Below are 57,671 nucleotides of genomic sequence, written 5' to 3'. Positions count from 1 at the left end.
ACTGCTTTGGGGGCGGCAAAGCTATCGGCTCAGCCCTATGGACTTCGAGGCCAACCAGCGTGAAGGCATCGCCATTGATTGGCCGATTCGCTATGAAGATATCGCCCCGTGGTATGACTATGTGGAGCGCTTTGCCGGTATTGCAGGTACTCAGGAAGGGCTAGATATTCTTCCCGATGGCGAGTTTCTGCCGCCAATACCGCTTAACTGCGTGGAAAAAGATGCCGCCAAGCGTATTAAAGAGGCCTTTGGTGGGCAGCGCCATCTTATCCACAGCCGAGTCGCCAATATTACCCAGCCAAAGCCGGAACAAAATCGCGTCAACTGCCAATACCGCAATAAATGCTGGCTGGGTTGCCCTTATGGTGCCTATTTCAGCACCCAGTCCGCCACGCTTCCCGCGGCGGTGGCCACAGGTAATCTAACGTTACGGCCATTCTCGATTGTCAGCCAGGTGCTGTACGACAAAGACCGTCAGCGGGCGCGGGGCGTTGAGGTGATTGACGCTGAGACCCATGAAGTCCATGAGTACACCGCTGATGTCATCTTCCTCAATGCGTCTACGTTCAACACTACCTGGATTTTGATGAACTCCGCCACCGATGTCTGGGAAGGGGGCTTGGGCAGTAGCAGCGGCGAACTGGGTCACAACGTGATGGATCACCACTTCCGCTGCGGTGCCAGTGGCGAAGTGGAAGGCTATCTCGACAAATACTACTTCGGACGCCGTCCTGCGGGCTTTTACATTCCGCGCTTTCGCAACGTAGGCGATGAGCAGCGAAGCTACGTGCGCGGGTTTGGTTATCAAGGCGCGGCGAGCCGCGAGGGCTGGGATCGCGAAATTGCTGAGCTCAATATCGGCGCTGATTTAAAGCAAGCACTTAGCCAGCCAGGCGGTTGGACGATCGGTATGACAGGCTTCGGCGAAATGCTGCCCGATCACGATAACCGCATCTCCCTTGACCACAGCGTTCGCGATAAATGGGGGCTGCCTGTGCTGTCGATCAACGTTGAGCTCAAGCAAAACGAGCGCGATATGCGTCGGGACATGGTTCAAGATGCGGTCGACTTACTTGAGGCCGCGGGCGTGAAGAACGTCACAGGTGACGTAGGCGATTACGCGCCAGGCATGGGGATCCATGAGATGGGCACCGCGCGTATGGGCCGTGACCCGAAAACTTCAGTGCTCAATAGCCACAACCAGGTGTGGGATGCGCCCAATGTGTTTGTTACGGATGGCGCCTGCATGACGTCATCCTCTTGTGTAAATCCTTCTCTAACCTATATGGCGCTTACCGCTCGGGCGGTGGACTATGCGGTGGAAGAGCTGAAGCGGGGGAACTTGTCATGAATCGTCGCGAATTACTCAAAATGATCGCCCTGACTACCGGTACAGCGATGATTGGAGGCAAATCCCTATTTGCCTTTAGCGATGCTGGCCAGTCAGGTCATCCCTTTAGCAGCCGTGATGTAGAGCGGCTGGACGAGCTTGCCGAAACCATTCTGCCGAGAACCGATACCCCAGGTGCTAAAGACGCTGGCGTCGGGGAGTTTATGGCCCTGTTCGTCAACGACTGCTATACGCCCTCAGAAAGAGAGGTGTTCTATTTTGGTTTAGCGCAGCTTGAGGCACGCAGCAGAGCGGCTTACGAACGTGATTTTATAGCGCTGAGTGGCGAGCAGCGGTTAGAGCTCGTAAACGAGTTGGATCGCGAAGCGATGGCGCACGCCCAGCAACAGGCCCGCAGAAAGCAGCCAACCCCTGCTGAGGCACTGACTGCAGAGACCCAGACCGCTCAAAATCAAACGGCGGAAACCCAGTCATCCCAGGAGCACGCGGATAGCGAGGAAGCGTTTCCACACTACTTCACTATGATGAAGCAGCTAACGCTGTTCGGCTTCTTCACCTCAGAAGTTGGCGCGACTGAAGTCTTGCGCTACGAAGCGGTGCCAGGCCGCTACGAGGGCTGCGCGCCTTATAACGGCGAGCCTGCTTGGGCCACATAATGGAAAGGAGAGCATTGATGAACTATCAATACACCCAGGCATTCTGCTTATTGGCTTGTGGCAGTTTGTTGGCATTCGACAGTGCGGCTCAGGAGGGCGGCTCGGATAAGTCGCTGACACCCGAACAGCAATCCACCAAAACAGAAGTGTGGGAGCCTGTGCCACCTTTGGTTTCGGTGCCTGAGACGGGCGTTCCTTCCGATGCGATCGTGCTATTCGATGGCACAGGTTTAGGCGCGTGGGAAGCCGAAGAGGGCGGGCCAGCCGAGTGGCACGTGGAAGACGACGTGATGACGGTGAATCGCGGCGCGGGAGGAATACGCACACGTCAGGATTTCTGCGACGTGCAGCTCTACTTGGAGTGGAGAGCGCCGGCCGATATCGATGGCATGGAGGGTCAAGATCGTGGCAATAGCGGCGTCTTCCTGCAGGAGCGTTATGAAGTGCAAGTGCTGGACTCCTATGACAACCCGACCTATCCCAACGGCCAAGCGGCATCTATCTACAAACAGCATATTCCGTTAGTCAACGCATCCCGCCCGCCCGGTGAGTGGCAGAGCTATAACATCCTCTACACCGCGCCACGTTTTGATGATGAAGGCGCCCTTGAATCGCCTGCCTACATCACCGTTCTGCATAACGGTGTAGTGGTTCAGCACCATGCTGAAGTGCAAGGCACCACCGAGTGGATTGGCGAACCCAACTACGACGAAGCCCACGGCTGCGCGCCCATTTACCTGCAGGATCACGATGCGGACGTTAGCTTTCGAAACATATGGGTAAGAGAGTTATAGCAGAGCGCTTATAAGCACCCTAAGCGAGCAAGCCCAGTCTTCTGATGCTATATAGTATCGGGGGCTGGGCTTTTTGGCAGGCCTCGAACTTTTTTCATCACGGGTTAGTGTTTTGTACGTTGCTTTTTCATACAATATTATTAGGTAAAATTAACCATTCTCATCATTCAATAATTAGGTGCGCGGTATAATCACGGTTATAACTTGGGAAAAGCATGGAAGTGTTATGACTCTTTACAACGTGGCAGGAACTATCAGCTCGCTTCTCTTTCTTGGGTGCCTGGTAGGTTTGGTTGTTCAGATTAGAAAGATACGGCAACGGAAAATTGCCGACCCAAGAGGAGCTGGGCTCGGCTACGCGACCCAGTCACTTTCGGTGAATGGTTTCTTTTCAAGCTTCATCGCGTTCTATTCATTTTTGCTTTATTCGATAATGCTAGAAGATATTGATTATTATATCTTCTTTACTCGATTGATTGCTTCACTGGCCACATGGATCGTACTGTTTGAGATCTTCCTGGATCGGTCGCCTCTATCGCAAAGGGCGCCATTTTTAACCGCTTCAGTCGCTTTGCTAGCAGCGTTCGGCGCTTTATTTTTTCGGGAGGAAGTAAGCCATCTGGGTGAAGTGGCAGCAGAGTCCCTTGCTGTTTTCGCAACACTGATCATTCTTCAGGGCGGTATTCAGCAAATAAGGAAAATATGGCAAGCGAAATGCACTGGAGCTCTCTCGCTTCCCATGACATTGGTTTTCTTTGCCAAGGACGTTTCGAACGTATTTTTTGGAATTGTGCTCGGACTTGAGCTTGGTTGGCCTTTGATACTAATGGGGGCTGTCAGCGGTATCTTAAAACTCGGTGTAACCATTACCTTCCTACTATATCCAGAGAAGCTGGAGACAGAGGCCAGAGTCGGCTATCACTAAGTATGAGCGGGTTCGAAAGATGCTACAACAAGGCCTGCTACGGCGATGGTCACTGCACTATTCCCCAGCCGTGCGTGATGCTGGGTACGAGATTAAATTTTTGCAGCAATCTCATTGACTATGCTGTAATACATTGTAGTCATCGGGGTTGAGGGTATAGATATGGGTGTCACTACAGTTCGTCTTCAGGCGGATGTTGAACAGCATCTGGAAGCTATCGCAGGCAGGCTCCACCGGAGCAAAGGCTGGGTGATCAACCAGGCGTTGTCGGAATACATCGAGAAGCAACAGCTTGAGCAAGAGCGTTGGAGGCAAACGCTGGAGGCAATGGAGTCTGCCGCACAGGGGAAGGTGGTTGATAGCAGCGAGGTTCATCGTTGGCTCAATAGCTGGGGAACCGAAAATGAACAGGATGCACCGAGGTCGGGTAGGTGAAACTGGTTTACACGGATGAAGCCATTGAAGATTTGAAGCGCCTTAGAGAGTTCATCGCCATCCATAATCCATCAGCAGCAGGCCGGATAGCAGCTGAGCTGGTCGGCAAAATCGACTTACTGCCAGACTTCCCTAAAATGGGAACGCCGGTTGAAATGGCACCGGATTCTGTTCGTGACATGGTCTTTGGTAAGTACGTTATCCGCTATTCAGTACATCCGAGCGTCATCATTATTCTGCGCGTATGGCACGAACTGGAAGGTGAGCGTTAGCCATTAAGCCAGCTGCAATTCCCGGCTATGGCAAAATAGAAGTGAAAAGAAAGCGGATTTGGTTATGTATTTACGTTTAACCGAAAGGGAGTTTTATGGACGGCTTTTTTGAAGAGATAGGCAGGGGGTTTTTTAGGGGAATAGGTTACATACTGGCAGAGGTATTCTTTAGAACAATTTGTTACTGGGTTGGTTGGCCAATCTGTAAACTAGTTACTTTGGGAAAATATCCTTCGGCTTCTAAAGTGATATATCTCGATGAGCATAGGAGTCGATCCGACGGCGCTTTGTGTGCAGTAGTGGGCTTGATTGCATTGATTGTGTTGGCTCTGTATTTGCTCGGACAGTTTTAGATTTCGGCTGTGCCATTCATTTAGGTGAGTTTAATTCTATTGTCAGGAGGCAAAGGAGTGGCGGCTAGAAAACAAAGGTCAGTGAAGATCAAGACGCTAAACTCAGTTTGTGCAAGTGCGTTAATCGGGGCGCTACTTTATATTGTGATCATTGGGTTTGAAGTGGTGGCGATTGGCGCGATGGGGATTGCTCTCGCTGGTATCTCAATACCCGTGATTGCCAGCAGTGAGGGAGTTTTAGAGGTGCTGCTAGAAATCGTCATGTCGGTAGCTGAAGGTATCATGACTATTGTTGAGGTTGTCGTAGGCGCAATATCGGGCCTTTTTAGTGTGTAACAAATAAAGCCGTTTTACGGGGATGTTGTGCTCATTAAGTATTTGAAAATTTTATAAAATAGCAAGCCGGGTGCCGCCAATACACCCGGCTGTTATTATGCTCTATACCCTTACACGTTAGGCTTAGCCGTTACGCTTTTATCGTTTTTAAAGGTGAGGTAGAACAACACCAGCACCGCGATAGCAAATGCTGCTGGGAACATCCAGATGCCTTGCCAGTCGTGCGCGCCGTTGGTGGAGAAGTGATCGGTAATCTGACCGGCTACCCAGAAGCCTATTAGCATGCCTACCCCGTAAGTGGCCAGCGTGATCATGCCCTGGGCAGAGCTTTTAAACTTCTCCCCTGCGCGGGCATCGGTGTAGATTTGGCCGGTCACGAAGAAGAAGTCGTAGCACACGCCATGCAGTGCAATACCAATCAAGAGCATAAACACCATTTCATCGGCGTTACCGAACGCAAACAGCGCATAGCGTAGCGCCCAGGCCAGCATGCCGATCAGCAAGGTTTTCTTGATACCAAAGCGGTGAATAAAGACCGGTAGCAGCAGCATAAACAGCACTTCCGATACCTGGCCCAGGGTCATTTTGCCGGTTGGATTGGTCACGCCGATCTCTGCCAGAAAAGGGTTGGCGTTTTGGTAATAAAATGCCAGCGGAATACAAATCAGAATAGAGGCGATAAAGAAGATGGCGTAGTTGCGGTCTTTTAGCAGGGCCAGTGCATCTAGCCCTAGTACTTCTTTTAAGCCAACCGGGCCGTTTGCTTTAGGCGGCGTGGCGGGCAGGCTAAAGCTGTATAGGCCTAGGGCTAATGATGCGATAGCGCACATCAAAAAGGTGTTACGCAGCATGCCGTCGGCGATGCCTTGAGAAGAGTCCCAGGCGAATAAGTAACTGATACCCAAGCCCGCGATAATCCAACCGATGGTTCCCCACACGCGGATTTTGGCGAACTCCTGGCCTGGGTCGCTCATTTGGCGAAAAGAGACTGAGTTAACCAGCGCCAGTGTCGGCATATAGATAATCATATACATCAACACTAACGGGTAAAACGTACTGAAATCGCTGGCGACATACAGGCCGTACATTAACGCAGCGCCTGCTAAGTGGAGTACGGCGAGAATACGCTCGGCGTTGAAATAGCGGTCAGCGATCAAGCCAATAATGAAAGGGGCAATAATGGCACCCCAGGATTGGGTGGAGAACGCCATGCCAATCTGGCCACCGCTGGCGTTGAGGTTGTTGGCCAGGAAGGTGCCCAGGGTGACAAACCAGCCGCCCCAGATAAAGAACTGCAAAAACATCATGATACTGAGTCGTGTGCGTATCATAGCCATGACGTGATCCTTTGTTGTGGTTGTGGTCTTGATTTAAAACAATCAATTAGCGGTGTGAAGGAAGACCGAGAATTCGTCGGTTGCGAGAAGGGCTGGCGGTTACGCCAGCGAAATCGTCAAAGGCGCGACCGGCAGGTTGAATCAGGTGCGCCTGGATGAAAGACGCGCCCTCTGCGGCGCCTTGGGCGGCGTCCTTAATACAGCACTCCCACTCAAGCACCGCCCAGCCATCAAAGCCGTACTGCGTCAGGCGGCTAAAAATCCCGCTGAAATCAATCTGCCCATCCCCTAATGAGCGAAAGCGCCCGGGGCGTTCTACCCAGCCTTGGTAACCGCCATAAACGCCGCTGCGGCCGTTGGGGTTAAATTCAGCGTCTTTAACGTGGAACATGCCGATACGCTCGTGGTAGCGGTCGATAAACTCGAGATAATCCAACTGCTGCAGCAGTAAGTGGCTGGGGTCATAAAGAATTTTCGCCCGTGGATGGTTGTCCACTGCCGCCAGGAACCGCTCGAAAGACGCACCGTCGTGAAGATCCTCGCCAGGGTGAATCTCAAAGCACAGATCAACACCTGCCTCATCAAAGGCATCCAGAATTGGCCGCCACCGCCGGGCCAGCTCGTTGAACCCTTCTTCGACTAGCCCCTCAGGACGTTGGGGCCAGGGGTAAACAAAGGGCCATAGCAGCGCCCCGGAAAACGTCGCGTGAGCCGTTAAACCAAGCCGTTGGCTGGCTTTGGCAGCCAGCTTTAGCTGCTCAATGGCCCACTCGGTACGCTCCTGCGGCTTGCCGTGTAGCTCAACAGGCGCAAAATCATCGAATAAGTCGTCGCAAGCGGGATGCACGGCGACCAGTTGGCCCTGTAAGTGGGTAGAGAGTTCACTGATCACAACGCCGGTTTTTTCACAGCGGGCGTTTAACTCATCACAGTAACTTTGGCTTTCAGCGGCCTTGTGCAGGTCGATAAAACGACTGTCTGCAGTGGGTAGCTGAATGGCTTGATAGCCCTGTTCGGCCGCCCAACGAGCGATACCGTCGAGGCTATCGAAAGGCGCTTCGTCGCCGATAAACTGGGCCAGAAAAATGGCGGGCCCGCGGATGCCTTTGTGGGTGTTTGGCATGATTAGGCTCCCGTTAGTTGAGTGGCAGGCAGTGGAGTCCATTTCTGTTCGCTTTTGGCGCTGGTGGTGACGGCCTCGATAAACGCCATGCCACGTAGCCCGGAGGCCATACCGGGAACGCCCTCAACGTCGCCTTGCTTGCCTTGATGAATGGCGTGGGCAAAGTCGCGGTAAAGGTTGCCGAGTGCTTCCAGATACCCCTCTGGGTGGCCGCCGGGTAGGCGCAAGCGCTGCATCGCGCTGGGGAAAAGGTCGGGTTGGTCGATGCCCGCACGGAGGGTGCGCATCGGTGCTTGAAGCGGGCGGTAGAACAGGCTGTTGGGCTCCATTTGGTGCCACTCCAACGCCCCTTTATCGCCGTAAATACGTATTTTAAGTGCGTTTTCTTCCCCGCTGCAGATCTGGCTGGCAATGAGGGTTCCGCTGGCGCCTTGATCGGTGCGCAGCAGTACATCGCCATCATCGTCTAATTGGCGGCCATCGGCGTGGCTGGCAAGCGAGGCGCAGAGAGCGCTAACACGATGTCCGGAAATAAACTCGGCGAGGCCGAAAGCATGGGTGCCAATGTCGGCCATGCAGCCGCTGATACCTGCGAGCGTAGGGTCGGTGCGCCAGGCGGCTTGCTTATTACCCTGCTGTTCTAAATGCTCGCCTAGCCAGCCCTGGGGGTACTCCACATGAATTTTGCGAATGCTACCTATTTGGCCCTCGCTCACCATTTCTCGGGCTTGCCATACCATGGGGTAGCCTAAGTAGGTATGCGCCAAGCCATACAGGCAGCCGCTGGCATGCCAGCTTTCTGCTAAGCGCTGAGCTTCTTGGAGCGATACTGCCGACGGTTTTTCGCAAAACACATGAAAACCTGCCTGCATGGCCGCTTCCGCGATCGGCACGTGAAGATGATTAGGCGTTACGATCACCAATAACTGCATGCGTTGTTCGGCGGGAAGTTGCTGCTCGCCTTCCAGTAATTGCTGCCAGTCAGCGTAAATACGCTCGTCGGGGAGGTGGCACGCTTCGCCAGTCAGCTGGTTGTTATCCGCCGAGCGGCTAAAGGCGCCACATACCAGCTCGCAGGTATCGTCGAGGCGAGCAGCTAAGCGGTGAACTTGGCCGATAAACGCCCCTTGTCCGCCGCCGATCATGCCTAAGCGGATGCGGGGTTGATTGGGCCGCGGCATAGAGAGGCTCCTGCTTTAATAAAACTTATGAATTTTCAGGTGGCGCTTGCTGCGCTTGTACAGACGATAATGTAACCGGTTACATTTGGCTTGAAATTAGGGCTTCACGCTATAAGCGTCAATGCGACAAAGGTCTATCGGTGCGCGCGAAGGGTTGGGACATCGCGCGCTGAGTTTAACGCTGGGATACGTTAAGCTGAGATGAATAATGCCGCGCAACCATCTGCTTACGGCGATTACCTAGTGATAAGGGAGGCCATGACCAATATACGTAAGGTCGCCGAGTTAGCGGGGGTATCGGTAGCGACCGTATCACGCGCGTTAAAGTCGCCGGATATCGTCTCACCGGCCACCCGGGAAAAAGTGCTGAAGGCCGTTGATCAAGCGGGCTACAAGCCTAATTTGATGGCGGTTCAGTTTCGCTCTCAACGTACTTATAACTTAGTGGTATTGGTACCCACGATCGCAAACACCTTTTTTGCGCGGGTAATCAGCGGTATTCAGGAAGCTGCCCAAGAACGCGGCTACGGCGTTCTGCTGTGTAATACGCTTGGTAATGAGGCGATGGAAACCCAATACGCCAGTTTAGTCAGTACCCGCCAGGCGGATGGCGTGATTCAACTGCGTGCTTTTAACCCTTTTTCTGAAAAGGCGTTTCCTGCTGGGGCGGTATTGCCCATGATCAATGCCTGCGAGGTGCTGGACGATGCGCCCTGTCCCACCGTCAAACTCGATAACCGAGCGGCAGCCCGGGAGGCCACCGAGCACTTGATCTCCCTGGGGCATCGTCGAATTGGCATGATTAAAGGGCCTCGGCGCAGCCCCTTGACCCGTGACCGCCAACAAGGCTACCAGGATGCGTTGAGCGCAGCGGGCATTCCGTTAGATGAGTGCCTGCTTTGTCCTGGCGATTTCACGCCACGTTCTGGTTATCAGGCGGCTGAAACGCTTATTGCTTTAGCGGAGCGCCCCTCCGCCATTTTTTGTGAAAGCGATGAAATGGCCATAGGCGCTATAAGCCGTATCAAAGAAGCGGGCCTGCGGGTGCCGGAGGATATTTCGGTGGCAGGCTTTGATGATATTGCGTTTGCTTCTTACAGCGACCCGCCGCTGACGACGATTGCCCAACCGGCGGAAGCCTTCGGACGCGAAGCTGTTGCGATGTTGATCGAGGTGCTGGAAGGGAGGCAAGTAGACAATTTGGTGTTGCCATATACCCTGGTCTCAAGGGCCAGTACTGCCACATGCCGACCTTAGGCGACTTCCTTTCGCGCCCTAAGTGCATACAATAAGTGGGGCTTTCTCGAAAAGCTTCACAACTGCTGTCCACGCACACCACTAAACGCACATCATAAAAATAGCTAAAAAAGGATCTACCATGACGCTGACACGCCCAATGGCTCGTTTAACCGCTGGCTTGGCCGGTGCGGCTCTGCTGACCGCCTCCCTTTCTGCACAAGCACGCGAACTCTCGGTTTCTACGGTTTTGTCTGACGCTTTCCCCTGGGGGCAGGCGGCTGAGAAGTGGGCCGAACTAGTTGAGGAGCACAGCGACGGCGAGTTAACGCTGCGCGTTTACCCCAACTCTCAGTTGGTTTCCGGTGATCAAACCCGCGAATTTTCCGCCATGCGCTCTGGGTTAATTGATGCCGCTGTGGGCTCGACCATCAACTGGTCGCCCCAGGTGCCGGAACTTAATCTATTCTCTTTGCCGTTCTTCATTCCCGATGAAGCCGCCGTTGATGCGGTTACCGGTGGTGAAGCGGGGGAGTTGGTTTTTGAAGCAATCGAGTCTCGAGGCGTTATCCCGTTAGCCTGGGGTGAGAACGGTTTCCGCCAGGTTTCCAATTCTCGCGGGCCGATTAGCCAACCAGACGACTTGGACGGCCTGAAAATCCGCGTTGTTGGCTCGCCACTGTTCCAGGATACCTTCTCGGCATTGGGCGCCGACCCCACCCAAATGAGCTGGACAGACGCTCAGCCTGCGCTGACCACCGGCGCCGTTGATGGCCAGGAAAACCCACTCTCTGTGTTTGACGTCGCGCGCATTGATCAAGTCGGCCAGGAGCATTTGACACTCTGGAACTACATGAATGACCCACTGATTTTTGCGGTCAATCAGCAGGTATGGCAAACATTGAGCGAAGAGCAGCAAACCCTGCTGCGCGAAACCGCGGTAGAAGCGGGTGAGTGGGAAATCGCCATGACCCGTGAAGAAGAGGGCGAGCGGCTTGCGGCGATTCAAGAGCGCGGCGTCACAGTAACCGAGCTTTCCGATGAGCAGTACCAGGCGTTTGTCGATGCCACCCAGTCCGTTTACGAAAAATGGGCGCCGCGGATTGGTGAAGAGGTGGTAGAGGCCGCACAAGCCGCTATCGACGCGCGTTAATTACTTTTGATGTTCAAACTCCCGGCCTTGAAGGCTGGGAGTTTTTTGCTGTGAGGCTGCCATGAAAGGCTTTCCTGATGCGCGCCCTGAACGTTGGCTGGGCGCGCTGGCATTAATCATTATCTCATTGATTAGTCTTGGTAATGTGATTACTCGCTACTTAACCGGCGGCTCTTTTTCATTTACCGAAGAGTTTTCTGTGTTTTTGTTGGTAGTGCTGACCTTTGCCGGTGCCTCGGTGGCGCTGCGGCGTAACCGCCATATTCGTATTGGCTTTTTGGAACGGGCATTGCCGCTCAAGTACCGTCGTGCACTGATCCTTTTTCAAGCGCTTTGCGGTGCCACCGTGCTGGGTTTGATCACTTGGTATGGCGGCAAGATGGCCTGGCAAGAGTATCAGTGGGAGTCGCTGTCACCAGGGCTTGGCTTGCCTCAGTGGTGGTATTTAGTCTGGCTGCCCGTGCTTTCTGCGGCCATGGTGTGGCGCTTATGCCAGCAAACCGCCGACCGTTTAACGGGGAGGCTCACCGATGAGCCCTGATGTGTGGATGATACTGGCGTTTGCGGGGCTGCTGATAGCGGGGGTGCCGGTAGCGTTTTCGCTGGCGCTCTCCGGGGCCGTTGGCATCGTGCTGGGTTTGTCACCGGACATGCTCGCAACGATGGGTACCAATACCTATAACAGTATTGCCAAGTACCCTTTGATTGCGATTCCGCTGTTTATCTTAACCGGGCTTATTTTTGAACGTTCCGGTGTAGCGCTGCGTTTAGTGCGTTTTGCCCAGGCTTTGATTGGCCCGCGACACGGTGGCTTAGCCTTGGTGGCGGTGCTGGTGTGTATGATTATGGGCGGAATGAGTGGCTCAGGCCCTGCTGATGCCGCGGCGGTTGCGATGGTGATGCTGCCGAGTATGACCAAAGCGGGCTACCCCAAGCCGTTTTCCGCCACGCTGATTGCCGCCTCTGCCTCGACGGCGATTCTCATTCCCCCTTCAGTGGCGCTGATTCTTTACTCGATCGTGGTGCCGGGCGTCGATTTACGCGCACTTTTCGCAGCAGGTTTATTTCCCGGTATTCTGGCGGGGCTGGCGCTACTGGTGCCCGCTATGCTCGTTTCCAAACGCTACGGGTGGGAGGGCGGCACACCCATAGAGGGGGCTGAAAGGCTAAGTGTGCGCTCCACCTTTAAACAGGCGATACCGGCGCTGTTTGCCCCGGTGCTGATTTTGGGTGGTTTGCGTTCAGGGCTGTTTACACCCACCGAAGCGGCCGTGGTAGCCGTTGCTTATGGTGCGATTGTCGGTCTTTTTCTAACCCGCGAACTGTCGATGCGTGATTTATGGGAGCTATTGGGTGAGGCGGCGATTATTTCCGGCGTGGTGATGCTGATTATCGCTCTGGCGGGGATTTTTGCCTGGGCAGGCACCATGCTGGGCACCTTCCGCCACTTGGCGGAATGGATTATTAGCCTGACCGATAACGGCGTTTTGCTGCTAATCCTGGTGATGTTAGCAGTGTTGGTCGCTGGGATGCTGTTGGATGCGATCTCGATTTATTTGATTATGATGCCGATTTTGATCCCCGTGATGCAGCATTTTGAGTGGAACCCGGTGTGGTTTGGGATTCTGTTGGCGATGAATATTGCCATTGGCCAATTTACCCCGCCGGTGGCGGTGAATTTGATGGTGACCACCGAAGTGGCCAAAATTCGCTTGGAGCAGACCATCGGATGGGCGCTGCTGTTTGTCGTTGCAATGGGCTGTGCGCTAGCGCTAGTGGCAATCTTCCCCGCTATCGCGCTATGGCTGCCGCGCGTTTTGGGCTATAACGTTGATTAATTTTGCTTACCCTATGCAAAGGCGGTATAGCAGTTAACGCTCCCTAAACGATGAAGACCGCTACACTGAGTATTAGACGACAGCGAAATTCATTATTTAGCGTATTACATTTCGCTAATTAGGTTTTTTTCGCTAAAGTAATGCTAGCAGGCAGCTTATGGGTCGCCTGTAACCGTTTGTCTTGAAAATAGAATGTCTTGAAAACGTTTTGGAACAAGGGCACCTGAGGGAACGGTTCATCAGGTGAGACCAAAGCGTGCGATGCTCGTAACATCAAATACGCTCACAACATCAATACAAAGAGGTGTGTTCATGAAACGCCATGTATTTTCCACTACTGCTTTCTCCGGTGCGCTACTTGCCGCCGCTGCTTTCGCCTCACCGGCAATGGCACAGGATGACGAGCAATTCATCACCATTGGCACCGGTGGCCAAACCGGCGTTTACTACGTCGTGGGTCAGTCGATCTGTCGTTTGGTTAATCGTCTCGAAGACGCCGATATTAAGTGTAATGCACCTTCCACCGGTGGTTCTGTCGCCAATATCAATGGCATCAAGTCCGGCGAATTGGACATGGGTGTCGCTCAATCCGATGTTCAGTATCAAGCCTACAACGGCACTGGGAATTTCGAAGGCGAGCCCTACGAAGAGCTGCGTGCGGTGTTCCGTGTCCACGGTGAGCCTTTGACGCTGCTTGCGCGGGCTGATTCTGGCATCGAGACGCTCGATGACTTGGAAGGCAAGCGTGTCAACATTGGTAATCCAGGTTCGGGCCAGCGCAACACCATGGAAGTGGTGATGGAAGCCAAGGGCTGGACTGAAGACACCTTCTCGTTGGCATCTCAGCTTGATGCTGCCGAGCAAGCGGCGGCACTCGCTGATAATAACGTCGATGCCATGGTATACGTGGTTGGCCACCCCAATGGCTCCATCCAGGAAGCCACCACCACCGTTGATGCTCGTCTGATTCCGTTGAACGACGAAGACATTCAAGGCATCGTCGATGAATATCCTTACTACGCCGCATCGGTAATTCCGGGTGGTCTGTATCGCGGCAATGACGAAGATGTCGAAACCTTCGGCGTGGCAGCGACCTTTGTCACCACCGCTGAGGCTGACGAAGATGTGATCTATCAGACCGTCAAGGCGGTTTTTGACAACTTCGATCGTTTCAAGCGTCTGCATCCGGCCTTCGAAAATCTTGATCCAGAAGAGATGGTGAGTGAAGGGCTTTCCGCACCGTTGCACGATGGGGCAGCGCGTTACTACCGTGAACAAGGCTGGATTGAGTAATCCAGACGCCTAAGGTGATACTACCTTAGTAAGAAATGCGCGGTTACCTCAGGGTGCCGCGCATTTTGGTTTAGAATGTTGATAGGGCGTTTAAAATGTTGATAGGGCATTTCGATATGGCAATGATGCGTCAATCGACTCGGAGCGGGGCAGGCAGATGACAGACGATAAGAACAGGCCTTCGGGAGCCGGAGTAGACTTGGAGGATATGGTCGCCTCTAGCGACACAGGAGCCCGCAAGCCAGCCGGCATGCCCGGAAAGCTTTTGGTAAGCATTGCGGCAGTGTGGTCTCTTTTTCAATTGTGGATCGCTTCGCCAGTGCCCTTCGTCCTTGGGTTTGGTGTATTTAGTGCCACTGAGGCGCGTTCTATTCACTTGGCCTTTGCGCTTTTTTTGGCGTATATGGCTTATCCGGCACTCAAGCGCTCCCCGCGCGACCGTGTTCCGATTCAGGATTGGGTGCTTGCAGCGGCGGCGGCCTTCTGTGGCGCTTACATGTTTATGTTTTACGAGCAGTTATCCCAGCGCCCCGGCGCACCGATACTGCAGGACGTTATTATTGGCATCGCAGGGATACTGCTGCTGCTCGAGGCGACGCGTCGAGCGCTTGGCCCGCCGTTAATGATTGTAGCGTCGGTTTTTCTTCTCTATAGCCTGGCTGGCCCTTGGATGCCGGGTATTCTTTCCCATGGTGGGGTGAGCCTCTTTGGCTTGATTAATCACCAGTGGTTGACTACGCAGGGGGTCTTCGGTATCGCTCTGGGGGTATCAACCAGCTTCGTGTTTCTGTTTGTGTTATTCGGTGCCCTGCTCGATAAGGCCGGCGCTGGCAATTACTTTATCAAGGTGGCGTTCTCACTATTGGGCCACTATCGCGGCGGACCAGCGAAAGCTGCCGTGGTGGCCTCGGCCATGACCGGTCTGATTTCCGGCTCCTCGATTGCCAATGTGGTGACCACCGGCACCTTTACCGTGCCGATGATGAAACGTGTCGGATTTTCCGCGGAAAAGGCGGGCGCTGTTGAAGTGGCGTCATCGGTTAATGGACAGATTATGCCTCCGGTAATGGGGGCGGCCGCTTTCTTGATGGTCGAGTATGTGGGCATCTCTTATGTCGAGGTGATCAAGCATGCCTTCCTTCCCGCGCTGATCTCCTATATTGCGCTGGTCTACATCGTTCACCTTGAGGCCCTCAAGGCCAACATGAAGGGGCTGCAAAGCAGTAACCCACCTAAGCCGCTGGTCAATAAAGTGATTGGCTTTCTCGGTGGTTTGCTACTGATGATGGGCACCGCCCTGGCTGTTTATTACGGCCTTGGCTGGCTCAAGCCGGTACTGGGGGATGCGACCCCCTGGGTGGTAGCCGTTGGACTTACGGTCATTTATATTGCCCTGCTCAAACTGGCGGCCGGTTACCCAGAGCTCGAGCTCGATGACCCTAACCAACCGATCTTTACACTGCCCCAGACCAAACCGACGGTGCTGGTTGGCTTGCAGTACATCCTGCCGGTTATTGTGCTGGTGTGGTGTCTGATGGTGGAACGTTTATCGCCAGGACTGTCGGCTTTCTGGGCCACCGTTTTCATGATTTTCATTATTCTGACCCAGCGCCCCATTACGTCAATCTTTCGCGGACGCAGCGATATGAGGGCGGATCTGCGTGAAGGCGCGATGGATCTTTGGAATGGCCTGGTCACTGGTGCCCGCAACATGATCGGCATTGGCATTGCCACGGCCACCGCCGGTATCATCGTCGGTGCCGTCTCCCAGACCGGGGTGGGTCTGGTGCTAGCCGAAGTGGTGGAAACGCTGGCCATGGGCAACTTGATGCTAATCTTGCTGCTTACCGCTGTGCTTAGCTTGATCCTCGGCATGGGGCTGCCTACGACAGCAAACTACATCGTCGTATCGGCACTACTGGCACCGGTCATCGTCAACCTGGGCGCTCAAAATGGCTTGCTGGTACCATTGATTGCGGTACACCTGTTCGTGTTCTACTTCGGCATCATGGCCGACGTTACCCCACCGGTGGGGCTGGCCTCCTTTGCGGCGGCGGCAGTATCCGGTGGCGATCCCATTCGAACCGGTTTCCAGGCGTTCTATTACAGCCTTCGTACCGCGGCGCTGCCGTTTCTGTTTATCTTCAATACAGATCTGCTACTCATCGATGTGACCTTCCTTCAGGGGGTGTTGATCTTTGTGGTGTCGACCATCGCCATGTTGATCTTCGCTGCCGCGACCCAGGGCTTTATGATTACGCGCAACCGCTGGTATGAGTCTATCGTGCTGCTGCTGATTGCGTTCACGCTGTTCCGGCCTGGTTTCTGGATGGACATGATTCATGATCCCTACGAATCCATCCCGCCCGCGCAATTCGTCGAAGCGCTGGGTGATGTGGATGAAGACTCCACTTTGCGTTTGCAGATTGCGGGTCTTGATGATTATGGCGATCCCATGACCACTTACATGACATTACCGGTACCTGAAGGCGAAACAGGTCAGGAGCGGCTCAATAACCTGGGCATGGAGCTCTTTATTGAGGATGGCACGGCAACCGTTGATATGGTGACCTACGGCAGCCAAGCGGCAGAGCTCGGTTTCGACTTCGATCAAGAAATCATCGAAGTTCTGGCCCCCGTCGACCGCTGGACTAAGGAGCTAATGTGGATTCCTGCCTTCTTGGTCTTTGGGTTGATCGTATTGATGCAGCGTCGGCGTCGCGATAACACGCAAGCTGCCGCCACCGCATGAAGGAGAGTGCCATGTATAGCAAGATCATGTTGCCGGTGGATTTGAACGAGGAGTCTTCCTGGTCGAAGGCGCTGCCCACAGCCCTGACGCTATGTCGAACTTTTGGCGCCTCGCTTCATGTGGTGACGGTACTGCCGGACTATCGTATGCCCATGGTGGGCTCCTACTTCCCCAAGGACTTCTCCAAAAAAGCGCATACAGCGATCACCGATGCGCTCCATGACTTTATCAAGACGAATGTGCCCGACGACATTCAGGTACAAAGTGTCATTGTGGATGGCTCACCTTGGGAGGCCATTATTAAAGCCGGTAAGAAACTGGACGTCGATCTAATCGTCATGGCTTCCCACAATAAGCGTAAGTTTGTCGATTATGTGCTCGGCCCCAATGCAGAGCACGTTGTGCACCATGCCAAAATGTCGGTAATGATTGTGCGCTAGACATTCAGAGCGTCACGTACGGAAAACCCAAAACTCCGGGCAGTTGCTCGGAGTTTTTTATGGCCGTCCGTCGCGCGTCTTGACTATATCGGTTTTTACTAACGCAGCAATTTAATTGGCGGTTGACAGCTGTTTCGTGGATTTTTTGTACGCGCATCTCAAAGCGTCACCCCAAACAGCGTTGGTCAGCTACATTAAGAGGGTATTAACAAATAATGTTAAGCCATTAATTTAGTGTTAATACCGTCAACGGGTAATGAGTGTTGATGCCTTAGAGGTAAATCCTGAATCCAGGGTCTATATCAGGAACAACAGGAGTGATGCCATGAATGCGGCTACAACAAAAACAAACCACCATGCGGATCAACCCAGCGTTAAAATCACTATTAACAAGGTTGGATTGGATCGACCCAGGGCGTGGTTGGCTGCTGGCGTAGAGGATTTTCGTCGGGCAACGGTAGTGAGCCTCTCTTATGGCATGTTTTGGGTGGGGTTGAGTATTGCCATTACTCTTGGCGCCTTCACCATGGGCTACTGGTACTGGCTGCTGCCCATGATTGCCGGGTTTATGTTTATTGGCCCGCTGGTGGCAGTAGGCTCTTATGGTATTAGCCGAGCGTTGGAACGTGGACAAGTACCTAACCTAGGTGATGCGTTTGGAAGCTGGAAGCCCCATGCTGGTCAGCTGGCGATGATGGGCGTCATGATGATGATCTTCTTCCTCGCTTGGATTCGTTTGGCCACGCTGCTGTTCGCACTATTTTTCGGTTTTGAAGTGCCTAGTCCCGCGTCGCTCTATACTGCGCTGCTGACCACCTCAGAGGGCCTGGGCATGTTGGCAGTGGGCACAGTTGCAGGCGGGATTTTAGCCTTTGGCGCCTTCGCCATAAGCGTTGTAGCGATTCCTACCTTGATGGATCAAGACCTAACCTTTATGGAGGGGATAGAAGCTAGCGTACGCTGTGTCGCGCGTAACTTTCGCGTGATGCTGTTATGGGCGGTGATTCTTACCCTGTGCGTTCTGGTTGGCGTTATGACGTTTTACATTGGTCTTGCACTTATTTTGCCTGTGCTAGGACATGCCAGTTGGCACGCCTACGAAGATTTGGTGCGCTTTGAACCCTTCGAGAAAATCAAATCGTAACCCTAGTGTGAACAGTAAATAACGTTTCAGTGACGAAAAAAACAGTATTTGCCCTGACCTGCTTAAGGAGATGGCGTAACCTTTACGCTGTCTTCTTTTATTGTTCCTGGGAGCTATAACCAGCGGGCAACCTTGCGTGAGGTGTTTACTGTGAAAGCGTGGTTAATGGGGTGGGCCGTGCTGATGTTCAGCGCTCCCCTGGTGGGGCTTGCTGATTCAGTCGATGAACTAGACGTGCCTAACGGGCCCGTTATTTTGACCGTCAGTGGTAACATAGACCTTACCAATGTGGGGAGTGAAGCGCAGTTTGACCGGGCCATGTTAGCGGCTTTACCACAGTATGAATTTGATACCAGCACGCCGTGGACAGAGGGCCGAAGCCACTATAGTGGCCCTTTAATGCGTGATCTTTTGGCGCTATTAAGCTCCGACAGTGATGCGGTTCACGTTTCCGCGCTGAACGGTTACGAAGCCGAAATACCGGTCAGTGATTTTATTGAGCACGATGTCATCTTAGCCATCGAAAAAAACGGTGAGGCGATTCCGATTCGCGAATATGGCCCTTTGTGGGTGCTCTACCCCTTTGATCAAGATGAAGTGCTGTTAAGCGAAAAAATCCGCTTTAGAGCGGTATGGCAGGTTATGCATATTAATGTTCTCTAGCGCTCCTAGTGCGCAGGCTTCCAACCTACTGCGTTATCCTCGCCGTTTTAAGCTCGTTGCCATTGTCGCGGTGTTACTGTTCGCTGCGGCGTTGGTCGTCGCTACCTTGGCCGCTTGGCGGCAGGAAAATCTAACCCAAAGCCTGAGGGAAGATACCGCCTGGGTTGTTTATAAGCTGGATCGTGATGCGGTACAGCTACTTAATCATTTATTGGCGGCAACCCGCGAGCCGATAACTCCGACGGCTCACGAGGAGCTAAATCTTCGCTTTGAGCTACTTTATAGCCGTATAACGCTGCTTAACGACGGCGAAGTCAGCAACTTGTTGCAGCAGATCGATACCGCCCGTGAGCTACTGGAAGAAATTCAGCAGCAGCTTGATGTGCTGGATATCATATTCGAACCCTACGGCGTGTTTGATCAACTGCCGATAGCAGCGCTGGAAGATGAGCTACAGGTACTAACGCAACTGACTGAACGCCTGGTTATTGCTATTAACGGCTATTTAGCCGAATCGGCGACGGAGGAGCGTGCCCAGCTCAGCCTGCTTTACAAGTTGCTGATGAGCCTGATTATTGGCATGAGCTTAGCGGCGTTTCTGGTGATTGCTTTTTTGGTGCGTGAAATGCGTGAGAGTGCGGCGATAAGGCGGAGCCAGGAGCAGCTTGGTCGGCAGTTGGAAGTCACCGCCAAACAGGCTCAGGCGGCGAATCAGGCAAAGTCAGACTTTTTAGCCATGGTCAGCCATGAAATTCGCACGCCGCTGAACGGTGTTATCGGCATGAGTGAGCTGCTGCGTGAATCCGCCAGCCCCGCTCAGGTAGAAGATTACGCTCATACGATCCACGACAGCGCCAACCAATTGCTGGCGATGATCAATGAAATTCTCGATTTCTCAAAAATCGAAGCAGGGCACTTAACCCTTGAAACATCGCCTACGGAACTCAAGCCGCTGGTCGATAGTGTTGTCGTGCTATTTGCGCCCCGAGCAAAAATGAAAGGGTTAACGCTATCGGTCAATGTCGATGCACTGGTGCCTGCCTGGGTGCTTGTCGATGCAGGTCGGCTGAGGCAAATTTTGCTTAACCTAATTGCCAATGCGATTAAATTCACTGATCACGGTGATGTCAGCGTACGAGTCTCTTCGACGGTGGAGCAGTTACTGTTTGAGGTCAGTGATACGGGCTGTGGTCTAAGCGAACAGCAACAGCAGCGTCTATTTGAGCCTTTTCAGCAAGCGGATGAATCGGTGGCACGTCGATTTGGGGGTACCGGGCTAGGGCTGGCAATTTGCAAACGGTTAAGCGAAGCCATGCAAGGGCGATTAGGGGTAAAAAGCCAATTAGGCCAAGGTAGCACTTTCTGGTGTGAGTTGCCCTTGATCGCCGCCGACCCCGTATCCAGTACGCTGCCCCCATCCCCCAAACGGGACTTTACCGGCACAACACTGCTGCTGGTAGAGGACAATGCCGTTAATCGCAAAGTCGCGATGGGCTTGTTGGCGCGCTTAGGTTGCGATGTCGTCTGGGCCGAGAACGGCCATGATGCCTTGGCCATGGCCGAATCCCAACAAGTGCATTTGATCTTTATGGATATTCAACTGCCCGATATGGATGGCCTGGCAGTCACCCAGCGTTTGCGGGAACAGGGTGGCTGGCTGGCCAGTGTGCCGATTGTTGCCATGACGGCCGGGGGGGCTGAAGATGACCGTAAACGCTGCCTGGCGGCGGGCATGGATGATTACATCACTAAGCCACTGTCGCTTGCGGCGTTAAGTAACGTGTTGGCATTACAACTTTTTGCAACCCCAGACGCAACGCCTTTACAGGCATTAGCGGTCTCTCCTCCGTTAACCAAGCAGCAATCACTCCTTAACAGCGATACCCTTGGCATGCTGAAAACGACGCTAGGGGAGGCGAGCGTTACACAACTGATCATGCTATATCATCAGCAAGTAAGCGATTACTCCGCTCAGTTGGCTGCGTGTTTGGCCGCTACTCCCCTAACGTCAGAGCAGACACAGCAGGTTGAGCGGCTTGCCCACCAACTGCGCGGCGAGTCATTGAGTATGGGCGCCGACCAGCTTGCCGAATTGGCGAAGCAGCTTGAAAAATTAGCTGAAACGCAACATGCGACATCTAAGCAGCTTGATGATGCGTTCTGCGCGTTAAGACTTGCAGCGGCGCATACATATGCCGCACTAGAGAGGTGGTGCCGTGACCACTTATCAGGTTGAGCAGGGTATTCTTACTGCGGCCAGTCAGCAGGCTAATGCTTGCCAGGCAGCGGCGGAGTTAGCCGACGCTTTACAGCACGAACACTTGGGGTTCGTGCTGTTCTTCTGCAGCGCGGAGTATGATTTAGCTGCCCTAGCAGACGCGCTGGAAAGTAGTTTTCCCACCACGCCGCTAAGTGGCTGTACGACGGCTGGGGAAATAACCCCTGGAGGCTATGACCGCGGTTCCATCGTGGCGATTGGGTTTGATCGCCGACTGTTTGCCATTGAAACGGCGCTGATCGACGACCTGGAGCATTTTGAACTAGCCAACGCTCAACCGCTGGTCGATACGCTGTTGGAGCAGTGCCGCCAACAAACCATCGCGCCGATTAACGAACACAGCTTTGCGCTGACGCTATTGGATGGCTTATCCAGCCGTGAAGAGCAGGTGCTCGCTACCTTAGATGCCGCCCTAGGCCGTATCCCCAGTTTTGGCGGCTCGGCGGGTGACGACAATCACCTTAGCCATACCCATGTGTATACCGCTGGGCGCTTTTATACCCGTGCAGCAGTGGTGGTGATGATCAACACTCGGCTGCCTTTTGAAGTATTTTCAACCCACCACTTAATACCATTGGCCCACAAACTCGTAGTGACCGAGGCTGACCGCGAACAGCGGCGGGTGATAGAACTCAACGGGTTGCCTGCCGCCCAGGTATATGCCGAACTGGTAGGTAGTGCGCCTGCGCAGCTCAACGCTGGCATTTTTGCCCGTCATCCATTAGCCGTACGCATCGGCGGCCAGCACTACGTGCGCTCTATTCAGCGTGTTAATAGCGACAGTAGTTTGAGCTTTTACTGCGCGGTGGAAAACGGCATTGTACTGACCGCCATGCAGCCCACGCCGCTACTGGATAATCTCAGCGTGATGCTTGCTGGAGTAGGTGCCCGCCTAGGCGCGCCGAGCATGATTATTGGCTGCGACTGTTTTCTACGCAGGATGGAGCTCGAGGCGTTACAACAGTTGGATCAGGCATCGCAGTTGCTGCGCCAGGCAGGCGTAGTGGGGTTCAATACGTACGGTGAACAGCATCATGGTATGCATGTGAATCAAACGTTTACGGGGGTGGCGTTTGGATCTCTTCCAACTAACCACAAACACTGACGCGGCGGATGTCGCGGCGCTGTGGGAAGAGAACCGTCGCTTGCGTAAAGTGTGCCAAGCGCTGATGGAGCGGGTGGAAACGGGAAGCGGTGCCGACCCCGCGCCCTATGCCGCGTTTGAACGCTCAGTGTTACTTGCCGAACAGGTGCGTGAGCGCACTGATGCACTGCACCGCACCTTAGACGAACTGAGCCAGGTCAATACGCGCCTACTGGCCGCGAAAGCCGAAGCCGAAGCCGCTAACCTCTCCAAAACGAAATTTCTGGCGGCGGTCAGTCACGATTTGCTTCAGCCACTCAATGCCGCCCGGCTGTTTGCCAGTGCGTTAGAAACCCACTCGCTTCCTGATACCTCACAAGCTCTGGTCGGCCATATTGGCCGTTCGCTGAAAGATGTTGAAGGCTTGATAGGAACGCTAGTGGATATCTCGCGTTTGGACGCAGGCGTACTCCACGCCGATAAAGCGCCCTTCGCGGTGAGCACGCTGCTAGATGCGCTGGCAGAGGAGTATCGCCAAGTGGCCGGGGTGCGGGGGCTGACACTGCACTACGTGCCTTCCAGTGCGGTGGTCGAGTCGGATCTAGCGTTGCTGGCGCGAGTGATCCGCAACTTCTTAAGCAACGCGGTGCGCTATACCGAGCAGGGGCGCGTGCTGCTGGGCTGTCGGCGGAGACGAGATGGCCTGGAAATTATGGTGGGCGATACCGGCCCCGGGATCCCTGAGCAGCAGCGGGAAGCGATCTTTCTGGAGTTTCGCCGCGCTAATCAGCCCAATAGCTCCCACAGCCGCGGTTTGGGGTTGGGTCTAGCCATCGTTGACCGGATCAGCGCCATGCTGGGACAACCGATCTCGCTCGCCTCTAGCCCTGGCGCGGGTGCGCTATTTTCGATCACCGTACCCTACGCGACGGCCGCGCCGCCTGCAGTGGCGAGCACTCATTATACGCCGCTGCCTGACGTTGCAGAGGATCCGCTAAGCGGCTGTGTCATTTGGGTGATTGATGATGACCTGGCGATTATAGAAGGTATGCAGGCGCTGCTAGGCAGTTGGGGGTGCCGAGTGCGCGCCGCTGCCACGGTGAGTGCGTTAGAGGCTGCCAGCGACGGTGAGCGACCGTCAGTATTGCTGGTGGATTATCATTTGGGCGATCACCGCGAAACCGGCATTGAGTTGGCCGCGCGACTGCAGCGCCGTTATCCAGGCTTGGCAGCGGTGGTGATTACTGCCAATCACGAGGCGGAGATTAAGCGCGCAACCCGCGAAGCGGGCATGTACTGCCTGCTCAAACCGTTAAAGCCCCTGCGGCTGCGCATGCTGCTAGCCACACTGCTCAATAAAGCCTAACGCGTGCGGTTGGCCCGGTGAAAGCTTAGATCTTCCTCGCCTGCGATAACAATGGCGTGAACCCGGCTCGTGGCATTCAGCTTGCGCAGAATTGCCGAGACATGGGTTTTGACGGTCGTTTCGGCAATCAACAACTCCCGGGCAATATGCTTGTTCGACATGCCTGTCGTCATGCACGCCAACACCTCTAACTGCTTATCGGTTAAACGCGCCAACCGCTCGCTGGTCGATGAAGCATTTGCAATGGGTGGCACCGCAGAAGTGCGCGGTGCTGGGCGACGCATGATATCGGGCGGCAGGTAGAGCTGGCCTTCAAGAATCTGCGTTAACGCCGCCAGCAGCGCTTCCCGGGGTGTGGATTTGGGAATATAGCCCACCGCGCCGAGGGTAATGGCATCGAGTACCAGCTGGCGCTCTTGATGTGCAGAAACAATCGCCACCGGCAACCAGGGAAATGCCTCTCGCAGTGCTGTCAGCCCCTCTAAGCCTTCCGCATCCGGAAGGCTTAAATCCAGCAGCAATAGATCTAGCTCTGTTTGCGCTTCAATCAGCGTTATTGCATCAGCAAGGCTCTCTGCTTCCAATAGCAGGCTGCCTGCCAAGCCCCCGCTAATCACGGTTTGTAGCGCGTCTCGGAACAGCGGATGGTCATCCGCCACCAACAGGGAATACATGGCGTCTCCTACCAAGGGATGAGGGCTAATCCTGCCATCGGGCTATATCGCCATTTGCTTTAGTGAACAACACTGTCAATGCACCTTTAATAATCATAATACTCAGGAGCAATACAATGATCTACGCCAACCCTGGTGATACCGGTTCTGTGGTGTCATTTGAAAAACGCTATGGCAACTATATCGGCGGTGAATTTGTGGCCCCGGTGAAAGGCCAATACTTCGATAATATCAGCCCCGTCAATGGCCATGTCTTCTGCGAAATCCCCCGCTCAACGGCAGAGGATATCGATAAAGCGCTGGATGCGGCCCACAAAGCGGCACCTGCCTGGGGGAAAACATCCGCCCAAGAGCGCAGCAATATCCTGCTGAAAATCGCTGACCGCATTGAACAGAACCTGGAAATGCTTGCCGTTGCCGAAACCTGGGACAACGGCAAAGCCGTGCGTGAAACACTGAACGCCGATCTGCCGCTGGCGGTTGACCACTTCCGCTACTTTGCCGGCTGCATACGCTCGCAGGAAGGCACGGCGGCGGATATCGATGCCAACACGGTTTCTTATCACTTCCACGAGCCGCTTGGCGTAGTGGGCCAGATTATCCCCTGGAACTTCCCGATTCTAATGGCGGTTTGGAAGCTGGCGCCTGCACTGGCGGCGGGTAACTGCGTGGTGCTCAAACCTGCCGAGCAAACCCCAGCATCGATATTAAAAGTCGTCGAATTGATTGGCGACCTGCTACCTCCGGGCGTCCTTAATATCGTCAATGGCTTTGGCGCCGAGGCAGGGCAGGCGTTGGCAAGCAGCAAGCGCATTGCCAAGATCGCCTTTACCGGCTCTACCCCTGTTGGCTCGCATATCTTGAAATGCGCGGCGGAAAACATCATTCCCTCTACCGTGGAGCTAGGCGGCAAATCCCCCAACATCTACTTTGCCGACATCATGAACGCCGAACCGACCTTTATTGATAAAGCAGTCGAAGGCTTGGTGCTGGCGTTCTTTAACCAGGGTGAAGTGTGTACTTGCCCGTCACGTGCGCTGATCCAAGAGAGCATGTACGAGGAGTTCATGGCCAAGGTCATCGAGCGTACCAAAACCATCAAACGCGGCAATCCACTGGATACCGACGTGCAGGTGGGGGCTCAGGCCTCTCAAGAGCAGTTCGATAAAATCATGTCCTATATGGATATCGCCCGAGATGAAGGCGCGGAATTCCTCACCGGCGGTAATAAAGAGACCATGGACGACAGCATCAACGATGGTTACTACATCCAGCCCACGCTGCTGAAGGGTAACAATCAGATGCGCGTCTTCCAGGAAGAAATCTTTGGCCCGGTGGTGGCAGTCACTACCTTCAAGGATGAAGAAGAAGCGTTGGCGATTGCCAACGACACCGAGTTTGGTTTGGGCGCAGGCGTGTGGAGCCGCGATATCAACGTCGCCTTCCGCATGGGCCGAGGCATTCAAGCCGGACGTGTATGGACCAACTGCTACCACCAGTATCCCGCCCATGCGGCCTTCGGTGGCTATAAAAAATCCGGCGTTGGCCGTGAAACTCACAAGGTGGCGCTTGAGCACTACCAGCAAACCAAAAACCTGCTGGTCAGCTACGACATCAATCCGCTGGGCTTCTTCTAACCCGCCACGTTTTTCTATGTATAGCTAACCCACACCGTCCGGCATCAGCCGGGCGGTAATTGTCAGTCCCCTGACGCTGACTCTACTGATAAGAGCAGTGCTTAAACTGCCGTATCGAAAACTATTAGGAGTTGCATCATGGATAGCACAATGCGCGCGGCGGTCGTTCGTGAGTTTGGCCAGCCGTTGGTCATAGAAGAAGTTGATGTACCTCGCCCCAAGCAGGGCGAAGTGTTGATGAAAGTGGCGGCCTCTGGGGTTTGCCATACCGATTTACACGCCGCCCACGGCGATTGGCCGGTGAAACCCTCGCCACCGTTTATTCCCGGCCATGAAGGCGTTGGGCATATCGTGGCGGTGGGTGCAGGTGTCACCCATGTCAAAGAGGGTGATCGTATTGGTGTGCCCTGGCTCTACTCGGCCTGCGGCTACTGCGAGCACTGTTTAGGCGGTTGGGAGACGCTGTGCGAGTCCCAGCAGAATACCGGCTACAGCGTTAACGGCGGGTTCGCGGACTACACCTTAGCGGATGCAGGCTATGTAGGGCGCTTGCCGGATGCCGTTGATTTTATCGAAATAGCCCCGGTGCTGTGTGCCGGTGTAACGGTTTATAAAGGCTTGAAAATGACCGATACCCGCCCCGGTCAGTGGGTGGTGATTTCGGGGATAGGTGGGCTTGGCCATATGGCGGTGCAGTACGCCAAAGCGATGGGGCTGAACGTGGCGGCTGTCGATATCGATGACGGTAAGCTAGCCCTGGCTGAGCGTTTAGGCGCCACGGTAACCGTTAACGCCATGAAAACCGACCCAGCGGCGTACCTGAAGAAAACCATTGGTGGTGCTCACGGGGCCTTGGTGACAGCGGTGTCGCCGAAGGCGTTTGATCAAGCGCAGAATATGCTACGCCGCGGCGGAACACTGGTGCTCAATGGCCTACCACCCGGCGACTTCCCGCTGCCAATCTTTAGCACAGTGCTCAATGGCATTACCATACGTGGCTCTATCGTTGGTACGCGCAGCGATCTGCAGGAAGCGCTGGATTTCGCTGCCGAAGGCAAGGTTAAGGCCACGGTCGCAACCGATACGCTGGACAATATCAACGATGTCTTCCAGCGCATGATCGACGGCAAGATCGAAGGTCGTATCGTGTTGGACATGGCGAGCTGACATCGTTCTAGTGTCGTATCTCAGGGGGAGGCAACTCCCCTTTTTAATTTCGGTAGTGTCACTGCTCAGGCACGATTTAATCCCCGCCGTTCCCCTGTCGGCCCAACCAACGGCGCGCCATTCGCTCTGCGTGGGCAAGGTTACTGACAACCGCTAACTTACCTGCTTCGCGCTTAATGCCCGCGCGTTTGAGTTTCAGCGCCATGCGCGGTGACAACCCTACAAATATTACCCCCACCCCATGCTCGCCCAGCTCGCGTCGCAGCGTATCCAGCGCCACCATGGCGGTGGTATCCAGGCTGGGTACATCGCGCATATCCAGAACGACGATTTTTACGCTGTGGTCAATCACTCTGAGTGTGGCAATGGCCTTTTCTGCTGCGCCAAAAAACAGCGGTCCGCTTATCTTATAAAGGGCTACTTCCGGCGGGAAGTGTTCGCTGGTGTTGGGCGCCGCCAAGCGTTGGGTATGAGTCAGCTGTGCCATTCGGCGAATAAACAGCGCGGCGGCTAGGCCAATACCCACGGCCACGGCAACCACCATGTCGAAAACAACCGTGAGTACGAAACAGATCACCAACACCCAAACATCGCTGGCGGGGGCGCTTTTCAGCGTATGCATAAAGTGGTGCGCCTCGCTCATGTTCCAGGCAATGATGAAGAGCAGGGCAGCCAGAGCGGCCATGGGTACATATCCCAGTACTCCCGCGAGCACGACCACGGCAAGTAGCACTACGACTGAGTGCACCACTGCAGCGATAGGTGAAAAGGCACCGCTTTTGATATTGGTCGCGGTGCGGGCAAGGGCCGCCGTGGCGGTAATGCCGCCGAAGAAGGGCACCACCATATTGCCCAGCCCCTGGCCAATTAGCTCGGCATTAGGATCATGGCGGGTGCGAGTTAAGCCATCTGCTACCACGGCACACAGTAGCGACTCAATGGCCGCCAGCAGTGCAATCGCCAGTGCCGGGCCAAGCAGAGCCTGAATCAGCGCAAAGTCGATCTCAAGCGGCGTGCCATCGGCACCAGGGAAATGCCACGGTGCGATAAAGCCAGGCGCGAAGGGAGGAATGCCACTGCCGCTTTCGCCCTGATACTCCCAGCTAAAGCGCGAGGCGATAGTATCGACCTCGACACCACCCACCAGCAGCAGGGCGGCAACCAGGGTACCCACCGCCAAGCCAACCAGCGGGGCAGGAACTGGCGTATTCAGACGGGGCCAGATTAACAGCGTTGCCAAGGTCACAAGCCCGACGCTGATTTCAGCCAGTGACAGAGTGGGCAGTGCTCGACCAATCAGCATGAGGTTACGCAGAGTACTATCGCCGAGCTCGACCCCGGCCAAACCGAGAAAATCGGGCAGTTGCAGCAGCGCAATGACGACGCCAATGCCCGCTGTGAAGCCAAGAATGACCGGGTAGGGGACGTACTGAATCAGACTGCCCAGCCGCGACAGCCCCAGCGCGACCAAAATGGCGCCTGCCATAAAGGTAGCAATCAGCAGCCCGCCCAAACCATGATTGGCCACAATGGGGAATAGGATCACCACAAAGGCGGCGGTAGGGCCAGAGATATTAAACCGCGAACCGCCGGTCAAGGCGATCACCGCGCCTGCCACGATGGCAGTGTATAGCCCGTGCTGAGGTGGCACGCCAGTAGCGATGGCCAGCGCCATGGAGAGCGGTACCGCCACCACACCAATCGTCAGACCCGCCATTACATCCCGCTTGAATTTGGCCAGCGTATACCCTTCACGCCAGGCGTTTACTAACGCGCGGCCAGGCATCGGGAAAACGTATCCCGAAGATTGATGGACACGGGACATAGAGTCAGCCTCCTAAAAATAGGGAAAACAAGCCATTACGCTACGCCTGCGGTGAAATTTGCACAACAAGTCGTTAGTCGCGGAGTCGTTCGCGCACAAAAAATCCCAGCCGCTTGGCTGGGATTTTTTTAGGCTAAGCGCAGATGCTTACTTATATCTGCGAGTCTTCAGGCGGTTCGCCGATGGTGCCAGGCATTGCCTGAACATGACCCATCTGCTCACCGGCCAAGGTGAGGAAGTGTAAGTGGCGCTCATACTCAGCCACCAAATCACCAATCACCTGACCACGGGTATAACCGTTAAGGTCTTTATCTTGTCCACCTTCCGCCAGGTAGACATCCAGACGTACATAGAAGTCATCATCGGCAGGGATGAAGCTTGGTGTGCGCATACGGTGCGGACACACTTGGTAGACAAAGCTGGTGGCGTCACCGAAGTCGACCTGGAGCGTCAGGTTCGGTAGCGACTCGCCCTCGACATGCTCTTCGGTCACATTGGCGGTTTGACCACGGCTTTCAAGCTCCTGAGCAAACTGGGTCATCGCTGGGCGAATAGAGTGCTCGATCGTCGCAGCGGCACCCGCACGATTAGAGGTATCCAGGGCGCGATCCAGGCGCTCTCGCCAGTCACCACCGGGGGCACCACCAGCAATCATGCGGCGTGCATCGGCTTTGCTACCTTCAAGTTTCAGCGCTTTATACATGCCCACCATTACCGCGAAAATCACCACTGAGAAGGGCAGTGCGGTTATAACGACGGCACTCTGTAGTGCGTTCAAGCCTCCGGCCATCAGCAGAGCTATGGTGATCAACCCTATCGTCGCAGACCAGAAAATACGCAGTTTCACCGGCGCATCGTGGTTCACGTCGCTCAAAATAGAGGTGAAGTTGGCCAGTACCAGTGCACCGGAGTCCGCTGAGGTAATAAAGAACACGATACCCAGCACGGTGACAACCGCCGCAGTTAGGCCGACATAGGGGTAGTACTCAAGCAGCGTGTAGAGCGTTGTTTGTGGGGTGTTAAGAGCCTGTTCACCCAGTTCGACAACGCCCTGGTTGGCCACCAGCTCAATGCCGCTGTTACCAAATACCGACATCCACACCATCATAAAGGCCAGCGGAATAAACAAGGCGCCTGCGACAAATTCACGAATGGTGCGGCCGCGGGAGATACGTGCCAGGAACAGACCCACAAACGGTGTCCAGGCAATCCACCAGCCCCAGAAGAAGATCGTCCACCACATCTTCCACTCTTGGGCGCCTTCATCGGCAAAGGCGTAGGTGTCAAAGCTTGCAGCGACAAAACCGGATAGATAATCACCGGCGTTATTGACCACCTTATCCAGCAGTACCAGGGTGTCGCCTGAAAAGAGCACAAACAGCATCAGCGCCAATGCCAGCAGCATATTGAACTCAGAGAGGCGGCGAATGCCTTTCTCAACGCCGGTCACCACAGAAATCGTTGCTAATACCACCACCAGTACAATCAAAATCACCTGCACGGTGAGCGTTTCCGGCACGCCGAACATATAGGTGAGGCCGTAGTTGAGCTGCATCACCCCGATACCCAGGCTGGTAGCAATGCCGAACACGGTAGAAATAACCGCGGTAATGTCCACTGCGTTGCCAATGGGGCCGTGGATACGCTTCCCTAGAATTGGGTAGAGCGCGCTGCGGATCGCTAGCGGCAGGCGATGGCGGTAGCTAAAGTAGGCCAGCGCCATACCCATCAACACGTACAGCCCCCAGCCGGAGAGCCCCCAGTGCAGATAGGTTTGGACGACGGCGTTACGCATCGCAGCTTGGCTCTCCGGGGTTAAATCCGGCGGTGCCAAATAGTGGGCCACTGGCTCGGCAACGCTGAAAAACAGCAGGTCGATACCGATACCCGCGGCAAACAGCATGGCTGACCAGGAGAGTAGCGAAAACTCGGGTCGTGAGTGATCGGGCCCTAGGCGAATACTGCCAAAGCGTGACATGCCAATAGCAACCACAAAGACCAGGTAGGCAACAATCGCCAGCATGTAGTACCAGCCAAAGGTTTTGCTGACCCAGGCAAGCCCGGCATCAAAAAAAGCACCGGCTTGCTCGGTGAACAGCATGGTGAGTACTAAAAAGATAACGATACCCGCCACACTGCCGTGGAAAACCACGGGATTGAGGCGGTCGCGGGAGGGGAGGATGGGGTTGTCTTTCGCCATGCAGGCGGACTCCTGTTGTTGAAAGATGAATTTTTATTTTGAATGAACGTTCAAATAAAATACGCGATTAAGTGTCCCCCTTCAAGTTAACCTTCCTATTTGGGTTGAATTAGCGTGGAGTTATCAGCGTGCTGATGAAAGCGCAGACACAAAAACGCCCGGAAAACCGGGCGTTGGATCAAGGTTTGAGGCTTGGCCTGCGTTTATTCGCTGTCGGCGTTTTCGTCACTATTACCATCGTGATGGCCACGTTTGCCGTGCTTGCCACGATACTCTTCATGGGCTTCTTGCATGGCGTTGCGCAGTGCTTGCTGCTCTTCTTCTGTGAGAATTTCAGCTACCCGTTCGTGATGCTCTTCACGCAGTGCCTGCATGGCTTCGCGATGTTCAGCGTGTGCTTCGTTAAGCTCTGCCTGTTTCTCTGCTGAGATATCTGCACGCTCGTACACTTCCTGGCGACGCTCTTCCATGCGCTCTTCCATGCGTTCGCGATCAGGGCCTTGCCCTTCATGGTCACCGTGGCTATTTGCTTGAGCGGTAAACGCTAATGGAACAATGGCGATAGCCAGCAGGGCGGGGGCGAACAGTTGGCGAATTGACATTTTCCTAGCACTTGAAACGTTCATAAGTACTCTCCTGATGAGTTGACGATGACAGTATCGCTAGGCGACGTGCAAACCGTTTGCAGATAGTGTGCAACAATCATGATCTTATTGGCTTGTTGCAGGTCGTAGTCGCTAGGTGAGGGGTCACCTACTTTTCAAGGAGAAGCATCATGTCGCGAACCGAGCAACTTCGCGTATGGCAGCAGCGTTGCGCGTTTACCTCTCTCCGCCGCGTGACTGGCCTGGGGGCCATTGCCTTAATGCTGAGTGCTTGTAGCGCTGCCCAACACGTTAGCCAGGGTGAGCCTGCAATTGAGAGCAATGCGCTGCGCGAACCCCAGCCTTTTACGCGCTTGTCACCTGCCACTTATACGCCCGAAGAGTGGCCCCAGGCGTTAACAGCTGATGTTTATCTACCCGACGACTCGCTCGGTGGGTTGCGACCTGCTGCCTTAGTTGTGCATGGAGGCGGCTGGCGTAATCGCACACCGGAAGATATGCAGGGCATCGCTGAGCGCTTAGCAGGGCAAGGCTATGTGGCGGTTAATATTGAGCACCGCTTTGCGCCGGAGTATCGCTTCCCCAGCCAACTGCACGACTTGCAACAGGCGATGGCCTGGATTCACGCCAATGCCGATAGGTGGCAGGTGGATACGAGCCGTATTGTCGGGGTGGGGTTTTCATCGGGGGCGCATTTAGTGAGTTTGCTGGCAGTGGCGGGAGTAGAGGGGCCGCTGGCTGAACCTTACGGCGGTGAGCAGAGCTGTTTGGCTGCAGTATTGGCAGGAGGACTACCTAGTGATTTGCTTAAGTTTGACGATGGACGCTTAGTCGTCGACTTTATCGGCGGTACCCGCGCTGAAGAAAACGAAGCGTATCGCCTAGCCTCTCCCGCACGGCAAATTACTCCGCAGACGCCGCCATTTTTTCTGTTCCACGGCAAGTGGGATCAACTGGTGCCGGTGGATCACGCCACGGACTTCTATCAAGCCCTGCAGGAAAATAACATCGAGAGCGAGCTGTATCTGCAGCGCTGGCGCGGCCACTTCGCCAGCTTTCTATTCCGTGGCGGCGCCATTGATGCAGGCATTGCGTTTCTTAATCGGCAGATCAATCCTTAACGGCGATACGTCATCAAGACATGGCCAATGACATCATTCCGACAACAGCATCATCATCAAGATCCAGCTGAGTGACGAGTTTGCTTAGTTGGCTCATAGCCTCTTGAAGCGAATTATTGAGGCTACTGATTTCCTGTTGCAGGGCGTCGAGTTTTGCTTGGCGTTGTTCATCGTTTAGGGACTTGTCGCGCATAACCTCTTCCAGTTCCTGCTGTTTCTCCTTTAATTTTTCTCTATATTCAACAATTCGCTTTAGTAGTTCTTTAATCTCCTGCGGGAGATTGCTTTCATCGATTTTGGTGTTCTTCGCTTCCTGTGTGTTACCAGCCTTTTCTGAAGCTGAGGCGATGCCTCTAGCCACGGGCGAAAGATCCAAATGAATGCTGGTGTTGGCTTCTTCCTGGGCGGCGTTAGAAGTGACCGGTGTAGTTGTTACCTTCTCGGCATTTAACGGCTCACTACGTAAAGGATGTGCGTCTAAAGAAGCACTCCCGGTAGGTAAAGAGATGGTCATGGCAATCTCTCGTTAGTGTTAAGGGCTATTTTAAGCAGGCGCGACCGCGGCTACACAGGCTTGCTTAGAGAAATAGGTTCAAAGCAGGCTAATAGTGTTATCGACAGCCCGAGACAATACTTTAGCTTACGCTAAGGAACACCCAGGTGACCTGGAAGTCAGTGCAATAGGGATAGCCATCATTGCTGCATGACCATTGATGCAGGCATCACGTTTCTTAATCGGCAGGTAGTTAGCAGGGGTTAGACTTTAGTTGCGTTCTTACTTTATGCAAGGTTGGTGACAGTTTCGTGGGGTAGCGTCTTAAGCACACAAGGTAAGATCTGTGTCGAAAACCAAACAAACCTATAAAAAGAGAGCCACGCTATGCTTAACACTTCCAGTGCTTCCTTATCGTTTAATATCAAATCGATACTGGTAGGGGCAACGGCCGCCATTGCCTCTTTATCAATGGCGCTTCCTGCTGTAGCTGACGACTTTCCCTCTCGGCCGCTCAATATGGTAGTAGGTTTTGGCACCGGCGGAAGTGCGGATCGTATGACCCGCATGATGTCAGGGCCTATTTCCGAAGAGCTAGGTGTACCGGTACAAGTAACTAATCGCCCCGGTGCGGGCACTCAGGTTGCTTCTAATTACGTTCTTAACGTGCCTGATGATGGTTATACCGTCTATGCCTCGACGTTTGCTCCCTACTTAACCAACTCGATCCTTACTGGTGATGCAGAGTTTAGTGTCGACGACTTTTCTTATATCAACTTCCAGTGGTTTGATTTGGATCTAATCGCTGCAAATAAAGACAGCGGTTATGAAGACCTGCCAAGCCTGCTTGAAGCGATTCGCGAAGAAAAGGGTCAAGTACGTGGCGCGGTGGTTCAAGGTTCTGCTGGTCACTTAATGGTGCGCTTGCTACTTGATGAGGCAGGCATTCCCCAAGATAACCTCAACTTGGTGACCTATAACAGCGGCGGTGAAGCCCGTTCAGCGGTAGCGGGTGGGCAGGTGGATTTCGTCTCTATTAGTGCCCAGGGCAGTGAGGGAATCCGTGAGTTCTTAACCCCGTTGGCGATCGTAAGTGATGAGCGCATTGAACAGTGGGATGCACTCCCTATCAATGAAGCGCTGGCACCGATGAATCTTGAGGTGCCCGTTCTTCAGGGCTCAATGCGCGGCTTTGCAGTGACCAGTGAAATGGAGCGCCAGCATCCTGAGCGTTTCGAGAAGATCTCCTCGGCTATTCAAAGTGCGCTTGCCCGCAAAGATGTTCAAGAGCAGCTCGAGCGCAACGAAATGGGCGGCGTTTGGGTAGGCCCAGAGCGCTCCAACGAGCTGATGCGCGAAAACTATCAGGTGTTTGAAAAGTACGCTCACCTGCTTAACTAGTTTTCACGACCAGGTTTTTCCGAACAGCTTTTCCGAACGAATCCTTCCATGATAGCTGGCCCCTCACATTAATGAGGGGCCAGTATGGGGTTTTACCATGTCTGAATGTAAACGTGACTATGGGGACTTTATCGTTCTCATGGGTCTGGCTGGCTTTACACTATGGTATTTATTAGATGCCATTCGCGTATCCGCCACACCGCAAAACCTGCTGCTTATACTGCCACTTGCCGTTATCGTGTTAGCGATTATTGCACTCGAGTTGATCCTGCGTATTAAACACGGCTCGCTGTTTCGCTCCTCTGAAGAAGAACCGCTGCATAAAACATTACCTGTTGTGGGCCTCTTCGCCGCCTATGTAATGTCGCTTGAAGCGATAGGCTTTGATATTGCCACCGTAGCGTTTCTGGCGCTTTTCCTGATCCTTAAGGGGGAGCGCAATTGGTTGTTGGTAGGTGGTTATAGCGTCGTTTTTGGGCTGAGTGTCGCGTTCTTTTTCTCGCAGATGCTGCCGTACCCGATGACACTGCTGCTGCTTCCAAGCTGAGGAGATACCATGATTGATTTTGGCGCAGTAGGGCAGAGTTTTGATCTGCTTTTTTCTAATTTTGGCCCTTGGTTGGTGGTAGTGCCAGGTATCGTGCTGGGGCTTATTTTTGGCGCAACGCCAGGCCTGCAGATATCAATGGCTATGGCCATTTTCCTGCCAATGACCATGTACATGGACTTTATTCAAGCCATGTTGTTCCTTACCGCTATTTTTACTGGCGGCTCATTTGGTGCCGGTATCCCAGCCATTCTGATGAATATTCCGGGAACCTCTTCGGCAATCGCTACCGCGTTTGATGGTTACCCCATGGCGCGAAAGGGGCAGCATAACCAGGCGTTAGGTGTCGCGTTAGCCTCCTCGGTGATTGGCGCGCTGATGGGCTACGTGGTGCTGTTCTTTATGATACAGCCGCTTTCCTACATGGTGCTGAGATTAGGACCAGCAGAGATGTTTGTAGTGATTCTCTGGGGGATGACGCTGATTGCGAGCTTAAAAGGCGAACAGGTGCTTAAAGGCTTGATTGCAGGATTTGTTGGCCTGTTAGTGGGGACGATTGGGTTTAGCGAAATTGGTTTAGCACGCGGGACGATGGGGCAAACTTACCTGTTGGACGGCGTCCCCGTCATTCCGGCCATGATGGGCATGTTTGCTGCTTCAGAGCTATTTAAGCTAGCTAATAAAGGCTTCATCGTTGAATCTGCCGATGCCCGCAAGGTCAAGGTGAGTGAGATCTTCGAAGGCTGCAGAATGGCGATGCGTTACCCTGTTGTGATGATTCGGGGTGGTTTGATTGGGGTGTTGGTAGGGGCGGTTCCTGGTGTGGGCTCCTCCGTGTCTAACCTGCTCTCTTACATAGAAACTAAGCGCCGTGATCGGGATCCCGATTCATTTGGGACAGGCAATCCGAAAGGGGTCGTGGCCTCTGAGGCGGCTAACAGCAGCTCCGAAGGGGGCTCGATGGCAACACTGCTGGCACTAGGGATTCCCGGCGGTGGCGCTACAGCGGTAATGTTAGCGGCGTTTGCTATGCATAACATCACTGGCGGCCCGCAGTTTATTCGCCAACAAACGGATGTGGTTTACGCGATTATCTTCGCTAACTTTGCCCAGGTGTTTCTACTGGTGATCATCGGCTTACTGTTTATTCCTCTCTTGGCCAATATCGTCAAAGTGCCCATGCGCTACTTGATACCTTCTGTGTTGGTGCTGGCGGTAATGGGGTCATTCGGGCTAACCGGCAATATGACTGGGCCCGCTACGGTGCTGGTGTTTGCGGTGATCGGTTGGATATTTCGCCACTATGGCTACTCCGTACCCGCTGCCGTGATCGGCATGCTACTGGGCTCGCTGGCTGAAAAATCGCTACTTCACTCCTACCAAATCAGTGGTGGCGACATCACGTACGTTTTTGAGCGCCCAGTAACGCTGGCTATTTTTGCATTACTGCTTATCTCACTATTTAGCCAGCCACTAATGAAGCGGCTTAAAGCGCGTCAAGAGGCTGCTCAACTATGATTCCTGAATTCAGAATTTGAAATGTTGAAAAGAACTGTCATTACCGTTGGCTTGGGTTTTGTGGGTGGCTGGTTTGCCACCCTTTTTTCATTGCCCTTGGCTTGGATGCTTGGTTCTCTGTTTATGGTGATGGGCTTATCACTGGTGGGGGTGAAAACAGGTGTCGATAAGCGCGTACACCGCACCGCCATCGCACTGCTAGGGCTATTTATCGGGAGTCGAATCCAAGCAGATGAGCTCGTAGGATTGGTTTTGTGGTACCCCAGTGTGCTGGCAATGCTGGTTTATATGGGACTAATGTTGATCGGCGGGTTCTGGATTTTTAACCGAGCAAGAGTAGGGCGGATGAATGCTATTTTTTGCTCGTACCCAGGGAGTATGAATTCAGCGCTGGTGCTGGCTGAACGTGCAAATGGAGATTTACGTTGGATCGCCATCTCTCACTCACTACGCTTAGTCACCGTGGTCTCGGGTGCGGCTTTCGTGGCGAGTTTTTTTGTTGATGATGTGGCGCTTGCCAGTTCGCCATCAGCGCTAGCCTTAGTCGATATTTTGCCTCTGTTATTGGCACCACTGTGTTGGTGGTTAGCGCGCTTGTTAAGAATTCCTCTGCCTGAGTTTTTAGGGCCCATGGCCGCAGGGGCCATTATTGCTAATCTTGGATTTGATTACTCCCTGCCGACCGGGGTAGTGCTTGCAGCATTTCTGGTGCTGGGGGCTTCTGTAGGCTCGCGTTTTTCAGGAACTCAGTGGTCGCAGGTAGTCAGCATGGGGCGCTATGGGATTACATTTGCCCTATTTGCGTTGGTGGTAGCGGCGCTAATGGCATGGTTGGTTTCAAGTTTTACTCAACTAGCCTTCGTTGCCGTCCTGCTTGCGTTAATTCCTGGTGGAGTAGGAGAAATGGCGGTGATCGCCATGGTGATGGGTATCGACCCAGTCTATGTTGTTTCTCACCACATACTGCGCCTACTGCTATTGATCTTTATGACCCCGCTAATGCTGCGGATAGTCAATCAGCCGCTTAAATAGCGGGGAAAGTCACCGTGACCTCAAAGCCGCCCTGGGGCCGATTCGTTAACGCCAGTCGGGCAGAGTGCGTCGTTGCAATTTGTTCCACAATGGCCAGCCCTAATCCGCTTCCAGGCGTATGTTTGTTGTGGCGGAAAAAGCGCTCCGTCAATTTGGAAAGCTGCGCTTCCTCCACGCCGGTACCCTCATCGCTAACCGTTAACGTTACTTGGCGCGTGTCAGCCGTTAGTGCAACGGTTATAACGCCTCTATAGGCCATGCTGCCACCCGCATGCACGCTGGCATTTTCGATGAGATTGGTCACCAACCAGCGCAGCATAATGGGGTCGCCCAAAATGTTAGGTATTGCTTTATGTTGATCAAAGGCGAGTTCTTGGCTTTGTTTATAAATATTAGGGGCAGTCTGGGCACAGGCATCATGGCAAATGGCGATTAAATCGACACTTTCGAGATGAGACGTATCGACTAATTCGCTGCGTGTCTTGGCGTATTTAAGCAGTTGCTTAACGGTATGACTGGCATGTTCAGCGATGCGTTGAATCTCTCGCAGGCTAGTATGAGCGGGTGATTGCGAGGGGTCTTTAAGCGACATTTCCGTTAAAGCGCGAATCTCTGAGACCGGTGTTCTAAGCTGATGCGAGACATCAGCATTGAGCTGCTGAGTGCTTTCAATACTGCGCCGCATACGCTGCATTAAATGATTAATGCTCTGGATTAGCGGCAGGATCTCTTTTGGGGCTGCATCATCCAATGCATGCAAGTCATTCGGTGAACGTTGTCGCAAGGCTTGGCTAACCGCGTTAAGAGGTGCTAACCCAAGGTGAATGGCTAAAAGTGCAATTGAAATTGCTAGTAATCCTGTAACGACCATTAATCCCGTGAGCGTTATCATGAAGTCGTTGGTAAGGGTGTGGCGGGCTTCTTTGGATTCGGCGACGACGACTTCAATGTCTACCGGTTCGCCTCCGCGCCGGAACGGAAGGGTAAGCGCAACGGCTCTTAAAGCATTGCCCGCATAATCTACATCATAAAAAATTGGCTCATGCGACGTTTGGGGTGGATCTGTCAAACCGCTAAAGCCTGCGATTATGTCCCCGTCATTTTCTTTAATGCGATAGAAAATTTTTCCTTCACCTCTGCTGCCAAGTGTACTGATGCTGAAATAGTGCATATTGATGCGTAGCTCACCATCCGCTGTGTAAATTCGACGCTCCAGTCTCTGAGCTGCATTAAGTAGCAGGTCATCAAAGGTGGCATTAATTTGGCGAGACAGCAGCAGGTGACTAGAGATCAATGCCAAGATCGCGAGGGCGGTGAAAGGCAGTCCAATCCATAAAAGCAGCCGACTGCGGATCGATTGGCGTTTATTCATAATCAGGGGCTTTCACTTCTTTAGATTCCAGGTAATAGCCCAGGCCGCGTACCGTTTTTAAGCCGAAATCGTAGCCAATTTTTTTACGAATCCGGGAGATGTAAGTTTCCACCGCAGCGTAGCTGACCGACTCATCTGAGGTAGATAGTCGGTCGATAATTTGATCCTTATTAACGAGGCGATTTTGGTTTATCAGCAGGTACTCCATGACTTCTAACTCGCGGCGATGCAACAGCAAGGGTTTGCCATCAAGCCGAAGCTCCATGGCATCAGGTAAAAACTCTAAGCGCCCACACTGCAGCGTTTCTCCGCCAAAGTGCTTGGCACGCCGCACTAACGCACGGGCACGTGCAGTAACTTCTTCCAACGAAAAAGGCTTGCATAGATAGTCGTCTGCGCCCACTTCAAGACCATGTATGCGCTGATCCAGGCTGTCGCGTGCCGAAATAATCAAGACAGGGATCGTATCCTGCTGGTGGCGTAATGTGCGTAGTAAGGAGATGCCATCCAATTCAGGCAGGCCAAGATCCAACACCAACAGGTCGTATCCGCCCTGTTCAAGCATATGGAGTGCTTTTCTGCCATCGTCGGCGACATCAATGCTAAAGGCAGCCTCGCTAAGTGTGGCTGCAATAGAGTTGGCTAAATTAACGTTGTCTTCTACTACAAGCGCCTTCATAAGCAGTCCTGTTGTTATCCCTCCGGCTGGTACTTATACCCTACGCCATAGACAGAACGGATGATCTCCAGCTCCGGAAGCGCTTCGTGGATCTTCTTGCGCAGCTTTTTGATGTGGCTGTCCACGGTGCGCTCCGAGACGATGCGGTTGTCGCGATACATGTGATCCATCAGCTGTTCGCGGCTGAAGATACGTCCTGGCGCCTGCATCATCACCCGCAGCAGTTGAAACTCTACTGCCGTCAGGCCTAAATCCTGCCCGTGGGCGAGCGCTTGCCAGCCGTCTTCGTTTAATACCACGGGGGCGTTTTGCACCTTGGTTGGGGCATCGGCGACTGCTTGGCTGCGGCGCAGCACCGCCTTCACCCGGGCGACTACTTCCCGGGGGCTGAATGGCTTGCAGATGTAGTCATCGGCACCCAGCTCTAGCCCCAGCAAGCGATCCACCTCTTCTACCTTGGCGGTGACCATAATGATCGCAATGGTCGGCCACTTTTGACGAATTTCCCGGCTTAGGGTGAGGCCATCTTTGCCTGGTAGCATGATATCGAGCAGCACCAAAGCGGGGGAGTGTTGCTCCAGCCACGGCATTACCTCATCGCCATGGCCTAAGGTCGTCACCTCAAAACCATGAGTGGTTAAGTAGTCCGTCATTAGGCGGGCAATCTTCGGTTCATCCTCAACAATCAGTAAAGAGGCAGCATCAGACATAGCGGTAGACTCGCTTAACAGTGAACGTAAAAGCAGGGCGTAACGGTTCTTGTACTATCAGTTTTGGTGACACTAATCCCGGAAATATTAATCAGCAGCCAACAGCGGAAAACGTAGCGTCCAGCGTAGCCCACCTAGCGTTGAGCTAGAGGGCGTCAGCGTTGCGCCGTGGGCATTAACCAGGGCGCTGGCAATTGAGAGTCCTAAACCGCTGCCGCCACTGGCACGGCTGCGCGAGCCTTCAACGCGATAGAGCCGCTCGGTCAAACGGGCTAATTCACCTTCCGGCACGCCTGGCGTACTGTCTTCCCAGATGACTACGGCCATTCCCTGCTGAGCGGTAAGCGTGACGCGTAGCTCTCCCGGCGGCTGGGTATAAGCGCAGCTGTTATCCAACAGGTTGTTCCACAGCTGGCGCAGGCGTTGGGCATCGCCACGAATCATAATGCCAGGCTCGATCTGTTCGGTCAGCGTTAAACCGCTTTCGACTAACCAGCGGTCGGCGTCGGACAGGCGGCTGGCAAGGCAGTCGCTAAGATCCATCGGCGCCAGCTGAATATCCAGCGCGCCAGCATCGCTTTGCGATAGCAAGCGTAAATCCGCCACTAAACGCTCTAGCTGCCCCACTTCCTGGGCGAGGGAGCTAAGGTTCTCCTGATTCAATGGACGAATCCCATCCTGCATGGCTTCGATTTCGCCGCGCAGCACCGCCAGCGGCGTGCGCAGCTCGTGGGCGGTATCAGAAACCCAGCGGGCGCGGGCATCGCGGCTGGCCTCCAGCGTTGCCGCCAATACGTTGAAGTCGCGTGCCAGGCGCGATAGCTCATCGCGACCGCGTTCAGGCAGTCGAGTGCGATAGTCGCCCTCGGTAAGCCGCAGCGTGGCGCCCGCCAGTGCCCGAGTGCGTCGCCCCAGCCACCAGGAGAGCCCGCCTGCCAGTAGCAGTGAGGCAACGCAGAGTGATATCACGATAAGCACCAAGTTACGCTGTTGGCGCTCAAGGAAGCGGCTCTCCATACGCTCCATCATTTCTCGGGGGGGCCGAAAACCCAGCGAGCCGATATCGGTATCGCCGCTGCGAAGGGTTAGCCAATGCCAACTGCCCGAACCTTCGCGCCCGCTCCTGGGGAGCACCACAAAACGGCCATCCGCTGCGCGCAGGGTGAAGTCCCGCGCCTCACCGAGTGGCGAAGGGCGGTCACTATGCTCCTGACCCAGTTCAAAGCGGACAATATACGGCCAGCGTTCCGGTGACTGCTCCAGCCATCCCCAGCTCTGCTGGGTTTCCCAGCGAGTCACGAGGCCGTCAGCCAGCAGTGTGGCACGGCGTTCCTGGGCCTGGTTGAGGTAGTCGAGAAAGCCGCGGTCAATACTGTACGAGACAGCAAGAAACATACTCGCTGAGATCGCTACATTGACGCTGAGAATAATCACGAACAGCTTGAGCCCCAGCCGAGAGGGGCGCCATTGACGTATGGCTGTGAGCAAGGCCATCAGTGGGCTCCTTCTTCTTCTTGGCTAGGGTTTTTATCTAGTGTCGGTTGGCGTGGCGCGCTGAGCCGCTCGCGAACATTCTCCATGCCTAAATAGAGGCAGGGCACCAGGATCAGCAGTATCACTGTGGCGAAAAGCATACCGAAGCCGAGCGAGATCGCCATGGGGATCATAAAGCGCGCTTGTCTGGACGTTTCCAAGATCATCGGTGCTAGACCTAGAAAGGTCGTCAGCGTGGTCATCATTATCGGGCGTAAGCGGCGGGTGGCTGCTGCCACAATGGCTTCCCGGGCGGCCATGCCCTCACGGCGTTTGCGGTTGGCGTAATCAATCAGCACCAAGGCGTCGTTAATGACCACGCCTGAGAGCGCCAGCATACCCAGCAGGCTAATGATGGATAGCCCGAAGCCCATGATCATATGTCCAGCGACGGCACCAACAATGCCAAAGGGGATCGCGGCCAGCACCAGCAGTGGTTGTAGGTAGCTTCTAAAAGGGATCGCCAGCAGTGCATAGAGCGCGGCAATCATTAACCACATGGAAGTTCTTAGCGTGGCTAAATTGTCGGCGGTATCCTGCTGACGGCCACCCATGCTGACTTCCAACCCCGGCCAGGTCGCTTCCAGACTGGGAAACTCCTCTTCCTGGAGCGTGGCGAGCACTTGATTGATGGCCACATCGCTTTCCGAGTCAGCGGTAACGGTAATAATCCGCCGCCCGTTAATGCGTTCAAGGCTGCTAGAGGCTTGGCTGATGGTAATGTCGGCCACTCGCGATAGCGGTACACTCAGCCCATCAGGTGTGCGCACCGGCATGCGGTAGAGCTCATTCAAACTGTCGCGGTTGTCGGTGGGTAAACGTACCTCAACGCTGATTTCGCTGCGCCCCACGTACTGTTCAAGGGCGGTGGCGCCCTGGAGTGGCCCGCGCAGGGCTTGGGCTAGATTATTACCCGTGAGCCCCAAGGCGCGGCCTTCGGCAGAAAGACGCATTTCTAACTGCGGTTTACCGTCACCAAGGCCGCTGTCGATATCTGTGAGGCCATAGCCGCCCAGCGTTTCCGCTAAGCGTTCGGCGGCGGCTTCCAGCACCTGAGTATCCGGGTGCGAAAGACGTAGGCTGAGTGCCGCGCCGCTACCGGGCCCGCCGACATCGGCTTCAAAACGAACCGACTGGGCGCCGAGTAAATCGCCGGTGAGATCACGCCACTCCCGGGCGATACGCGAGGGTGGCCACGCTTCCAGGCTCTCGCTGGCAATATCCAAACGCACTTCCAAACTTTCGCCATCTAAGCGGCTGCGTGAGCTGCTGAAGCTAAGTGTCTCTTCGCGCTCGCTGAGGGCATCGGCGGCGTCGAGCAACTGTTGGCTAAGCTCGCGGCTAACGTTGATATTGCTACCAATGGGCAGGGTGACCGTGGCCTGCACCTGATCCGATTCGACCCGTGGCATCAGGGAAAAGCCCAAACGCCCACTCATCGCCCAGGAGAGCGCGATCAACAGAATCGCGATGCCCAGCGAAACACTGAGCAGGCGCTGATTGAGGGCGCGTTGCAGGAACGGTTCGAACTGGTGATAAGTAAAGTGGTGCAGGCCCCCCTGAAGGCGCTGGCGCAGTGCTTCAAGGGGACGCTGCCACGCCGGGGTTTGGCGCGGTTTGCGACTATGCGCCAGGTGAGCGGGTAGAATCACCAAGGCTTCCAGCCAGGAAATCAAGAATACCGTCACCACCACTACCGGCACGGTGGCAAAAATCAGCCCCAAAAAGCCGGGTAAAAATAGCAGCGGCAGGAAGGCGACGATATTGGACAGAATCGCAAAGGTTAGCGGCGTGGCAATTTCGCTGGCACCTTTGACCGCCGCATCGCGCAGTGAGTAACCCTCTTCCCGGTAGCTGTAGATATTCTCACCAACGATAATGGCGTCATCTACCACGATCCCCAGGGCGATAATAAAGGCGAACATCGACATCATATTGAGCGAGACGCCGATCCAGGGCAGAAACAGCATGGCACCCAGGAACGCCGTTGGAATGCCCAGGGTGACCCAGAACGCCAACCGCGCTTCCAAAAATAGCGCCATGAGTACCAATACCAGCGCTAGCCCCATCCAGGCGTTTTTTAACAGCAGGCTAAGACGATCTTCGTAAACTTCTGAGCTGTCGCGGGAAATATCCAGGCTGACGCCTTCTGGCATACCTGCGCGTAGGCGCTCAAGCTCACCGTTGACCGCTTCCGAAATACTGGTCGGGGTTTGATCACCAATCTGGTAAACATCCACAGAGAGACCGGGCTGGCCGTTATAAAACTCCTCTCGGTCGGTTTCGGCAAAGCCATCGCTGACTCTGGCGATCTCGCCCAGGGTAATCGGCGCCCCCTGGGTGCTGGTCAGAATCGGCAGCTCGGCAAAGGCCTCGGCGCTGTTACGCCGCCCCTGATAGCGAATCAGCCACTCACCTTCTTCTGTTGTGAGCTGGCCGCTAGCGAGGTCAAGGGCTTCTTCGGCAATGCGGTTGGCAAGTTCCTGGTGATCGAGGCCATAGCGCTCGATGGCCTCTTCATCCAAGTGGACTTGAATCTCTCGCTCGCGGTTGCCGGATAGCTCCGCACGGGAGATGCCGGAAGTGGCTTGCAGTTCACCGCGTACATCTTCGGCCGCGTTGTGCAGTGCTTCCAGACCGACTTGGCCGTAAACCTGTAGGCTCAACACGCTGCGGGAGCGCCCCGCGAGGGTAAAGCGGGGTGGATCGGCAGCGCTGGGTAGGGTTGTGATGGCGTTCACCGCCTGCTGGATATCCTGATAGGCGCGCATCACATCCACACCATCAATCAGCGTTGCGTAGACGCTGGCGCTGCCTTCACTGGCCGTCGCGGTCAGCTCGTCGATGCCCTCTACATCGGCAATCGCGGCTTCCACCGGTAGCAGCAGGCTCTGTTCCACATCCTCCGGTGTGGCGCCAGGGTAGCTGATAGTGACTTGCACAACTTCGATGTCGAATTCAGGGAACACTTCCTTCTTAATCGCTAGCGACGCCATTAGGCCGCCGACGATAAACAGCACCATCAATAAGTTGGGGGCTACCCCGTGATCTACCATCCAAGCCAATGGGCCGCGTGGTACCTTCATGATTCATCTCCCGGTCCATCTCCTGCTTGAGCCGGGGTGTCGTTGGGGTGACGAATGCGCACTAGCTGGCCTTCTCTGGGCTGGGCCAAGCCCGCGGTGACGACCTGCTGGCCGGTTTCCAAGCCGCCACGAATCAAAGCATCATCTTCCCCGCGATAAGCCAGGGTGACCGGCGTTCGGCGTAAACGATTCTCTTCATCTACCCGCCACGCTACGTCACCCGGGCGGAGAGCCGCAGAAGGTAGTGAAATAAGCTGCTCCTGAATAGCCGGTTGAAAAGAGGCGCGCAGGACATCGCCCAGGCGCAGGGCAGGGCCGTCGGTCTCTAGGGCGAGCGGGTCGTTAACCGCAATCAACAGCTGTGCCTGCAGGCCATTCTCTTCAAGGCTGGGTAGCATTGAGACCAGGAGTCCTTCGCGTGTGGCGCCTTCGGGCCAGCCGCGGCTGGTTAACGTAACGCTGCTACCCGCTTCCAGCCACTCCGTCCACTCGCTGGGAAGCGAGGCGCGCACCCAAAACTGCTCAACGCCCACCAAGTGGACTACTTCTGTACCCTGACTGAGCAGGCTGCCGGCGCCGACCAGGCGCTCTTGCACCATGGCCCGCCAGGGAGCAGTGAGAGTGGCGCGTTCCACATTCAGAGCCGCTTGGTCGCGGGCCACTCGTGCTTGGGTGACTTGGGCCTGTGCTTGGCGCAGCTGCGGTTCGCGTAGTACCAGTGACCGCCGCTCTGCTGAGAGCTGACGACCAAAAGATTCGTACTCGCTGCGGGCGCGTTGCTGCTCCGCCTGCTCTAGCGCCAGCTGCGCTTGAGCATTGGCTAGTTGCGCCTCAGCATCTTCAAGGCTCAGTGCCAGGTCGGCTTGATCAATATAGGCCACAGGGGCTTGCTGCTCGACCACCTGACCGGGCACAACGTTATCAGCAAAACGCTCCAATTGGCCCGCTACACGGCTGGCCAGCATCGTCTCCTGCTCTGCTTCAACACGCCCAAAAGCGTACAGGTTGGGTGCCTGGGAACTGGCATTCACCGTGACGACGTCTACCACACTAGGCAGAGGCTCAGGCGGTGGGGTACGCTCTATACGCGGTGGTTGAGTAATGATCCACCAAGCAAGGGTCAATGTGGTAATAAGAATCAATAATGCGACCACAGCACCCAAACGAATGCGGCCATGTTGATTCGTAGCGTAATAGCGAGAAAGAGTCATTACCGCGCGTCATCCATTGGGAGCGAAAATTCCAGAAAAATAAGCGTATGATGCTAGGGTTTGTACGAAAAGTCGCCGAGCGAAGGCTAGATAAGGCAAAAATCAACGAAAAAAGGATCGGATTCGCGTGCGAATTTACGGGTGTAAATGAGCATTTTGATCGGACTCGCGCACGAGTTGATTTTTAACGCCGTATTGGCGAGAGCAGTCAGTTTTCGTACAAAGCCCAGCATCGCGCATTGTTAAGCAGCCATTAGTCAAAAAATGTGCAAATAACATGCAACTGCCACTTAACCAGGCTTTCTTACAGCTAGATTTTCTTACAATTGGGTTCTCTTACAAATTGGCTTTCATTCACTTGGCTTTCTCTCACTTGAAAGCAATAGACTGACTGGTCTACTTTAGGCATATGAAAAATACTGCAACGCGCGACAAATTAATCGATAGCGGCGCCCAGCTGATTAGTCAGCAAGGCTACAACGCAACGGGCATTAATGCCGTTTTAAAAACCTGCGGTGTGCCTAAAGGCTCTTTCTATCACTACTTTTCCAGCAAAGAAGATTTCGGGTTGGCGGTGATCGAGCGTTTTGCCGCCAGCTATGATGAAACGTTGATGGCGCTGCTGGAAGATAATGACACGCCGCCGCTTGAGCGTCTAAAACGTTACTTCGCGGCTGGCCGTGAGCATATGCACGAGTGCGACCACGCCACGGGCTGTTTGATTGGCAACCTTGGCCAAGAGCTTTCGGGGCAGAGCGATACCTTCCGCGATGCGCTAAATCTAGTCTTTCAGCGCTGGGAGCAGCGTTTTGTGCGCTGCCTGGAAGATGCCCAGGCGCGGGGAGATATTGCCACCCATTCGCCCCCAGAAGCGCTAGCCAGCTTTATTCTTACCGGCTGGGAAGGCGCTATTCTACGCGCCAAGACGTTGAAATCCGTCGAGCCCATGGAACACTTTGAAAAGATTCTGTTCCAGCAAGTGCTGGTGCCTTCCTCTTAACGCTTACCTACTTAAACATCCGTGCTCTAGTGACGAGCTCTGAAGTGATGCTCATCAGCGGCCACATCGTTTCGAGTGGCGGCTATTAGAGCGTCATCAAGTGAAGGGTCGTCCAGTGTTATTAAACCGCACTGTGCCAGCGCTTCGCGCAGGCTGACCTGTTCATCCAGGCGTTGATACACCACCCGCACACAGCAGGGCATGCGTTCACTGTTATCCGCCACGCCTATTTTTAAGCCGGTCAAACGCGTTACTTGGCTCTGAAAACTCGGAAACAGAATCGTCTGAGTGATTTCATGGCCGTTAAGGGTTTCGTGGTCGACCAAAAAGAGTCGATCAGCAAGCTTAACCGCGGTACCTACATAACGATTGTGACACGGGCGGGAGCCGGGCGTGGTCTGCATCCGCTCGGTGCGCTGATAGACCACGCCACCTTCCCGTGCTTCCAGGCACACCAAAGTTCGCATTAACTGCCCCGGTCGCGACATTGAGTGATAAAGCTCAAAGTAACGGCCAATATAGCGCTCCATGCCTTCGCTGCCGCGCTGAACCAGCGCGTTAGGCCAAGGCAGCGTTGCTGGGGTTGCTTCTCTATTGAGCTGGCCGGTTTGTACCAGAGCACGAAAATCATGATGGGGTAGCGCGATATCCTCAGTGGTGACGCCGAAAAAGTGGCAAATGCGCTGAAGAGCGGCGTGGCTGGGGCGGTAGCGCCCACTCAGGTAGCGGTTAAACTGAGCACGGTTGATCGTTAAACGCCGACAAACCTCTGCAATAGACGGGTAGTAGCTGCAGAGCAGGCGCAGGTTGGCCACAAAATCGTCATGCATGGGGTGACTCGATTCTCTTGGTGTCGTGGCTGCCTAATGTGATGGTTCACGCCTCAGAGTGCAACGGCCTTGTGCCAGGGCCGTCGCGCCCATTAAGCAATTTTTTGTTTAAAAACCTTCCAAGACCAGTTTGCCGATCGTGCGGTTGCTCTCAATAAGTGCGTGCGCGCGTTTTAGATTCTCAGCATTAATGGGGCCTAACACCTCGCCTAAGGTGGTTGTTAGCCTTCCATCATCGACCATGGCTGCCACTTCTGTGAGCAGATCGTGCTGCTTGGCAAGATCGTCGGTGGTGAATAACGGGCGGGTAAACATCAGCTCCCAATGCAGCGAAAGGCTTTTCACTTTGAGCTTCCGCACATCGATCAGTTCCGGGTCATCAATCAGTGCCAATTTGCCCTGAGGCTTAAGGGCTTCAACAATGGCCTCAAAGTGGTGATCGGTTTGGTTAAGGCTGATCACCATATCCACCCCGTCAAAGCCTGCCACTTTAAGCGCCTGATCAAGTGGTTGGTGGTGGTCAATCACTGCGTCCGCGCCTAGCGACTTCACCCAGGATTGGCTTTCGGGCCGAGACGCCGTACCAATAACAGTAATATCGGTGAGCTGTTTGGCAAGTTGCACAAGGATTGAGCCCACGCCCCCCGCTGCGCCAATCACCAACAGGCTTTTGCCTTGGGTATCGCGCATGCCCAGCTCTAGCCGGTCAAACAGCAGTTCCCAAGCGGTAATGGCGGTTAATGGAAGCGCAGCGGCTTCAGTGTCAGAAAGGCTTTTTGGCGCTAGGCTGGCGATGCGCTCATCGACCAGTTGAAACTCGGCGTTAGAGCCTTGGCGAGCAACGTTACCCGCATACCACACCCGGTCACCTGGCTGAAAACGCGTAACGGCGCTGCCAACGGCATCCACAATGCCCACAGCATCGTACCCAAGTACGCGCGGCTCGCCGGTTTTCGGCAAGGCGCTGTTGCGCACTTTGGCATCAACGGGGTTTACGGAAATGGCGCTAACCGCAACACGAATATCGTGGGCTTCTGGTGTTGGGATCGGTAACTCAATCTCTTGAAGTGCATCAGGATGATCAATAGGCAGACTTTGGGTAAAGGCAATCGCTTTCATAATGGGGAGTCTCGTGAGTTGTCGTTGCGCCATCATGCCTGGATGTTGTTTTGCTAAAAAGAGGGGTAATCTTGCTAACAGTTTCTAATAAATTTTGAAGATAGCAGGCGCCAGGGGGTCTAATGCGTGTCGATGATCTAAAAGTGCTGACCTATGCCGCCGAGTACGGCAGCCTTTCTGCCGCTGCGCGGGAGTTAGCGATTACTCCAGCGGTGGCCAGTGTGGCCATCAAACGTTTGGAAGACGCGCTAGGCACACGGCTATTGGTGCGCTCTACCCGCAGTTTGCGGCTAACCACCGCGGGCGCACACTACCTTGTGCACGCTAAAGCGGCGCTCAATGCTCTAAACCAAGGCGAGAAAGAACTTCACCGCGAGCGCCAAGAGATCGCTGGAGAGCTCAGTCTTGCCATGCCTTCCGACCTGGGTCGCAATGTGCTGCTGGGCTGGTTGGACACCTTTATGGCCCAGCACCCGCAGTTGCATTTACGCCTGCGAGTAAGTGACCGCGTGAGTGACCTGTTCCGCCAACCCGTAGAAATCGCCCTGCGATACGGCGTTCCGGAAGACTCCAGCCTCGTCGCATTGCCGCTTAAAAGCGATAACTATCGCGTGGTATGTGCCTCTCCAGACTATATTACGCGTCATGGCAGTCCTGCTTACCCCGACGATTTACACCAGCACAACTGTCTGTGTTTCGTGCTTGGCGAACGTGTTCATAACCAGTGGAAGTTCGGGAGTGACAACATCAACGTAAAAGGCAATCGGGTGAGCGACGATGCCGATTGTGTGCGGCGCTGGGCATTGGCTGGCGAGGGCATTGCTTACAAGTCACGGCTAGACGTTGAAGAAGATCTTCGCAATGGTCGCCTAGTGGCAATGCTGGAGGAGTTTCCCTGCGAGCCAACGCCGCTTTACCTTGTGTGCCCTCATCGCCTTTCATTGACGCCTGCCGTGATAGCGTTAAAAGACTTTCTTATTCAGCAGTTAAAAGGTTACAGCCGCTAGCGACTGAGGTCAGGGTTTAACATCAACTTGTATTGCGAATCACTGATATAGGCGTTTATAAAAGGGTTACGCGATTACGTTGTGTTAGTTACATTGCCAGCAGACCAGGAGAACACCATGTTTCATGGGTTTGAAAAACAAACGCGCCACGTTAATGGCGTCGAGATCGCTTTTCGAATGGGTGGCAGAGGCCCGGCACTGCTACTGCTTCATGGCCACCCTCAGACCCACGGGATTTGGCACAAAGTGGCAGAAGAACTTGCCCCATATTTCACCATTATCGCCGCGGATCTGCGCGGATACGGTGACAGCAGTAAACCCGACGATGATCCTGAGCATCTAAATTACTCCAAGCGCGCTATGGCGCAGGATATGGCTGAGCTAATGAGCGCGCTGGGTTTCGAGCGTTTTAAAGTGCTGGCCCATGATCGCGGCGCGCGGGTCGCCCACCGTTTAGGGGTTGACCACGCTGAACGCGTAGAGCGCATGGTGCTATTGGATATCGCCCCGACGCTTGCCATGTATCGCGGCACCAACGAGGCCTTTGCACGCAGTTACTGGCACTGGTTCTTCTTGATTCGGCCTCAGCCGCTGCCGGAAATGCTGATCCAGAGCGATCCCGCCCAATATCTGAAAAGCGTAATGGGTGCCCGCAGTGCCGGTATGGCGCCTTTCTCCTCAGAAGCCCTGGCCGAATATGAGCGCTGCTTGTCGCTCCCCGGTACCGCCACCGGCATTTGCGGCGACTACCGCGCCAGCGCCACGATTGATTTAGCGCACGATCAGGCAGATATCGACGCGGGTGTAAAACTCACCTGCCCGATAAAAGTGATGTGGGGCGCTGAAGGCGCTATTGAAGCCTGCTTCGATGCTTTAAGCGAGTGGCAAAAAGTCGCCACCGATGTAGACGGCAAAGCGCTGCCTTGCGGCCACTACATCGCTGAGGAAGTTCCCGAAATGCTGCTTGAGGAAGCGCTGTCGTTTCTATGCAAGAAAGGGTGACAATAGTGTTTAGATAAACCGATCATAGCCTGGCGGCAGATCGGTTTATTTATTTCCGTCTTTAACGCTCGATACTGCTAACAATAAGCGCCGCATTGACGCCACCAAAACCGAATCCGTTGCACAATACATGCTTAGTGACGTGCTTCTGATGAGTCGCCGTGACGAAGGTTAAATCCTGCATATCATCATCGCAGTGCTCAAGATTGATGGTAGGCGGAAGTTGCTGCGTATTGGCTGCCAATACAGAAAAAATACTCTCTATGCCCCCTGCTGCGCCTAAGAGATGGCCTGTGGCGGCTTTGGTTGCCGAAATAGGAATGGCGGGCAAGCGCTCACCGAATACATTACGCAATGAGGCAATTTCAGCCCGGTCGCCAACGGGCGTCGAGGTAGCGTGGGCATTGATATGGTCAATAGCATCAGTGGTAAGGTTCGCCATGCCTAGCGCCGCTTGAATCGCTGCCGCTGCGCCGGCCCCATCCTTTGGGCCTGCCGTTAGATGATAGGCATCTGCGCTGGTGCCGTAGCCGCTAATCACCGCTAACGGCGTTGCACCCCGCGCGACCGCATGCTCAAGCGTTTCGATCACCATAACGCCAGCGCCTTCTCCCATCACAAAACCGTTACGGGCTTTATCAAAGGGTCTGGACGCGCGTTCAGGGTTGTCTGCTTCTGTGGAAACGGCCTTTAGAGCGTTAAAGCTGGCCAGTGAAAGCGGGTCAATACATGCCTCGGCGCCGCCGACGAGGGCTACATCGGCTTCTCCATTGCGTATGATGCGCATACCGTCACCAATGGCCTGTAGACCTGCCGCGCAAGCTGTAACCGGGCACCCCAGTGGGCCTTGAAAGCCATAGCGAATGGACAGATTGCCAGCCGCCAAATTGGCTAGAAAGGCGGGCACTGTGAAGGGGGAGAGTTTGCGATAGCCGCGCTCGGCAAGGTTTTTTTGGGCTTGCGTAATGGTCGGGAAACCGCCAATGCCAGAACCAATAATGGTGGCCGTTCTGCGTTTTTGAGCCTGCTCAGCGGGGAACCAGTTGGCCTGTGACAGTGCCTCATGGGCTGCTGCTAACGCGTAAAGGCTGAACAAGTCCATTTTGCGCTGCTCTTTGGGGTCAGCTATCTCATTCAGGTCAATACCGCCGCTGGGGTCTTGGTTAATGCTAGGCACCACCCCAGCAATTTTGATCGGGATATTGCTGGTGTCAAAGCGGTCAATGGTGCTGATGCCAGACTGGCCGTCAACCAGTCGCTGCCAACTTTTATTGACGCTGTTGCCTAGCGGGCTGACCATACCCATGCCGGTAATCACGATAGGTGAGTGCATAGTGGCTCCTAATTTATTGATATGGTCACCCTAGCAATGGGCACTATATGATCAAGATAATATTTAGCTGACGAGGTAGATATGCCTTATCCCAAGAGCCATAAATCGAAAACCAAAGAGCGCATTTTGGCTTCGGCGACAGAGCTATTCAGCCGTAATGGGTTTCAAAAGGTATCGATTGGCCAGATCATGAAGCTAGCCAAGATGACGCATGGCGCTTTTTACGCCCATTTCGCTTCCAAAGAGGCCCTTTACAATGAGTCTGTTCGCCTAACCATTGATAACAGCCGGGCGGCCAGGCTGGTAAAAGGCCCACTTTCGTTACAACATCTAACCGAATTAGTCGCCAACTACTGCAATCTCCAAGAGTTGGAAGCTAAGCATAAGCCGGGGCCTGAAGCGGTACTGTTCAACGAAATAGGCAGTGAAAAAGCCGAAATCCGCACCTTGTTTGAAGCGTCATATATGAGTATGAAAAAGATGCTTGAAACGCGATTGATAGCGCTGAGTAAGCTGAAACAACTTCCCTTTGCCGATGACCGCAAAGCGATTGCTGATAAATCCCGGGTCATATTGGCCTCCCTGGTAGGGGCCGTCGCCATTGCCAAAAGTTTGCCGGGGGAGGTGGAGCGAAAGCAGGTGTTGGTAGCCACACAACGCCAGATTTTGCTGATGCTCGGGGTCAGCGAAGCTGAGGCGGAGCGTATGATGCAAGCTCAATAGTTCGTGAAGAGAACCCCGAGTTGCTGCTGTAGTAAGAACAACCATTTTTGCACGACATGTGGTAGATGATTTGGGAGACTGACCAAGACGAAGCGGGTAAAAAACTGGATAATGGGCCGCAATTCGCCTACTGCCTACTGCTAGGCAAACTCATTGCTCCGGATGCCCGCTCATGGAAATCAAAGTTAACTATCTCGACAACCTCCGCTTGGAGGCTAAGTTCGACGATTTTACGGTTATCTCCGACCAGCCGATTCGCTACAAAGGTGACGGCTCGGCACCGGGGCCGTTTGACTACTTTCTGGCATCGTCTGCCATGTGTGCGGCCTACTTTGTAAAGGTGTACTGCAACGCCCGCGATATCCCTACCGAAAATATTCGCCTGTCACAAAACAACATCGTCGACCCGGAAGACCGTTATAAGCAGATTTTCAAAATTCAGGTCGAGTTGCCGGAAGATATTTCTGAAAAAGATCGCCAGGGCATTCTGCGCTCCATCGACCGCTGCACGGTTAAGAAGGTGGTGCAAACCGGCCCTGATTTCCAGATCGAGACGGTAGAAAACATCGACGAGGACGCCCAGGCGCTGCTGATGGGCGCACCGGAAGGCGGCAGTACCTACATCGAGGGTAAAGACCTGCCGCTGGAGCAGACCATTGCCAATATGAGCGCGATACTGGCCAACCTAGGCATGAAGATCGAAATCGCCTCCTGGCGTAATATCGTGCCTCATGTTTGGTCACTGCATATTCGCGATGCGGCCTCCCCCATGTGCTTTACCAACGGCAAAGGCGCGACCAAAGAGAGTGCGCTGTGTTCGGCGTTGGGCGAGTTTATCGAACGTCTGAGCTGCAACTTCTTCTATAACGACCAGTTCTTTGGCGAAGAGATGGCGGGCAGCGCCTTTGTTCACTACCCCAATGAGAAGTGGTTCAAGCCAGGGCCGAATGACGAGCTCCCCGAAGGGATTCTCGATGAACACTGCCTTGATATCTACAACCCCGAAGGCGAGCTGTGCGGCTCGAATCTGATTGATACCAACTCTGGCCGCGAAGACCGGGGCATTGTCTCACTGCCGTTTGTGCGCCAAAGCGACGGTGAAACGATCTATTTCCCCTCCAATTTGATCGAAAACCTGTTCCTGAGTAACGGCATGAGTGCGGGCAACACTCTGGTGGAAGCCCAGGTGCAGTGTCTGTCGGAAATTTTCGAACGGGCAGTGAAGCGTGAAATCCTTGAGCAGGAGCTAACCCTGCCGGATGTACCGCAGGAAGTGTTAGCAAAGTACCCAAGCATAGTAGAGGGTATTAACGCTCTGGAAGCCCAGGGGTTCCCAGTGTTGGTCAAAGATGCCTCCATGGGCGGGCAGTTCCCGGTGATGTGCGTCACCTTGATGAACCCGCGCACCGGCGGCGTGTTTGCCTCCTTTGGCGCCCATCCAAGCTTTGAAGTGGCGCTGGAGCGCAGCCTGACCGAGCTGTTGCAGGGCCGCAGTTTCGAAGGCCTGAACGATCTGCCGCTACCGACGTTTAATTCGCAGACGGTTTCCGAGCCCAATAACTTCGTTGAGCACTTTATCGACTCGGTAGGTGTGGTCTCCTGGCGCTTCTTTAGCGCCAAGCCCGATTTTGAATTCAGTGAGTGGGATTTCTCCGGCAGCAACCAAGAAGAGGCCGACACGCTGTTTGGTATCTTTGAAGAGCTAGATGCCGAAGTGTACATGGCGGTACACGAAGACTTGGGCGCACCGGTGTGCCGTATTCTGGTGCCGGGCTACTCGGAGGTATATCCCATCGAGGACTTGATCTGGGATAACACCAATAAGGCGTTGGATTACCGTGAAGATATTCTCAATCTGCACCACCTGGATGACGATCAACTCACCGACCTAGTCGAGCGGCTGGAAGAGAGCCAGATGGATGACCACGCCGATATCATTACGCTGATTGGTATTGAGTTTGATGAAAACACCGAGTGGGGACAGCTGACGATTCTGGAACTGAAGCTGTTGGTCTACCTGGCGCTTGGCCGTCACGAAGAAGCGCTGGACTGTGTTCAGATGTTCCTGCAGTACAACGACAATACCGTCGAGCGCGGCCTGTTCTACCAGGCGGTGAACGCGGTGCTGGAAATTGTGTTGGATGACGAGCTGGCGCTTGAAGATTATCTGCATAACTTCCAGCGCATGTTCGGCGAAGCCACCATGGTGGCGGTGGTTGGTTCAGTGAGTGGCGAGGTGCGTTTCCACGGCCTAACGCCCACTAACATGCAGTTAGAAGGCCTAGAGCGCCACCAGCGCTTGATTGAAAGCTATAAAAAGCTCCACGCTGCTCGGGCGGCAAAAGCGGGCATCTAAGCATTATCCAAAAATGATGATCGTTAACTGCTGGCGTTACGGCGCCAGTAGAGAAGCCAGTTTGCTCCGTACAGTCGGTCTAATCAGCAGAGTGGAACCAGGATTGGTGACTGAGGAATTCGATTAACTCGCTGCGAAACAGCTTGGCCCGCGCTGAAAGGCTTCGCCGGTAGGGCCATACCAGGAAAATTTCCCTGTTGAGCCCCTGCCACTCAGGCAGTACTCGGATTAACTCCCCCGTTTGTAGGCTGTTGGCCACCATGCTGGTAGGCATCAAGGAAACGCCGGCGCCCGATTGGGTGAGATTCAGCACAATACTCATGTCGTTACTGATGTGAAAATGGCTTTTGCGGCAAGTGTACTGACTGCCTTCCCTGTGCGTGAGATGCCAGTCGCTAAACATTTTGGCGGCCACGCTGGGGCACGCTTCTAACTCATCAATCTTACTGGGAAGAGGATGCATCATGGTGGGTGATGCCACCAATATGATCTCTATATAGCCCAGGTATTTCTGGATCAGCGTATCGTCTTTTTGTGGCCCAGAGCGTAGTGCAATATCCGCTTGTTGGCCGCGAATGTCGGCTACGTTGTTGTCCAGCTCGATGGTCAGCGAAATCTCAGGGTAGCGATGGATAAAGTGACGCCAAAATGCATCTAGCGGCCCGCTGCCCAAATTGACCGGCGCCATAATTTTCAACGGCCCGCTTAGGCTATGCAGCGTTTGATCCAGATCCAAAATGCGCTGATCTAGTGCGAGCACCAATTCCTCACATTCGCGGTAGTAGGATTCGCCGTGAGGCGTCAACGTCAACCCCTTGGTTGAGCGATAGAGCAACTCAACGCCTAGCGTGGCTTCTAATGCGCTTATACGCCTCGACACGGTGGCAATAGTCATCTTCAACGATGCCGCCGCAGCCGTGAGACTGCGTTGATTAGCGGCCACGATAAAGATATTTAGGTCATCTAACGAGGGTTTTCGCATTTTGCAATTCTGTAAAATTGATTCTCATATATTGGCATATATTACCGTTATAGATGTTTGTTAATCTACCTGCACTTATACATCATCCTTAGGTACTCTCATGAAACATAGAATTATCTTCGCTATTCTCATGTCGTTTACGCTATCGCTAATTATGTCTGCCTGGGTGACCTACGTGAATATCGGCATGCATGCTGATTTTGTTGGCATCTGGATGCACGCTTGGTTTCTTGCCTGGCCAGCCGCTGGGATCATTGCGTTTATCAGCGGCCCCTTTATCCATAAGTTAGCCCACCGCATTGCCGAGAAGGTCTGACGGCTTGCCTGATGCACTATGGTGCACCCACTGATGCAGCGAGTGCACACAACTGCACCGCTGCGCCAAATTTAATCCTGCCCCACACTTGGTAAAACGTTCTCCGCGGCGCGAATTCCACAAGCGCGATAACAAACGACGCGAATTCAAACATAACGCTAATACAAAAACGCGGAGAGAAT

Annotated in this window: 50 protein-coding genes (1 of these 50 only partly in view); 32 read left to right on the top strand and 18 right to left on the bottom strand. The window is 54.2% G+C overall.

Annotation, left to right across the window (positions count from 1 at the left end):
- The 7 genes from ACW17M_RS16070 to ACW17M_RS16040 all read left to right on the top strand — a co-directional run.
- Positions 1 to 1,351, top strand: the 3' portion of a protein-coding gene (locus ACW17M_RS16070) for a GMC oxidoreductase (protein ID WP_041158867.1). The gene continues 338 nt to the left of window position 1, outside the view; the window shows 1,351 of its 1,689 coding nt (coding positions 339-1,689); its start codon lies off the left edge, out of view; it ends in the stop codon at positions 1,349 to 1,351.
- Positions 1,348 to 2,007, top strand: a complete 660-nt coding sequence (locus tag ACW17M_RS16065) for a gluconate 2-dehydrogenase subunit 3 family protein (protein WP_041158866.1) — start codon at positions 1,348 to 1,350, stop codon at positions 2,005 to 2,007. Before ACW17M_RS16070 ends, ACW17M_RS16065 begins: the two co-directional genes overlap by 4 nt.
- A gap of 17 nt (positions 2,008 to 2,024) precedes the next feature.
- Complete coding sequence (locus tag ACW17M_RS16060; protein WP_041158865.1) at positions 2,025 to 2,801, top strand: 3-keto-disaccharide hydrolase; 777 nt, start codon at positions 2,025 to 2,027, stop codon at positions 2,799 to 2,801.
- A 226-nt stretch (positions 2,802 to 3,027) separates the two neighbouring features.
- A complete protein-coding gene (locus tag ACW17M_RS16055; protein WP_457547755.1) occupies positions 3,028 to 3,726 on the top strand; it encodes a PQ-loop domain-containing transporter in 699 nt (232 codons plus the stop codon).
- A 162-nt stretch (positions 3,727 to 3,888) separates the two neighbouring features.
- Entirely contained in the window at positions 3,889 to 4,161 is a 273-nt protein-coding gene (locus tag ACW17M_RS16050; protein WP_457547754.1) for a CopG family ribbon-helix-helix protein, read from the top strand.
- Positions 4,158 to 4,433: a type II toxin-antitoxin system RelE/ParE family toxin gene (locus ACW17M_RS16045; protein ID WP_414122305.1), complete on the top strand. Its 276-nt coding sequence runs from the start codon at positions 4,158 to 4,160 to the stop codon at positions 4,431 to 4,433. The genes ACW17M_RS16050 and ACW17M_RS16045 overlap by 4 nt, the downstream gene beginning before the upstream one ends.
- A 410-nt stretch (positions 4,434 to 4,843) precedes the next feature.
- The gene (locus ACW17M_RS16040; RefSeq protein WP_152618914.1) at positions 4,844 to 5,122 is read left to right on the top strand and encodes a hypothetical protein; all 279 of its coding nucleotides are present in this window, start codon (positions 4,844 to 4,846) and stop codon (positions 5,120 to 5,122) included.
- Positions 5,123 to 5,232: 110 nt separating this feature from the next.
- Here ACW17M_RS16040 and ACW17M_RS16035 read toward each other — a convergent pair whose 3' ends face one another.
- Genes ACW17M_RS16035 through ACW17M_RS16025 form a run of 3 tightly spaced genes read right to left on the bottom strand, consistent with a single transcriptional unit; the run spans position 5,233 to position 8,763 of the window.
- Positions 5,233 to 6,459: a nucleoside permease gene (locus tag ACW17M_RS16035; protein ID WP_041158858.1), complete on the bottom strand. Its 1,227-nt coding sequence runs from the start codon at positions 6,457 to 6,459 to the stop codon at positions 5,233 to 5,235.
- Positions 6,460 to 6,505: 46 nt separating this feature from the next.
- On the bottom strand, positions 6,506 to 7,582 hold the full coding sequence (locus ACW17M_RS16030) for a sugar phosphate isomerase/epimerase family protein (protein ID WP_457547753.1): 1,077 nt from the start codon (positions 7,580 to 7,582) through the stop codon (positions 6,506 to 6,508).
- A 2-nt stretch (positions 7,583 to 7,584) separates the two neighbouring features.
- Complete coding sequence (locus ACW17M_RS16025) at positions 7,585 to 8,763, bottom strand: Gfo/Idh/MocA family protein (protein WP_041158856.1); 1,179 nt, start codon at positions 8,761 to 8,763, stop codon at positions 7,585 to 7,587.
- A gap of 258 nt (positions 8,764 to 9,021) precedes the next feature.
- On the opposite strand from ACW17M_RS16025, the gene ACW17M_RS16020 reads away from it, so the two are divergent.
- The 12 genes from ACW17M_RS16020 (at position 9,022) to ACW17M_RS15965 (ending at position 24,010) form a co-directional block, all read left to right on the top strand.
- Positions 9,022 to 10,020 (top strand): LacI family DNA-binding transcriptional regulator, encoded by a 999-nt coding sequence (locus ACW17M_RS16020; RefSeq protein ID WP_039859393.1) that lies wholly within the window; start codon positions 9,022 to 9,024, stop codon positions 10,018 to 10,020.
- A gap of 121 nt (positions 10,021 to 10,141) precedes the next feature.
- Entirely contained in the window at positions 10,142 to 11,152 is a 1,011-nt protein-coding gene (locus tag ACW17M_RS16015; protein WP_041158855.1) for a DctP family TRAP transporter solute-binding subunit, read from the top strand.
- A 61-nt stretch (positions 11,153 to 11,213) separates the two neighbouring features.
- On the top strand, positions 11,214 to 11,693 hold the full coding sequence (locus tag ACW17M_RS16010; protein ID WP_027958078.1) for a TRAP transporter small permease: 480 nt from the start codon (positions 11,214 to 11,216) through the stop codon (positions 11,691 to 11,693).
- Positions 11,683 to 12,990 (top strand): TRAP transporter large permease, encoded by a 1,308-nt coding sequence (locus ACW17M_RS16005; RefSeq protein WP_161463165.1) that lies wholly within the window; start codon positions 11,683 to 11,685, stop codon positions 12,988 to 12,990. Before ACW17M_RS16010 ends, ACW17M_RS16005 begins: the two co-directional genes overlap by 11 nt.
- A 312-nt stretch (positions 12,991 to 13,302) precedes the next feature.
- Complete coding sequence (locus ACW17M_RS16000; protein ID WP_457547752.1) at positions 13,303 to 14,283, top strand: TAXI family TRAP transporter solute-binding subunit; 981 nt, start codon at positions 13,303 to 13,305, stop codon at positions 14,281 to 14,283.
- A 157-nt stretch (positions 14,284 to 14,440) separates the two neighbouring features.
- On the top strand, positions 14,441 to 17,035 hold the full coding sequence (locus ACW17M_RS15995) for a TRAP transporter permease (RefSeq protein ID WP_022522287.1): 2,595 nt from the start codon (positions 14,441 to 14,443) through the stop codon (positions 17,033 to 17,035).
- Between the two features lie 11 nt (positions 17,036 to 17,046).
- Complete coding sequence (locus ACW17M_RS15990; protein WP_027958076.1) at positions 17,047 to 17,475, top strand: universal stress protein; 429 nt, start codon at positions 17,047 to 17,049, stop codon at positions 17,473 to 17,475.
- Between the two features lie 325 nt (positions 17,476 to 17,800).
- On the top strand, positions 17,801 to 18,619 hold the full coding sequence (locus ACW17M_RS15985; protein ID WP_022522289.1) for a DUF2189 domain-containing protein: 819 nt from the start codon (positions 17,801 to 17,803) through the stop codon (positions 18,617 to 18,619).
- Positions 18,620 to 18,784: 165 nt separating this feature from the next.
- Positions 18,785 to 19,282 (top strand): molybdopterin-dependent oxidoreductase, encoded by a 498-nt coding sequence (locus tag ACW17M_RS15980; protein ID WP_051052028.1) that lies wholly within the window; start codon positions 18,785 to 18,787, stop codon positions 19,280 to 19,282.
- On the top strand, positions 19,272 to 21,518 hold the full coding sequence (locus ACW17M_RS15975; protein WP_041158854.1) for a hybrid sensor histidine kinase/response regulator: 2,247 nt from the start codon (positions 19,272 to 19,274) through the stop codon (positions 21,516 to 21,518). The genes ACW17M_RS15980 and ACW17M_RS15975 overlap by 11 nt, the downstream gene beginning before the upstream one ends.
- Positions 21,499 to 22,665 (top strand): nitric oxide-sensing protein NosP, encoded by a 1,167-nt coding sequence (gene nosP, locus ACW17M_RS15970; protein WP_022522292.1) that lies wholly within the window; start codon positions 21,499 to 21,501, stop codon positions 22,663 to 22,665. Before ACW17M_RS15975 ends, nosP begins: the two co-directional genes overlap by 20 nt.
- Positions 22,634 to 24,010 (top strand): hybrid sensor histidine kinase/response regulator, encoded by a 1,377-nt coding sequence (locus ACW17M_RS15965; protein ID WP_457547751.1) that lies wholly within the window; start codon positions 22,634 to 22,636, stop codon positions 24,008 to 24,010. The genes nosP and ACW17M_RS15965 overlap by 32 nt, the downstream gene beginning before the upstream one ends.
- Here ACW17M_RS15965 and ACW17M_RS15960 read toward each other — a convergent pair.
- Complete coding sequence (locus tag ACW17M_RS15960; RefSeq protein ID WP_022522294.1) at positions 24,007 to 24,684, bottom strand: response regulator; 678 nt, start codon at positions 24,682 to 24,684, stop codon at positions 24,007 to 24,009. The genes ACW17M_RS15965 and ACW17M_RS15960 overlap by 4 nt on opposite strands.
- A gap of 116 nt (positions 24,685 to 24,800) precedes the next feature.
- On the opposite strand from ACW17M_RS15960, the gene exaC reads away from it, so the two are divergent.
- Together exaC and adhP are read left to right on the top strand one after the other, a co-directional pair.
- Positions 24,801 to 26,321: an acetaldehyde dehydrogenase ExaC gene (gene exaC / locus ACW17M_RS15955; RefSeq protein WP_027958074.1), complete on the top strand. Its 1,521-nt coding sequence runs from the start codon at positions 24,801 to 24,803 to the stop codon at positions 26,319 to 26,321.
- Between the two features lie 138 nt (positions 26,322 to 26,459).
- On the top strand, positions 26,460 to 27,488 hold the full coding sequence (gene adhP, locus ACW17M_RS15950; RefSeq protein ID WP_009287372.1) for an alcohol dehydrogenase AdhP: 1,029 nt from the start codon (positions 26,460 to 26,462) through the stop codon (positions 27,486 to 27,488).
- A gap of 76 nt (positions 27,489 to 27,564) precedes the next feature.
- Here adhP and dauA read toward each other — a convergent pair whose 3' ends face one another.
- The 3 genes from dauA to ACW17M_RS15935 all read right to left on the bottom strand — a co-directional run bounded on the left by dauA (position 27,565) and on the right by ACW17M_RS15935 (position 32,139).
- Positions 27,565 to 29,313 (bottom strand): C4-dicarboxylic acid transporter DauA, encoded by a 1,749-nt coding sequence (gene dauA, locus ACW17M_RS15945; RefSeq protein WP_041158851.1) that lies wholly within the window; start codon positions 29,311 to 29,313, stop codon positions 27,565 to 27,567.
- A 151-nt stretch (positions 29,314 to 29,464) separates the two neighbouring features.
- The gene (betT, locus tag ACW17M_RS15940) at positions 29,465 to 31,513 is read right to left on the bottom strand and encodes a choline BCCT transporter BetT (protein WP_009287370.1); all 2,049 of its coding nucleotides are present in this window, start codon (positions 31,511 to 31,513) and stop codon (positions 29,465 to 29,467) included.
- A gap of 203 nt (positions 31,514 to 31,716) precedes the next feature.
- Positions 31,717 to 32,139, bottom strand: a complete 423-nt coding sequence (locus tag ACW17M_RS15935) for a hypothetical protein (RefSeq protein WP_041158850.1) — start codon at positions 32,137 to 32,139, stop codon at positions 31,717 to 31,719.
- A 149-nt stretch (positions 32,140 to 32,288) separates the two neighbouring features.
- Between ACW17M_RS15935 and ACW17M_RS15930 the strand changes: the two genes are divergently transcribed.
- Positions 32,289 to 33,239: an alpha/beta hydrolase fold domain-containing protein gene (locus ACW17M_RS15930; RefSeq protein ID WP_457547750.1), complete on the top strand. Its 951-nt coding sequence runs from the start codon at positions 32,289 to 32,291 to the stop codon at positions 33,237 to 33,239.
- 13 nt (positions 33,240 to 33,252) lie between these two features.
- Here the strand turns inward: ACW17M_RS15930 and ACW17M_RS15925 are convergent, their stop codons facing one another.
- Positions 33,253 to 33,753, bottom strand: a complete 501-nt coding sequence (locus tag ACW17M_RS15925) for a hypothetical protein (protein ID WP_041158848.1) — start codon at positions 33,751 to 33,753, stop codon at positions 33,253 to 33,255.
- A gap of 366 nt (positions 33,754 to 34,119) precedes the next feature.
- Here ACW17M_RS15925 and ACW17M_RS15920 point away from each other — a divergent pair, with 366 nt between their 5' ends.
- From ACW17M_RS15920 to ACW17M_RS15905, 4 genes are all read left to right on the top strand, one after another.
- The gene (locus tag ACW17M_RS15920) at positions 34,120 to 35,133 is read left to right on the top strand and encodes a Bug family tripartite tricarboxylate transporter substrate binding protein (protein WP_141440736.1); all 1,014 of its coding nucleotides are present in this window, start codon (positions 34,120 to 34,122) and stop codon (positions 35,131 to 35,133) included.
- 97 nt (positions 35,134 to 35,230) lie between these two features.
- A complete protein-coding gene (locus ACW17M_RS15915) occupies positions 35,231 to 35,680 on the top strand; it encodes a tripartite tricarboxylate transporter TctB family protein (protein ID WP_027958069.1) in 450 nt (149 codons plus the stop codon).
- Between the two features lie 9 nt (positions 35,681 to 35,689).
- A complete protein-coding gene (locus ACW17M_RS15910; protein ID WP_041158847.1) occupies positions 35,690 to 37,198 on the top strand; it encodes a tripartite tricarboxylate transporter permease in 1,509 nt (502 codons plus the stop codon).
- Between the two features lie 21 nt (positions 37,199 to 37,219).
- The gene (locus ACW17M_RS15905; RefSeq protein WP_041158846.1) at positions 37,220 to 38,230 is read left to right on the top strand and encodes an AbrB family transcriptional regulator; all 1,011 of its coding nucleotides are present in this window, start codon (positions 37,220 to 37,222) and stop codon (positions 38,228 to 38,230) included.
- On the opposite strand, the gene ACW17M_RS15900 is transcribed toward ACW17M_RS15905, so the two are convergent.
- From ACW17M_RS15900 to ACW17M_RS15875, 6 genes are all read right to left on the bottom strand, one after another.
- Positions 38,223 to 39,602, bottom strand: a complete 1,380-nt coding sequence (locus ACW17M_RS15900; RefSeq protein WP_009287365.1) for a sensor histidine kinase — start codon at positions 39,600 to 39,602, stop codon at positions 38,223 to 38,225. The two genes, ACW17M_RS15905 and ACW17M_RS15900, sit on opposite strands and share 8 nt — an antisense overlap.
- Positions 39,595 to 40,281 carry a response regulator transcription factor gene (locus ACW17M_RS15895; RefSeq protein ID WP_009287364.1) on the bottom strand — a complete coding sequence of 229 codons (687 nt, stop codon included), beginning with the start codon at positions 40,279 to 40,281 and terminating at the stop codon, positions 39,595 to 39,597. Before ACW17M_RS15895 ends, ACW17M_RS15900 begins: the two co-directional genes overlap by 8 nt.
- Positions 40,282 to 40,295: 14 nt before the next feature.
- Complete coding sequence (locus tag ACW17M_RS15890) at positions 40,296 to 40,991, bottom strand: response regulator (RefSeq protein WP_009287363.1); 696 nt, start codon at positions 40,989 to 40,991, stop codon at positions 40,296 to 40,298.
- Positions 40,992 to 41,078: 87 nt separating this feature from the next.
- Entirely contained in the window at positions 41,079 to 42,485 is a 1,407-nt protein-coding gene (locus ACW17M_RS15885) for an ATP-binding protein (RefSeq protein ID WP_009287362.1), read from the bottom strand.
- Positions 42,485 to 45,610, bottom strand: a complete 3,126-nt coding sequence (locus tag ACW17M_RS15880; protein WP_141440737.1) for an efflux RND transporter permease subunit — start codon at positions 45,608 to 45,610, stop codon at positions 42,485 to 42,487. Before ACW17M_RS15880 ends, ACW17M_RS15885 begins: the two co-directional genes overlap by 1 nt.
- Positions 45,607 to 46,821 carry an efflux RND transporter periplasmic adaptor subunit gene (locus tag ACW17M_RS15875; protein WP_230803726.1) on the bottom strand — a complete coding sequence of 405 codons (1,215 nt, stop codon included), beginning with the start codon at positions 46,819 to 46,821 and terminating at the stop codon, positions 45,607 to 45,609. The genes ACW17M_RS15880 and ACW17M_RS15875 overlap by 4 nt, the downstream gene beginning before the upstream one ends.
- Before the next feature lie 409 nt (positions 46,822 to 47,230).
- Here ACW17M_RS15875 and ACW17M_RS15870 point away from each other — a divergent pair, with 409 nt between their 5' ends.
- Entirely contained in the window at positions 47,231 to 47,821 is a 591-nt protein-coding gene (locus tag ACW17M_RS15870) for a TetR/AcrR family transcriptional regulator (protein WP_022522312.1), read from the top strand.
- A 26-nt stretch (positions 47,822 to 47,847) separates the two neighbouring features.
- Here ACW17M_RS15870 and ACW17M_RS15865 read toward each other — a convergent pair whose 3' ends face one another.
- Complete coding sequence (locus ACW17M_RS15865) at positions 47,848 to 48,651, bottom strand: helix-turn-helix domain-containing protein (RefSeq protein WP_022522313.1); 804 nt, start codon at positions 48,649 to 48,651, stop codon at positions 47,848 to 47,850.
- A gap of 108 nt (positions 48,652 to 48,759) precedes the next feature.
- Entirely contained in the window at positions 48,760 to 49,770 is a 1,011-nt protein-coding gene (locus ACW17M_RS15860) for a zinc-binding alcohol dehydrogenase family protein (protein ID WP_022522314.1), read from the bottom strand.
- Positions 49,771 to 49,892: 122 nt separating this feature from the next.
- Between ACW17M_RS15860 and ACW17M_RS15855 the strand changes: the two genes are divergently transcribed.
- Entirely contained in the window at positions 49,893 to 50,777 is an 885-nt protein-coding gene (locus tag ACW17M_RS15855; protein WP_009287358.1) for a LysR family transcriptional regulator, read from the top strand.
- A 117-nt stretch (positions 50,778 to 50,894) separates the two neighbouring features.
- Positions 50,895 to 51,779 (top strand): alpha/beta fold hydrolase, encoded by an 885-nt coding sequence (locus ACW17M_RS15850; RefSeq protein WP_041158843.1) that lies wholly within the window; start codon positions 50,895 to 50,897, stop codon positions 51,777 to 51,779.
- A 61-nt stretch (positions 51,780 to 51,840) separates the two neighbouring features.
- Here ACW17M_RS15850 and fabF read toward each other — a convergent pair whose 3' ends face one another.
- Complete coding sequence (fabF, locus tag ACW17M_RS15845) at positions 51,841 to 53,112, bottom strand: beta-ketoacyl-ACP synthase II (protein ID WP_041158842.1); 1,272 nt, start codon at positions 53,110 to 53,112, stop codon at positions 51,841 to 51,843.
- An 81-nt stretch (positions 53,113 to 53,193) separates the two neighbouring features.
- Between fabF and ACW17M_RS15840 the strand changes: the two genes are divergently transcribed.
- Both ACW17M_RS15840 and ACW17M_RS15835 read left to right on the top strand, forming a co-directional pair.
- On the top strand, positions 53,194 to 53,835 hold the full coding sequence (locus ACW17M_RS15840; RefSeq protein WP_027958059.1) for a TetR/AcrR family transcriptional regulator: 642 nt from the start codon (positions 53,194 to 53,196) through the stop codon (positions 53,833 to 53,835).
- 172 nt (positions 53,836 to 54,007) lie between these two features.
- A complete protein-coding gene (locus ACW17M_RS15835) occupies positions 54,008 to 56,191 on the top strand; it encodes an OsmC domain/YcaO domain-containing protein (RefSeq protein ID WP_039859382.1) in 2,184 nt (727 codons plus the stop codon).
- A 79-nt stretch (positions 56,192 to 56,270) separates the two neighbouring features.
- On the opposite strand, the gene ACW17M_RS15830 is transcribed toward ACW17M_RS15835, so the two are convergent.
- Positions 56,271 to 57,173 carry a LysR family transcriptional regulator gene (locus tag ACW17M_RS15830; RefSeq protein WP_009287355.1) on the bottom strand — a complete coding sequence of 301 codons (903 nt, stop codon included), beginning with the start codon at positions 57,171 to 57,173 and terminating at the stop codon, positions 56,271 to 56,273.
- A gap of 100 nt (positions 57,174 to 57,273) precedes the next feature.
- Here ACW17M_RS15830 and ACW17M_RS15825 point away from each other — a divergent pair, with 100 nt between their 5' ends.
- Positions 57,274 to 57,489: a DUF2798 domain-containing protein gene (locus ACW17M_RS15825; RefSeq protein ID WP_022522320.1), complete on the top strand. Its 216-nt coding sequence runs from the start codon at positions 57,274 to 57,276 to the stop codon at positions 57,487 to 57,489.
- The last annotated feature ends 182 nt before the right edge of the window (positions 57,490 to 57,671 follow it).

The sequence above is a fragment of the Vreelandella sp. 2A-K22 genome (assembly GCF_054065485.1).
Note: the sequence above shows the minus strand (reverse complement) of the source record. Positions and strands in the feature narration are given on the sequence as shown.

Excerpts from the sequence above, each read along its gene's own strand:
- ACW17M_RS15855 (WP_009287358.1), top strand. The coding sequence starts at position 49,893 with ATGCGTGTCGATGATCTAAAAGTGCTGACCTATGCCGCCGAGTACGGC.
- ACW17M_RS15925 (WP_041158848.1), bottom strand. The coding sequence starts at position 33,753 with ATGACCATCTCTTTACCTACCGGGAGTGCTTCTTTAGACGCACATCCT.
- ACW17M_RS16020 (WP_039859393.1), top strand. The coding sequence starts at position 9,022 with ATGACCAATATACGTAAGGTCGCCGAGTTAGCGGGGGTATCGGTAGCG.
- ACW17M_RS15885 (WP_009287362.1), bottom strand. The coding sequence starts at position 42,485 with ATGGCCTTGCTCACAGCCATACGTCAATGGCGCCCCTCTCGGCTGGGG.
- ACW17M_RS16065 (WP_041158866.1), top strand. The coding sequence starts at position 1,348 with ATGAATCGTCGCGAATTACTCAAAATGATCGCCCTGACTACCGGTACA.
- ACW17M_RS16060 (WP_041158865.1), top strand. The coding sequence starts at position 2,025 with ATGAACTATCAATACACCCAGGCATTCTGCTTATTGGCTTGTGGCAGT.
- ACW17M_RS15975 (WP_041158854.1), top strand. The coding sequence starts at position 19,272 with ATGTTCTCTAGCGCTCCTAGTGCGCAGGCTTCCAACCTACTGCGTTAT.
- ACW17M_RS15895 (WP_009287364.1), bottom strand. The coding sequence starts at position 40,281 with ATGAAGGCGCTTGTAGTAGAAGACAACGTTAATTTAGCCAACTCTATT.
- ACW17M_RS15900 (WP_009287365.1), bottom strand. The coding sequence starts at position 39,602 with ATGAATAAACGCCAATCGATCCGCAGTCGGCTGCTTTTATGGATTGGA.
- fabF (WP_041158842.1), bottom strand. The coding sequence starts at position 53,112 with ATGCACTCACCTATCGTGATTACCGGCATGGGTATGGTCAGCCCGCTA.
- ACW17M_RS15865 (WP_022522313.1), bottom strand. The coding sequence starts at position 48,651 with ATGCATGACGATTTTGTGGCCAACCTGCGCCTGCTCTGCAGCTACTAC.
- ACW17M_RS15905 (WP_041158846.1), top strand. The coding sequence starts at position 37,220 with ATGTTGAAAAGAACTGTCATTACCGTTGGCTTGGGTTTTGTGGGTGGC.
- ACW17M_RS15960 (WP_022522294.1), bottom strand. The coding sequence starts at position 24,684 with ATGTATTCCCTGTTGGTGGCGGATGACCATCCGCTGTTCCGAGACGCG.
- ACW17M_RS16015 (WP_041158855.1), top strand. The coding sequence starts at position 10,142 with ATGACGCTGACACGCCCAATGGCTCGTTTAACCGCTGGCTTGGCCGGT.
- ACW17M_RS15995 (WP_022522287.1), top strand. The coding sequence starts at position 14,441 with ATGACAGACGATAAGAACAGGCCTTCGGGAGCCGGAGTAGACTTGGAG.
- ACW17M_RS15850 (WP_041158843.1), top strand. The coding sequence starts at position 50,895 with ATGTTTCATGGGTTTGAAAAACAAACGCGCCACGTTAATGGCGTCGAG.
- ACW17M_RS15875 (WP_230803726.1), bottom strand. The coding sequence starts at position 46,821 with ATGACTCTTTCTCGCTATTACGCTACGAATCAACATGGCCGCATTCGT.
- ACW17M_RS15980 (WP_051052028.1), top strand. The coding sequence starts at position 18,785 with ATGGGGTGGGCCGTGCTGATGTTCAGCGCTCCCCTGGTGGGGCTTGCT.
- ACW17M_RS16035 (WP_041158858.1), bottom strand. The coding sequence starts at position 6,459 with ATGGCTATGATACGCACACGACTCAGTATCATGATGTTTTTGCAGTTC.
- ACW17M_RS15840 (WP_027958059.1), top strand. The coding sequence starts at position 53,194 with ATGCCTTATCCCAAGAGCCATAAATCGAAAACCAAAGAGCGCATTTTG.
- exaC (WP_027958074.1), top strand. The coding sequence starts at position 24,801 with ATGATCTACGCCAACCCTGGTGATACCGGTTCTGTGGTGTCATTTGAA.
- ACW17M_RS15910 (WP_041158847.1), top strand. The coding sequence starts at position 35,690 with ATGATTGATTTTGGCGCAGTAGGGCAGAGTTTTGATCTGCTTTTTTCT.
- ACW17M_RS15935 (WP_041158850.1), bottom strand. The coding sequence starts at position 32,139 with ATGAACGTTTCAAGTGCTAGGAAAATGTCAATTCGCCAACTGTTCGCC.
- ACW17M_RS15985 (WP_022522289.1), top strand. The coding sequence starts at position 17,801 with ATGAATGCGGCTACAACAAAAACAAACCACCATGCGGATCAACCCAGC.
- ACW17M_RS15915 (WP_027958069.1), top strand. The coding sequence starts at position 35,231 with ATGTCTGAATGTAAACGTGACTATGGGGACTTTATCGTTCTCATGGGT.
- betT (WP_009287370.1), bottom strand. The coding sequence starts at position 31,513 with ATGGCGAAAGACAACCCCATCCTCCCCTCCCGCGACCGCCTCAATCCC.
- dauA (WP_041158851.1), bottom strand. The coding sequence starts at position 29,313 with ATGTCCCGTGTCCATCAATCTTCGGGATACGTTTTCCCGATGCCTGGC.
- ACW17M_RS16010 (WP_027958078.1), top strand. The coding sequence starts at position 11,214 with ATGAAAGGCTTTCCTGATGCGCGCCCTGAACGTTGGCTGGGCGCGCTG.
- ACW17M_RS15880 (WP_141440737.1), bottom strand. The coding sequence starts at position 45,610 with ATGAAGGTACCACGCGGCCCATTGGCTTGGATGGTAGATCACGGGGTA.
- ACW17M_RS16050 (WP_457547754.1), top strand. The coding sequence starts at position 3,889 with ATGGGTGTCACTACAGTTCGTCTTCAGGCGGATGTTGAACAGCATCTG.
- ACW17M_RS16025 (WP_041158856.1), bottom strand. The coding sequence starts at position 8,763 with ATGCCGCGGCCCAATCAACCCCGCATCCGCTTAGGCATGATCGGCGGC.
- ACW17M_RS15930 (WP_457547750.1), top strand. The coding sequence starts at position 32,289 with ATGTCGCGAACCGAGCAACTTCGCGTATGGCAGCAGCGTTGCGCGTTT.
- adhP (WP_009287372.1), top strand. The coding sequence starts at position 26,460 with ATGGATAGCACAATGCGCGCGGCGGTCGTTCGTGAGTTTGGCCAGCCG.
- ACW17M_RS15835 (WP_039859382.1), top strand. The coding sequence starts at position 54,008 with ATGGAAATCAAAGTTAACTATCTCGACAACCTCCGCTTGGAGGCTAAG.
- ACW17M_RS16055 (WP_457547755.1), top strand. The coding sequence starts at position 3,028 with ATGACTCTTTACAACGTGGCAGGAACTATCAGCTCGCTTCTCTTTCTT.
- ACW17M_RS15860 (WP_022522314.1), bottom strand. The coding sequence starts at position 49,770 with ATGAAAGCGATTGCCTTTACCCAAAGTCTGCCTATTGATCATCCTGAT.
- ACW17M_RS15890 (WP_009287363.1), bottom strand. The coding sequence starts at position 40,991 with ATGTCTGATGCTGCCTCTTTACTGATTGTTGAGGATGAACCGAAGATT.
- ACW17M_RS16005 (WP_161463165.1), top strand. The coding sequence starts at position 11,683 with ATGAGCCCTGATGTGTGGATGATACTGGCGTTTGCGGGGCTGCTGATA.
- ACW17M_RS16000 (WP_457547752.1), top strand. The coding sequence starts at position 13,303 with ATGAAACGCCATGTATTTTCCACTACTGCTTTCTCCGGTGCGCTACTT.
- ACW17M_RS15825 (WP_022522320.1), top strand. The coding sequence starts at position 57,274 with ATGAAACATAGAATTATCTTCGCTATTCTCATGTCGTTTACGCTATCG.
- ACW17M_RS15990 (WP_027958076.1), top strand. The coding sequence starts at position 17,047 with ATGTATAGCAAGATCATGTTGCCGGTGGATTTGAACGAGGAGTCTTCC.
- ACW17M_RS15830 (WP_009287355.1), bottom strand. The coding sequence starts at position 57,173 with ATGCGAAAACCCTCGTTAGATGACCTAAATATCTTTATCGTGGCCGCT.
- ACW17M_RS15920 (WP_141440736.1), top strand. The coding sequence starts at position 34,120 with ATGCTTAACACTTCCAGTGCTTCCTTATCGTTTAATATCAAATCGATA.
- ACW17M_RS16030 (WP_457547753.1), bottom strand. The coding sequence starts at position 7,582 with ATGCCAAACACCCACAAAGGCATCCGCGGGCCCGCCATTTTTCTGGCC.
- ACW17M_RS15870 (WP_022522312.1), top strand. The coding sequence starts at position 47,231 with ATGAAAAATACTGCAACGCGCGACAAATTAATCGATAGCGGCGCCCAG.